Annotated in this window: 19 protein-coding genes; 14 read left to right on the top strand and 5 right to left on the bottom strand. The window is 72.9% G+C overall.

Annotated elements, in window-relative coordinates; genetic code table 11:
* Positions 1 to 295: 295 nt before the first annotated feature.
* The 3 genes from ACFV6D_RS15215 to ACFV6D_RS15225 all read right to left on the bottom strand — a co-directional run bounded on the left by ACFV6D_RS15215 (position 296) and on the right by ACFV6D_RS15225 (position 5,700).
* Positions 296 to 1,351: a hypothetical protein gene (locus ACFV6D_RS15215; protein ID WP_380559996.1), complete on the bottom strand. Its 1,056-nt coding sequence runs from the start codon at positions 1,349 to 1,351 to the stop codon at positions 296 to 298.
* A gap of 503 nt (positions 1,352 to 1,854) precedes the next feature.
* Entirely contained in the window at positions 1,855 to 3,255 is a 1,401-nt protein-coding gene (locus ACFV6D_RS15220) for a TolB family protein (protein ID WP_380559998.1), read from the bottom strand.
* Positions 3,256 to 3,444: 189 nt separating this feature from the next.
* A complete protein-coding gene (locus ACFV6D_RS15225) occupies positions 3,445 to 5,700 on the bottom strand; it encodes an RICIN domain-containing protein (RefSeq protein WP_063345964.1) in 2,256 nt (751 codons plus the stop codon).
* Positions 5,701 to 5,942: 242 nt separating this feature from the next.
* Between ACFV6D_RS15225 and ACFV6D_RS15230 the strand changes: the two genes are divergently transcribed.
* The 8 genes from ACFV6D_RS15230 to ACFV6D_RS15265 all read left to right on the top strand — a co-directional run bounded on the left by ACFV6D_RS15230 (position 5,943) and on the right by ACFV6D_RS15265 (position 15,306).
* Positions 5,943 to 6,830, top strand: coding sequence for an SIS domain-containing protein (locus ACFV6D_RS15230; protein WP_063345963.1), 888 nt, complete (start codon positions 5,943 to 5,945; stop codon positions 6,828 to 6,830).
* 122 nt (positions 6,831 to 6,952) lie between these two features.
* Positions 6,953 to 7,903, top strand: a complete 951-nt coding sequence (locus ACFV6D_RS15235; protein ID WP_380560000.1) for an ROK family protein — start codon at positions 6,953 to 6,955, stop codon at positions 7,901 to 7,903.
* A complete protein-coding gene (locus tag ACFV6D_RS15240) occupies positions 7,900 to 8,850 on the top strand; it encodes a 1-phosphofructokinase family hexose kinase (RefSeq protein WP_380560002.1) in 951 nt (316 codons plus the stop codon). Before ACFV6D_RS15235 ends, ACFV6D_RS15240 begins: the two co-directional genes overlap by 4 nt.
* A 25-nt stretch (positions 8,851 to 8,875) precedes the next feature.
* Entirely contained in the window at positions 8,876 to 9,736 is an 861-nt protein-coding gene (locus ACFV6D_RS15245; RefSeq protein ID WP_380486179.1) for a ketose-bisphosphate aldolase, read from the top strand.
* A 65-nt stretch (positions 9,737 to 9,801) separates the two neighbouring features.
* Positions 9,802 to 11,583 carry a beta-galactosidase family protein gene (locus ACFV6D_RS15250; protein ID WP_380560004.1) on the top strand — a complete coding sequence of 594 codons (1,782 nt, stop codon included), beginning with the start codon at positions 9,802 to 9,804 and terminating at the stop codon, positions 11,581 to 11,583.
* Between the two features lie 444 nt (positions 11,584 to 12,027).
* On the top strand, positions 12,028 to 13,341 hold the full coding sequence (locus tag ACFV6D_RS15255) for an extracellular solute-binding protein (RefSeq protein WP_063345958.1): 1,314 nt from the start codon (positions 12,028 to 12,030) through the stop codon (positions 13,339 to 13,341).
* Between the two features lie 94 nt (positions 13,342 to 13,435).
* Positions 13,436 to 14,392 carry a carbohydrate ABC transporter permease gene (locus tag ACFV6D_RS15260; RefSeq protein WP_380380349.1) on the top strand — a complete coding sequence of 319 codons (957 nt, stop codon included), beginning with the start codon at positions 13,436 to 13,438 and terminating at the stop codon, positions 14,390 to 14,392.
* A complete protein-coding gene (locus tag ACFV6D_RS15265; RefSeq protein WP_079135324.1) occupies positions 14,389 to 15,306 on the top strand; it encodes a carbohydrate ABC transporter permease in 918 nt (305 codons plus the stop codon). Before ACFV6D_RS15260 ends, ACFV6D_RS15265 begins: the two co-directional genes overlap by 4 nt.
* Before the next feature lie 77 nt (positions 15,307 to 15,383).
* Here ACFV6D_RS15265 and ACFV6D_RS15270 read toward each other — a convergent pair whose 3' ends face one another.
* A complete protein-coding gene (locus ACFV6D_RS15270; RefSeq protein ID WP_363378426.1) occupies positions 15,384 to 16,142 on the bottom strand; it encodes a DeoR/GlpR family DNA-binding transcription regulator in 759 nt (252 codons plus the stop codon).
* A 187-nt stretch (positions 16,143 to 16,329) separates the two neighbouring features.
* Between ACFV6D_RS15270 and nagA the strand changes: the two genes are divergently transcribed.
* Positions 16,330 to 17,484 carry an N-acetylglucosamine-6-phosphate deacetylase gene (gene nagA / locus ACFV6D_RS15275; RefSeq protein WP_380560020.1) on the top strand — a complete coding sequence of 385 codons (1,155 nt, stop codon included), beginning with the start codon at positions 16,330 to 16,332 and terminating at the stop codon, positions 17,482 to 17,484.
* Positions 17,485 to 17,551: 67 nt separating this feature from the next.
* Here nagA and ACFV6D_RS15280 read toward each other — a convergent pair whose 3' ends face one another.
* The gene (locus tag ACFV6D_RS15280) at positions 17,552 to 18,130 is read right to left on the bottom strand and encodes a MarR family winged helix-turn-helix transcriptional regulator (RefSeq protein ID WP_380560006.1); all 579 of its coding nucleotides are present in this window, start codon (positions 18,128 to 18,130) and stop codon (positions 17,552 to 17,554) included.
* Positions 18,131 to 18,881: 751 nt separating this feature from the next.
* On the opposite strand from ACFV6D_RS15280, the gene ACFV6D_RS15285 reads away from it, so the two are divergent.
* The 5 genes from ACFV6D_RS15285 to ACFV6D_RS15305 are packed head-to-tail and all read left to right on the top strand — an operon-like array spanning position 18,882 to position 42,297.
* Positions 18,882 to 19,883, top strand: coding sequence for a LysR family transcriptional regulator (locus tag ACFV6D_RS15285; RefSeq protein ID WP_380560008.1), 1,002 nt, complete (start codon positions 18,882 to 18,884; stop codon positions 19,881 to 19,883).
* 9 nt (positions 19,884 to 19,892) lie between these two features.
* A complete protein-coding gene (fabD, locus tag ACFV6D_RS15290; protein WP_380560010.1) occupies positions 19,893 to 20,738 on the top strand; it encodes an ACP S-malonyltransferase in 846 nt (281 codons plus the stop codon).
* Positions 20,739 to 20,741: 3 nt separating this feature from the next.
* Positions 20,742 to 20,993 (top strand): phosphopantetheine-binding protein, encoded by a 252-nt coding sequence (locus ACFV6D_RS15295; RefSeq protein ID WP_063345952.1) that lies wholly within the window; start codon positions 20,742 to 20,744, stop codon positions 20,991 to 20,993.
* An 11-nt stretch (positions 20,994 to 21,004) separates the two neighbouring features.
* Positions 21,005 to 22,999: an asparagine synthase (glutamine-hydrolyzing) gene (asnB, locus tag ACFV6D_RS15300; protein WP_380560012.1), complete on the top strand. Its 1,995-nt coding sequence runs from the start codon at positions 21,005 to 21,007 to the stop codon at positions 22,997 to 22,999.
* Positions 22,996 to 42,297, top strand: a complete 19,302-nt coding sequence (locus ACFV6D_RS15305; protein ID WP_380560014.1) for an SDR family NAD(P)-dependent oxidoreductase — start codon at positions 22,996 to 22,998, stop codon at positions 42,295 to 42,297. The genes asnB and ACFV6D_RS15305 overlap by 4 nt, the downstream gene beginning before the upstream one ends.
* The last annotated feature ends 138 nt before the right edge of the window (positions 42,298 to 42,435 follow it).

Consider the following 42,435-nt stretch of genomic DNA (forward strand, 5'->3'; position numbering starts at 1 on the left):
CCCCACAACCAACCTCTCCCAGGGGGCGCCCCGCGTGTGGGGCGGGGGGTCGGGCCCCCCCCCGGGCGGGGCCCCCCCGCGGGGGGGGGCCCCCCCCCCCACGCCGCAGCCGGACGTCGTCCTGGAGGATGCGCGGGCCGTCGGCTGCCGGGGACACGACCAGGAGCGCCGCGGTGGCGGCGGTCGTGTCCCCGGTCCGCACGACACGGTCGAGGAAGTGGCCGGGGCGCAACGCCCGAGTGGCCGTGAGTTCCTGTCCCGATGTCTTTTCCGATTTCCGGCCCCCTCCAGGCCCTTACGCGGCGCCCTTCTTGATGCGGTATCCGACCGCCGTCACGGGGTTGTCGACGAACATGCGGTGAACCGCCGTGTCGTCGAATCCGATGGAGAGAATGTTCTGCCGCTGCTGCTCATAACCGCTCGAACCCGCCGCCACGGCCCCGTCGTCACGCAGCCACAGTGGATTGTGGTCACTCCGGGTCAGTGGTTCCTGGGCCATCGTGGCGACCTCGGTGTGGTCGGTCAGCGCGATGAGGCGGTCCACGCCCAGGTATTCGACGGTGCGCCGGCAGATTTCGAGGTCGACGTGGTACCCGTCGAAGTTGATGCACGGGTACAGGAGGGACTCGCGTGCGGAGCGCAGCATTTCGGCCGGAACAGGGCCGAGCAGTTCCCGGAGGTCGGTCTTGTCCCAGTCGGGATCGAGCACCCGCCGCAGTTCGACTTCGCGGTCGACCCGTTCCTGCGGCGTGCGCCAGGAATGCGTGAAGTTCCGCGGGGTGTCGTTGTACAGATGGTCGGTCAGGACCAGGTACGGGGAGGAGTCGTAGCGGCTGTGCAGGAATTCGAGCACTTCCCGCAGTCGGACGGCACTGCGCTCGGGCGCCTCCCGGTGGAAGTGCCCCACGGCGATCCGGAGCCCCTGCTCGTAGAAGCTGGTGAGCAGGTCGGCGAAGGTGGGGCCGGCGTCGATGCGCTCGTCCAGGGCCATGGCGTCGGGCGCCATCACGATGTAGCGCAGGCCGAGCGGGCCGAGGGACGCGATGACGTCCCACTCCTTCGCCGACGGGAACCACCGTCCGGCCCGCGGTATCCCGCCCTGCGGCCCGAGCAGCGGGCCCTCGATCGCGAAACCGGCGATGTTGGGAACCGCGTTCGCCTGTTCGAGCCGGTGGTACTCCTGGAGGACCTCCACCAGGCGGGGGAGATTCTCCCGGCGCAGGTAGACGGTCGGCAGAATTCCGTACTCACGGGATTCCGCAGCCTTCTGGACCTCGGGGAGGTCCTCGGGCGAGATGGTCGAGAAATCGAAGTCGTCGATTCCGTGGAAGTGGTAGAGAAGGGCCTTCACTTTTACCCTCGTTCCGTCTCGGACTATTCCTTGGACGGTTGGATTGGGTGCCGTCTCGACAGATACGGCTATCGACTTCCTGAGGCTTTTCTCATTGTCACGATCGACCTCACGAGTCGTCGCCGGGAGCAGCACGTCCTGCTGCAAACTCCGTGGACTGGCCTGCGGATAGCACGGCAGCGCCAAAAGAACGGAGACTGTACGTACAAGCATCCGTCGCCCGAGGGATGTTGAAAACCAAATCCTCGACAGTGTCCTGAAGTCACTGCGGCCTGGCGCACCTTGGCGCCTTGACAGTGGTCGTACAATTCGGGGTAAGTATGTGGTGATTGTGTGCTGGCGACGCCGGGCGGCGCGGTTTTCGCCCGAACGCTGTTACGGGTGTTGCCATTGTTCCTCCCCGCCGGATCATGCTTTTCGTGGCCGGGATGACCGGTGGTCCCGCCCTTCGCCGGCGGATTCCGGAACCCGCCTGGTCAGCACCCGTAACAGCCCGTCCGCCGTCAGTGCGCGAGGAGCCGGCGGAGGAAGACGTCCGAGGCGTGGTTGGTGTCGCCGGGGATCAGGGTGCCGTCCTCGGAGGTGAACAGCACGGCGCTGCCGGAGGCGTCGGTGTACGGGTTGTCCGAGGTGCCGGTGCTCGCCGTGCCGTCCTCGGCCGCGCCGGCGAGTTCGACGGCTCCGGTGGCGAGGTCGCGGCGGAACACGTTCTGCCGCCCGCCGTCGACGCCGGGGACGAGGTTGCCGGCGTCGGAGACGAAGTAGACCCAGCGGTCGTCGTAGGACATTGTGCCGCGACCGGCGGAGCCGACCGTGGTGGTGCCGGGCAGCGGGGTCGTCACCCTGGCCACGGTGCCGGTGCGCAGGTCGCGGGTGTAGAGCTCCTGGTGGCGGTTGAGGATCGGCCCGCCGGGCGCGTCGAGGGTGTAGACGGCGTACTGCCCGTCGGGGCTGAGGGTGGCGTCCAGGCCGGTGTTGGCGAGCTGGCCGGCGGGGTCGGTGCTCGCGCCGCTGATCACCCCGGTGTGCTGGTCGAACACGTAGAAGGGGTAGGAGGCGTGCCCGAGGATCGCGGGGGAGTCGCCGTGGTCCGCGTGGTCCCCAGGGGCTGCGGCGGCTGCGGGGGTCTGGGCGGGAGCCGGGAGCAGGTTGTACGCGCGGGACTTGAAGCCGATGACGCGGCCGTCGGCGCTGATCGAGGGCAGGTAGGAGTCGCCGTTGCCCGGTTTGCCGTTCACCCCGAGGGTGACCAGGCGGGTGGTGCCCTCCCGGCGGTCGGTGACGTAGATGTTCTCCTTGCTGAACGTGCCGACCGGCGCGAGGTCGGTCCGGGAGGAGGAGAAGGCCACGAAGCGGCCGTCCCAACTGGCCACCGCGTCACGGGAGATGCGGCCGTCCTGGCCGGTGGCGGCCGGGTCGCCGGCGGTGATCAGCTCGGTGACGCCGTCCCGGAGGTCGCGGAGGTAGACCTCCCCGCCGCTGTTGGCCTTGTGGCCGGGTAGCACGTTGGTGGCCTTGGTGTTGAACGTGACGAAGCGGCCGTCGCCGCTGATCGATGCCTGGGTGGTGGGGGCGTCGAGCTGGGCGCCGTCCGCGCCGACGCTGACGCGTTGGGTGCGGCCGGTGTGCAGGTCCCGGACGAAGACGTCCGTCGCGCCGTTGGTGTCGCCGGGCACCAGGTTGGTCGCGTCCGAGGAGAACAGGGCGTAGCGGCCGTCGGCGCTCAGCCCCAGGGCGGCGGACGCGCCGTCCGGCTGCGCGCCGTCGAGGCCGACGCTCACCCGGATGATCCCGCCCGTGCGCGGATGCGCTTCGGCGGCTGGTGCGGCGAGGCCGGCCAGTGCGGCGGCGAGCAGGGCGCAGCCGCCGCGCAGCAGCCCGCGCCGGGGGTGTGTGGTGGTCATGAGGTGGGGTCCTCCCCTTGGTGAGTGACGACGGCGCGGGCGGCGCCACCCTGGTGGGTGGCACCGCCCGCGCAACTGACTGGGGAGAGCCAAACGCCCGGCGGACCGGAGGTCAACGGGCCCGCTTCCGCACTGGCAGATTCTCGCCAACTGACCGAGGGGGAAGGGAGGTTGGATACTGCCGGTTGGTCAGTTGACCGCCCAGACCTGGAGGGGTGATCCGGTGTCGGGCTGCTGGGTGGTCCGGGCGCCGTCGGCGGTGGACGCGGTGGTGAGGAGCAGGCCGCTCTTCTGGGAGGTGATCCGGTAGCCGCCGGCGGCGGGGGTGAGCTGCCAGCGCTGGTTGCCGCCGCCGGTGCAGGCCCACTGGATCACCTTGGCGCCGGCGGAGGTGGAGCCGCCGTCGACGTCCATGCACAGGTGGGACTCGCCGTTGGCGATCTGGTAGCCGCCGTCCGCCTGCCGGGTGAGCACCCAGGTCTGGTTCGGGCCGCCGTTGGGGGCCCAGGTGACCAGTTGGGTGCCCTGGGCGGTGGAGTGGCCGGGGTCGTCGAGGGCCTTGCCGGCGGTGGTCAGGGTGTGGGTGCCGTCCAGCGGGGGGTTGGGCACGGTGCCGGTGGCGGTCAGGGTGAGGGTCTGCTCGCCGGGGCCGCGGGTGCCGCCGACGGGGTTGCCGGTGGTGTCGGCCCAACTGCGGGTGGGGGTGGTCTCGGTGGACCGGCTGTTGGTGGCGGAGAGGCCGAGGACGAGTCCGCTGTAGCGGTTGACCAGCTTGAACGCGCCGGTGGCGGTTCCGTCGGCGGACTTCCCGGGGATGACGAACCACTGCTGGCCGACGGTGGGCCCGCCCGGGCCGGCGGCGGTGGCGGTGGGGCGGGCGCCCCAGGCGCGGCCGGCGGTGGCGGTGGAGTCGACGCCGAGCAGGCGGCCGGTGGCGGCGTTGGCGATCCGGTAGGAGCCGTCGCCGTTGGTGGTGAAGCTCCAGGCCTCCAGGGCGGAGCCGGTGCCGGCGGCCAGCGAGGTGGTGGCCGGGCCGCCGGCGACCTGGGCGAGGACCCGGCCGTCGGCGTTGCCGATCCGGTAGGTCTTGCCGGGGTCGACGGGGGGAGCGGCGGGCGCGGTGCCGTCGATCGTCACGTCCACGTACTCGCCGGACGCGCCGTTGGAGCAGCCGAAGGCGCAGTACGAGCGGAAGGTCTTGCCGACGATGGTGGTGTTGGTGCGGTTCGCGCTGTCGAGGAACCAGCGGTACCAGGACGCGGTGTGGTAGCCGCCGGTGTCGCCGATCGGCACCCACTTCTGGCTGGCGAGGTCGGCGGTGGCGTAGTACTGCTGGGGCGCGGAGCCGCTCTGGTCGACGGCCTGCGGTTCGGCGATGTACAGCCCGAGGTAGGCGTTGTAGGTGATGTCCATGACGAACAGCGGTGAGGTGGGGGGCATCGTGCCGGCCGCGACCTGCTGGGCCACGGTGCCGGTGTTCGCCGGGTCGTACTCGTCGGCGACCGGGGTGTAGCCGGTGGGGTGGGCGGAGTCGGCGGGCACCAGGTTGCTCTCCTGGCCGCCGGTGCCGGGCTGCGACCACGCGCCGTCGTACCACTTCTGCCACGAGTCGGGTGCCATCTTGGCGGCGATCGGGGCCCGGGCGACGTGTTCGTGGAAGGCCTTCCAGCTACCGCCCTTGTCGACGATCCGCGAGCCGTAGTAGACGTAGAAGTAGCCCGAGGCGGTGTCGACGAACAGGCGTTGGTCGCCGTCACCGTAGTCGAAGGTCTGGTTCGGGAAGGCCGCGGTGTCGCCCCGCTGGGTGCTGTACGGCGAGGTGATGGCGTGGTCCTTGATGGTCCACGTCCGGCCCTGGTCGCTGGAGACGGCGTAGTCGATGGCGTCGAAGTGGAGGCCGTCGCCGAAGGGTTGCGGGGTGAACTCGTTGTGCACCAGCCCGTACCAGTCGCCGGTGTCCGGGTCGACCCAGATGCCGGAGAGGTCGCAGTAGTTCTTCTGGGCGTAGCCCGACCCGGCGGGCGCGGAGGTCGAGGTCAGGCCGGTGGGGCTGTTGTTGCAGCGCCAGGTGGTGTCGTTGTTGCGGTCCTGGGGGTTGGCGGGGTTGACGGCGTTGCTGAGCGCGCTGGACCGGGTGGCGGAGTCGAAGTCCTTGCCGGTGAAGAAGTCCCAGTACCGCGGGTCGTTCGCGCCGTAGAGCGCGGCGGACTGCTGGAAGTAGAAGGTGCCGTCCTTGTCGGTGTACGGGACGGCGGGGGTGTCGGTGGGGTGGGCGTAGCCGACCGGCTTGCCGACGCTCACGGTGTACGGGGCGGTTGACGGGCCGCCGGCCGGGGCGGCTGACGGTTCGGGGGCGGCCGACGCGGCCGGGGCGAGGCCCGCGCTCAGCGCCAGGAGCGCGGGGGCGAGGACGGCGGCGAGTGCTCTGCGGGGTGGGGCGGACACGAGGTCTCCTTCGGTGCTGCACCGTCGGGGCGGGGGTGGGCGGTGCTGCTCGGGCCCGCCGGTCGTCGTTGGGGGCGCGACCGCCGAGCCCGGCGATGGCATGCAGTATCCGGCCTTCTTGCGCGCAACTGTCAACACCTCTGAGCAACAAATTGCACAGACGGGTTCCATGGAGTGCTTGAAGATGCTTGAATCTGGCCAGAAAGAAGCAGGTATCAGCAACAATCAAGTGGAGGTGGCCGATGGCGACCCATGTCGAGGCCGAGATCGCCAGCCAGCCGGACTGCTGGCGCCGCGCGGCGGAAGTCGCCGCGGCGGAGTGCACGGCGCTGCCGGAGGCCGGTGAACGGGTCGCGGTGATCGGCTGCGGGACGTCGCTGTTCATGGGCCAGGCGTACGCCGCCATGCGGGAGTCGAGCGGACAGGGCGTCACGGACGCCTTCGCCGCCTCCGAGTTCCCGGGCGTCCGCTCGTACGACCGCGTGATCGCGCTGACCCGCTCCGGCACCACGACCGAGGTCCTGGCCCTGCTGGAGCGGGTGCGCGGAAAGGTCCGCACCGCGGCCGTCACCGCCGACCCGCGGACCCCGGTGATGACCGCGGCCGACGACATCGCCGTGCTGGACTTCGCCGACGAGCGGTCCGTGGTGCAGACCAGGTTCGCCACCACGGCGCTCACCCTGCTGCGGGCCCACCTGGGCCTGCACACCGAGGCGGTGGAGGCCGACGGCCGGGCGGCCCTGGCGGAGCCGCTGCCCGAAGGCCTGGTGGACTGCACCCAGTTCACCTTCCTCGGCACCGGCTGGACGGTCGGGCTGGCGAACGAGGCCGGCCTCAAACTGCGCGAGGCCGCGCTCGCCTGGAGCGAGGCGTACCCGGCGATGGAGTACCGGCACGGCCCGATCAGCATCGCCGCGCCGTCCACCGCCACCTGGATGCTGGGCGCCGCACCGGTGGGCCTGGCCGAGCAGGTCCGGGGCACCGGCGCCCGCTGGATCGAGGGCCGGCTCGACCCGCTCGCGGAACTGGTGCGCGTCCACCGGCTGGCCGCCGCGCTGGCCGCCGCGAAGGGCCTGGACCCGGACCAGCCGCGCAACCTGACCCGGTCCGTGGTGCTCGCCGACTCATGACCGACCAGCCTCGGCTCACGACCGACCAGCCTCGGCTCACGACCGACCAGCCTCGGACCACGACCGACCGACCTCGGCCCACGACCGGCCGGCGTCAGCCCGTGCCCGACCGGCGTCAGCCCATGACCGGGCAGCGCCTGGTCGTCGCCGTGGACGTCGGCGGCACCGGTATCAAGGCCGCCCTGCTGGACCGGGAGGCGGCCGTCCGGCACCAGGCGTGGCGCGCCACCGGGCGCGAACGGGGCCCGGAGGCCGTCGTGGCCACCGTCGTCGACCTGGTCGCGGACGTGCGGCGGGAGGCCGGGCGGCAGGGCGCGGAGGTCGACGCCGTCGGCCTGGCCGTTCCCGGCATCGTCGACGAGGCCACGGGGACGGGCGTCTACTCCGCCACGATCGGCTGGCGGGACGTCCCGTTCCGGGAGCTCGTCGCCGAGCGCACCGGCCTGCCCGTGGCCGTCACCCACGACGTGCGCGCCGGCGGCGTGGCCGAGGCCCGGCTCGGAGCCGGGCGCGGCGAGGAGCGCTTCCTGTTCGTCCCGGTCGGCACGAGCATCGCCGCCGCCGTCATGACCGGCGGCCGCGCCATGCCCGGCGCGCACCACCGGGCCGGGGAGATCGGCCACCTCGTGGTGCGCCCGGGCGGGGAACCGTGCGCCTGCGGGGCCCGGGGCTGCGCCGAGACCTACGCCTCGGCGGCCGCCGTGGCGCGGCGCTACACCGAGGCCACCGGCCGGCCGGCCCTCGCACCGGAGGTGGCGCGGCTGGCCGCGGAGGGGGACGGGGCGGCCGGCGCCGTCTGGCAGGAGGCGGTCGACGCCCTGGCCGACGCCCTGCTGACGGCCGTCCTGGTGCTGGACCCGCCGCTGGTCGTGCTGGGTGGGGGCCTCGCCGAGTCCGGCGACCTGCTGCTCGCCCCGCTGGCCGCCGCCCTGGCCGGGCGCGCCCGGATCCAGGTCGCGCCGCGCCTGGTGCCCGCCGCGCTCGGGGACCGGGCCGGTTGCCTGGGCGCCGGCCTGCGCGCCCTGGACGCGGCGGCCGACCGCGCGGCCCCGGAAGGGAGCCCGGCGCCGTGATCGTCACCGTGACCCCGAACCCCGCCCTGGACATCACCTACGGCGTGCCGGCGCTGCGCCCGCACACCAGCCACCGGGTGGCCTCCGTCCACGAACAGGCCGGCGGCAAGGGCGTGAACGTGGCCCGGGTGCTGCACGGCCTCGGCCGGCGCACCACGGCCGTCCTGCCGCTCGGCGGGTCCACCGGCGCGGTGCTGCGGGCCGACCTCGACCGGGCCGGCATCGCCTGCCTGGGCGTCCCGCTCGCCGCAGGCACGTCGACCCGGCGCACCGTCGCCGTGGTCGACGCCGTCGACGCCACCGTGCTGAACGAGCCCGGACCGGAGCTCTCCGCCGAGGACTGGACGGCCCTGCGCGCCGCCGTCCGCGGTCTGCTCCCCACCGCCCGGGCCCTGGTGCTGTCCGGGAGCCTGCCGCCGGGCCTGCCGGGCGACGCCTACGCGGACCTGGTCCGCCTCGCCCACGACCAGGGCGTGCCGGTCGTCCTGGACGCCGACGGCGCCGCGCTCACCGGGGCACTGGCGGCCGGGCCCACGGCCGTCAAGCCGAACGCGGTCGAACTGCGCCGCGCCACCGGCATCGCCGACCCGCTCCGCGCGGCACACGCCCTCGTCGACGCCGGCGCCCGGGCGGTGGTCGCCTCGCTCGGCCCCGACGGGCTCCTCGCCGTCACCCCGGACGGCGACTGGCGGGCCCGGCTGCCCCCGGAGGCCGTCGTGCGGGGGAACCCGACCGGCGCGGGGGACGCGGCGGTCGCGGCGCTGGCCGCGGCCCTCGCCGACCGCACGCCGTGGCCGGCGGCGCTGGCCCACGCGGTGGCCCTGTCGGCCGCCGCCGTCCAGGCCCCGTACGCCGGCCGGTTCGACCCGCAGGCCTACCGCGGCCACCTCCCGCTGGTCCGGGTCACCCCGGCCACGCCCCCCGCCGGCTCAGCCCCTTCCGACTGAACAGCCCCACCCGACAGGAGAGTTCATGCCCCTGGCAGCCACCGGCGGCCTCGTCGCCCGGGCCGCGGCCCGGCACGGCGCCGTCGCCGCCTTCAACGTCATCACCCTGGAGCACGTCGAGGCCGTCGTCTCCGCCGCCGAGACCGCCGGCACCGCGGTGATCCTCCAGGTGAGCGAGAACGCGGTGCGGTTCCACGGCGGGCGGCTGGCCCCGCTCGCCGCGGCCGCCGTGCGCTGCGCCGAGCCGAGCACCGTCCCGGTGGCGCTGCACCTGGACCACGTGAAGACCGGCGTCCTGCTCCGCCAGGCCGCCGAATGCGGGTTCAGCTCGGTGATGTACGACGCCGCGCACCTGCCCTACGCGGAGAACGTCGCCGCCACCCGCGAGGCCGCCGTCTGGGCGCACGGCGCCGGGCTCTGGCTGGAGGCCGAACTCGGCGAGGTCGGCGGCAAGGACGGCCGGGGGCCGCTGGACGCCCACGCGCCGGGGGCCCGCACCGACCCCGCAGAGGCGCGGCGCTTCGTCGAGGAGACCGGCGTGGACGCCCTCGCCGTCGCCGTCGGCAGCTCCCACGCGATGACCTCCCGCGACGCCAGGCTCGACCACGGCCTGCTCGCCGCCCTGCACGCGGCCCTCGACGTCCCGCTCGTCCTGCACGGCTCCTCCGGAGTCCCCGACGACGAGCTGCGCCGCGCCGTCCACGGCGGCATAGCCAAGGTCAACATCGGCACCGCCCTGAGCATCGCCATGACGACCGCCGTCCGGTCCCACCTGGCGGCGGACGAGCGGGGCGTCGACCCCCGCGCGTACCTGGCCGCGGGCCGCGGGGCGATCACCGAGGCCGTCGGCCGGCTCCTGCCCGTCGTCGCGGGGACCGCCGGATGACCGCGCCCAGGACGACCGAGCCCCGGCCGACACCGTCCCCCGAACCACCCCCTCAAGGACCACTCATGCTCCAGATCTCCCGGACCGGGTTCACGCTCGACGGGCGCCCCCTGCGCCTGCTCTCCGGCGCCCTGCACTACTTCCGCAGCCTGCCCGGGCAGTGGCCGCGCCACCTGCGGATGCTGCGGGCGATGGGGCTCAACACCGTGGAGACGTACGTCCCCTGGAACCTGCACGAGCCCCGCCCCGGCACGTACGACTTCACCGGCATCGCCGACCTGGAGGCCTTCCTGCGGGCCGCCGCGGACGCCGGACTGCACGCGATCGTCCGCCCGAGCCCCTACATCTGCGCCGAATGGGAGAACGGCGGCCTGCCCTGGTGGCTCCTGGCCGAACCGGGCACGGCGGGCCGCGGCCTGCCGCTGCGCACCGGCGACCCGCGCTTCCTGGCCCACGTCGACCGCTGGTACGACACGCTGATCCCGATCCTGGCGGCGCACCAGACCACCCGCGGCGGAAACGTCCTGATGGTCCAGATCGAGAACGAGTACGGCTCCTACGGCACCGACCGGGCCTACCTCGCCCACCTCGCCGACGGCCTGCGCGCCCGCGGCATCGACGTCCCGCTCTGCACCTCCGACGGGCCGGAGGACTTCTTCCTCACCGGCGGCGCCCTTCCCGGCCACCTCGCCACCGTCAACTTCGGCAGCCGCGCCACCGAGGCCTTCGCCGAGCTGCGCCGCCACCGCCCCCAGGACCCGCCGATGTGCATGGAGTTCTGGAACGGCTGGTTCGACCACTGGGGAGAGCCGCACACCACCCGCCCGGCCGAGGACGCCGCCGAGGCCCTGCGCGAGATCCTGGCGGCCGGGGCCTCCGTCAACCTCTACATGGCCCACGGCGGCACCAACTTCGGCACCTGGGCCGGCGCCAACACCGCCGACCCGCGCACCGGCCGGGGCTACCAGCCGACCGTCACCTCCTACGACTACGACGCCCCGCTGGACGAACGAGGCGCCCCCACGGCCAAGTTCCGGGCCTTCCGCGAGGTCCTGGCGGCGTACGCGGACGGGCCGGTGCCGGAGCCCGAGGAGCTCCCGGCCACGCTGCCGGCGTGCCGGGTGGAGCTCGACAGGTCCCTGCCGCTGGCGGACGTGGTGGACCACCTGTCCACCGGCGAGGTCCGCTCCGCCGTCCCGCTCTCCTTCGAGGAACTCGGCCTCCCGCACGGCCTCGTCCGCTACCGGACCACCATCCCCGGCCCGCGCACGGCGTACCCGCTGACCGTCGAGGGGCTCGCCGACCGGGCCCACGTCCGCGTCGACGGCACCCACCTCGCCACCCTGGAACGCGACGTCGAGCACGAGCCCCTGCTCCTCCCGGTGCCCGGCGCGGGTGCCCGGCTGGAACTGCTGGTCGAGTCGATGGGCCGGGTCAACTACGGCGCCGGGATCGGCGACCGCAAGGGGATCGCGGGGGCCCTGCACACCCAGCAGTACCTGCACGGGTGGACGGCCGACCCGATGCCGCTGGCCGACGGGACACCGGACCGGCTTCCCTGGGACGCGGCCGTCGCTCCGGCCGCCGGCCCCGGAGCGGCCTTCCACCGCGGCGCCTTCGAGGTCGGGGAGCCCGCCGACGGCTACCTGGCGCTGCCGGGCTGGGGCAAGGGCTACGTCTGGGTCAACGGCTTCCTGCTGGGCCGCTACTGGGACCGCGGACCGCAGTGCACGCTCTTCCTGCCCTGGCCGGTTCTGCGCAGCGGGACGAACGAGATCACCGTCCTCGAACTCGACCGCTCCGGCGAACCCGCCGTGCACCTGGTGGCCGGGCCCGACCTGGGCTGACGCTCCGTGCACCCGGCCCGTTGCCCGGCTCTCCGCCCGGTTCTCCGCGCGACGGGCCGTGTCGAAACCGAGACCGCTTCGTGCTCCGAAGCCCTAGGAACCTGCTCGATATTGAGCAATACTCATCCGAACTGCGCACCATAGAGCAGGGGGTGGTCCGATGGGCACGCGACCACCGACACCCGGACCGGGCCCGGACCAGGACCAGGATCCGGAGCCGGAACCGGTCCGGTGAGGAAGCCGCCGACGCGCGGCGGCACTCCCGGCCGGCCCCAGAACCTCCGGAACCCGGGCACCCTGCCGACCCCCACCGCACCCGCACCCGCACCCCCACCCTCACCGCACCGCACCCTCACCGCACCGCACCCGCTCGCGCCGGCCGCCGTCCACCCGACACCGCGCCGCGACGGCCGAGGGCCAGTACACGTAAAGGACGAGATCCTCATGGCGAAGACACGAATCCGCACCCGCCTGCTGGCCGCCGCCGCCACGCTGCCGCTGCTCGCCGGCATCGCGGCCTGCGGATCGGGCGGTGACGGCGCCTCGGGCGCCGGAGGCTCCGCCGAGGTCACGTTCTGGGGCTGGGCGCCGGGCTACGAGGAGGCGGTGGCCCAGTACAACGCGGCCCACCCGGACGCCAAGGTCAAGTTCGAGAAGATCGTGTCGGGCAGCAAGGGCGGCTACGCCAAGATCTTCGCGGCCGTCAAGGCCGGCAACGCCCCCTGCCTGGCCCAGGTCGGCTACGAGTCGCTGCCCAGCTTCGTCGTGGAGGGCGCCGTCCAGGACGTCAGCGGCGAGGCCGGGCAGTACCAGTCGCAGTACGGGGACGGCGCCTGGAACGCGGTGAAGGTCGGCGGCCAGGTGTACGGCATCCCGGTCGACGTGGGCCCGATGGCGCTCTACTACCGCACCGACCTGTACGCCCAGTACGGCCTGAAGCCGCAGGCCACCTGGGAGGAGTTCGCCGCCGACGCCGCCAAGGTGCACGCCACCAACCCCAACGGGTACCTGAGCGTGTTCAACCCGGACGACCCGTGGTGGTTCGCCGGCATGTCCGCCCAGGCCGGCGGCAGTTGGTTCGGCACCGACAGCAAGGGCTGGAAGGTCTCGCTCGCGAGCGACCCGGCCACCACCAAGGTCGCGAAGTACTGGCAGGGCCTGATCGACCAGGGCCAGGTCAAGTCCGAGCAGGGCTTCAGCCCCGACCTGTACAAGGACCTCCAGGACGGCACGCTCGCCGCCTACCCCGGCCCGGTCTGGTTCTCCTCCATCCTCGAACAGAACGCGGCGCAGGCGTCCGGCAAGTGGGCGGTCGCCCCGATGCCGCAGTGGCAGGGCGGCGCCAAGTCGGTCGGCAACGACGGCGGTTCGTCCACCGCGGTGGTCAAGGGCTGCAAGAACACCGCCGCGGCGCTGCGCTTCGCCAACTGGATGAGCACGGACGCCGCCGCCGTCGGCACCCTCGTGGACAAGGCCGGCATCTACCCCGCCTCCACCAGCGGCACGTCGGCGCCGGCGCTGGCGAAGCCGAGCGCCTACTTCGGCAACCAGCCGATCTTCGACGTCTTCAAGCAGGCGACGGCGCAGGCCCCCAAGTGGAGCTGGGGCCCGACCATGACCCAGACCTCCAGCGACCTCACCGACGCCTTCGGCGCGGCCGTCGCCGCCCACGGCGACCTGACGGCGGCGCTGGGCACGGTGCAGAACAAGACCGTCGACGCGATGAAGTCCAAGGGGCTGACGGTCACCGCCGGCTGACCGGCTCGCCGGCGGACCCCGCGCGGTCCGCCGGCCCGGGCGCGCCCGACACGCCCGAGGGACCGACCACCGCCCGCACGAGAGAGAACCCCAGATGAGCGCAGCAACCCCGGCGGTGCCGGGCCGCACCGCCCCGAAGGCCGCCACCGCACGACGGACGCCGTCCCGCAACCGCGCGGCCCTCGGCTTCCTGGCCCCCTTCGGCCTGCTGTTCACCGTCCTGTTCCTGCTGCCCATCGGGTACGCGCTCTGGCAGAGCCTGTACCGCGTGGAGCGCTCCGGCCTGGGCTTCGGCCCGGCCAGAACGGTCTTCGCGGGGCTCGACAACTACACCGCGGCCCTGGGCGACGGCTCGTTCCTCGCGGGCGTCGGCCGGGTGCTGCTCTTCGGCGTGGTCCAGGTCCCGGTGATGCTCGGACTGGCCCTCGGCCTCGCCCTGCTGATCGACGCCAAGGGCACCCGGCTGCGGAAGTTCTTCCGGCTCGCCTACTTCCTGCCGTACGCGATCCCGGGCGTCGTGGCCACCATCCTCTGGGCGTTCCTCTACCTGCCCGGGACCAGCCCGCTCGTCGCCGGGCTGAGGGACATCGGCATCGACGCCGACTTCCTCTCCTCCGGCACCGTCCTGTGGTCGATGGCCAACATCGTCACCTGGACCTGGACCGGCTACAACATGCTGGTCATCCTCTCCGCCCTCCAGGCCATCCCCAGCGAGCTCTACGAGGCCGCCGACCTCGACGGCGCCGGCCCCTGGCGGACCGCCTGGCACATCAAGATCCCGCTGGTGGCCCCCGCCCTGGTGCTGACCGGGATCTTCTCCATCATCGGCACCCTCCAGCTCTTCACCGAGCCGATGGTCCTGCACTCGCTGGCCTCGACCGTCTCCGCCGACTACACGCCCAACATGGCGGCGTACAACGCGGCGTTCGGCACCAACGACTACGGCAAGGCGGCGGCCATCGCCGTCCTGCTGGCCCTGGCCACCTGCGTCCTGTCCTTCACCTTCCTGCGCCTCTCGGTGCGCATCACCGGAAACCGGGTGACCGCATGAGCACCGCCGACCTCCGCCGCCCCGAGACCGCCCGCCCGGCGCGCCGCCGCCCCGCCGGGCCCGCCCACCTGGGTGCCCCCGGCCGCCGGCCGCGCCCCAACGTCCTCGGCACGGCCGTCCTGTTCGTGCTCTCCGCCTACTTCCTGCTGCCCGCCTGGTGGCTGCTGGTGGCCTCCACCAAGAGCAGCAGCGACCTGTTCGGCAGCGGCGGGTTCTGGTTCTCCACCCTCCACCTCGGCGACAACCTGCACGACCTGGCCACCGCCAACAACGGGCTCTACTTCCGCTGGCTCCTCAACACCGTGCTGTACGCGGGCGTCGGCGCCGCGGCCGCCACCCTGCTCGCGGCGATGGCCGGCTACGCGCTCACCAAGTACCGGTTCCGGGGCCGCGAGGCGGTGTTCAACACGATCCTCGCCGCGGTGCTCGTCCCCGCGCCGCTCCTCGCCCTGCCGGTCTACCTGCTGCTGTCCAAGGCCCATCTGGTCAACACCGTCTGGGCGGTCCTGCTGCCGAGCATGGTCAGCCCGTTCGGCGTCTACCTCAGCCGGATCTACGCCGCCGCGTCCGTCCCGGACGAGATCCTGGAGGCCGCCCGGATGGACGGCGCGGGGGAGTTCCGGATCTTCTTCACGGTGGTCCTGCGGATCTTCTCGCCGGCGCTGGTGACCATCTTCCTGTTCCAGTTCACCACCATCTGGAACAACTTCTTCCTGCCGCTGGTCACGCTCTCCGACCAGAAGCTCTGGCCGGTCAACCTCGGCCTCTACTACTGGAACGGCCTGCGGGACCACACCCCGTACAACCTGGTCGTCACGGGCTCGCTGGTCTCGGTCGTCCCGCTGGTCGTGGCCTTCCTGCTGCTGCAGCGGTTCTGGCGCACCGACCTGACGGCGGGCGGCGTCAAGGCCTGAGGCGGAGCCGCCGGGCCTGAACCGGGGCCTCGGGGCGTGGCCGGTGGATCAGGCCGCGCCCCGGGGCCCGTCGGCGGTCAGGCCCGCCGGACCCGGACGCCACAGCCGGTGACGGCCCGCTGCTGCGCGTCCGTCAGGCCGTCGTCCGTCACCAGGTCGTGGACGTCGGAGAGCGGGCAGATCCGGGCGAAGGTGACCTTTCCGACCTTGGTGCTGTCGGCCAGCACGACCGAGCGCGCGCTGCTGCGCAGGAACGCCCGGTCGGTCTGGGCCTCCATCTCGTCGTGCGTGGTGCAGCCCTCCTGCGCCGTCAGGCCGTCCACCCCGATGAAGGAGATGTCCAGGTGGTACTGCGAGAGCATCCGGTCGGCGGCCGGGCCGACCAGTTCGTAGCTGGCCGTGCGGGCGATGCCGCCGATCACCACGAGGCGCACCTCGGGGCGGACGATCAGGTCGGCGGCGATGTTCACCGCGTTGGTCACGACGGTGATGCCGGTGCGCTCGGCGAGCACCCGGGCGAGCTCGCTGGTGGTGGTGCCGCCGCTGAGGCCCACCACCGCTCCCTCCGGCACGAGCTCGGCCGCCGCCAGGGCGATCCGGCGCTTCTCCTCCCGCTGCTTCTCGCCGCGGTGGCGCAGCGGCAGTTCGAGGTTGACCGAGCCGGTCACCGCGCCGCCCCGGGTGCGGTGTAGTAGTCCCTGCTCGTGGAGCTCCTGGAGATCGCGGCGCACGGTCGCGGTCGAGACGTCCAGGAGTTCGGCGAGCGCGTGCACATCGGCGCTCCCCGCTTCGGTGACGTGCGAGAGGATCCGGGTGGCGCGATCAGCTTTGAGCATGACGCGATTCTAGCCCGGTCGGGAGCCAAACCCCTGGGTGGCGCCGGGTCGGGCTGATTTCGGCGAACAGGTCGCAGGTCTGGTCGTCCGCTCGAATCTGACTATCATGGCTATGAAACAAGCAACTTCACTCAGTTCTGCGGCTGCCTGGCGCAGCGCCGGAGGTGACCGCGTGACAGCGGACCGCATGTCCCTGGCCGGCGCCCGGCTGGTCCTGCCCGGCGGCGTCGTCGAGGGCGGCCGCCTGGCCGTCGAGGGCGACCGGATCGCCGGCCTCGGAGGCGAGAGCGGGCCCGGCGACCTCGACCTGACCGGGTACACCGTCGTGCCCGGGTTCGTCGACCTGCACGTGCACGGCGGCGGCGGCGCCTCCTACGCCTCCGGCATCGCCGAGGAGGCCCTGCTCGCCGCCCGTACGCACCTGGAGCACGGCACCACCACCACGGTCGCGTCCACCGTCACCGGGGAGATCGACGAGGTCGCCCGCCAGGCGTCCGTGCTGTCCGAGCTGGTCGAGGACGGCGTGCTGGCCGGCATCCACTTCGAGGGCCCGTTCATCTCCCACAACCGCTGCGGCGCCCACCGCCCCGACCTGCTGCGCGACCCGGACCCGGCGCTGGTGCGCAAGCTGGTCGACGCCGCCCGGGGCCACGCGAAGATGGTCACCCTGGCCCCCGAACTGCCCGGCGGCCTGGACTCGGTGCGGATGCTCGCCGACCTCGGCGTGATCGCCGCCGTCGGCCACACCGACTCCGACTACGCCACCACGCTGGAGGCGATCGACGCCGGCGCGAGCGTCGCCACCCATCTCTTCAACGCCATGCCGGGCATCGCCCACCGCGCCCCGGGCCCGATCGTGGCGCTGCTGGAGGACGAGCGGGTCACCGTCGAGCTGATCAACGACGGCGTGCACCTGCACCCGTCCGTGCTCGACCTCGCCTACGGCACCGCCGGGGCGTCCCGGGTCGCCCTGATCACCGACGCCATGGGCGCGGCCGGCATGGGCGACGGCCTCTACCCGCTCGGCCCGCTCCAGGTCGAGGTCAAGGACGGCGTCGCGATGCTCCCGGACGGCAGCTCCATCGCGGGTTCCACGCTCACCCTGGACGTCGCCTTCAAGCGTTCGCTCACCGTCAACGGCCTGACGCTGAACCAGGCCGTCGAGTCGCTGTCCGCCACCCCGGCCCGCCTGCTGGGCCTCGCCGACTCGATCGGCTCGCTGGAGGCCGGCAAGCAGGCCGACCTGGTCGTGCTCGACTCCGAGGGCTACGACCTGGTCGCCGTGATGCGCCGCGGCCGCTGGATCACCGGAGCGCCGCCGCTGGCGCCCCGGGCCGGCTGACCGGCGGGGTGGCGGGGCCCGAAGTTCAAGTGTTGTCGGCTGAGTCGGGCCGCAGGCGCCGTGCCGCTCAAAGCTCCGTCGGGTAGCCGCTCCGGGGATGCTTGGCGTTGGCGAGCTGTCTCCGGGGCGCCCGCGGGGGGCGGGACGGGGACTCGCGTGATGGCGAACGTGGCGGAGTCCAGGCCGGGATGGCGGTGGGGGCCTCCGGGTCGGCGGGCCGACCCTGCAGGGCCTGGACCTCGACGGCTTCGGCGAGACACCGCAGGGCGATCCGAACCTGTGCGTTCTGTTCCTCGCTGAGTGCCCCGAGGACCTGCTGTTCGATGGCCAGGCGCCTGGGCATGACGTCGTCGACGGCGGCCGCGCCCGCGTCGGTGATGAAGACCAGTGCCGCGCGCCGGTCCGCGGGGTTGACCGTCCGGACCACGAGGGCGCGCCGTTCCAGCTTGGCCAGCGCCTTGCTCAGCGCGGCCGGCGACCGCCCCATCGAGGCGGCGAGGCGGCGCGCGATCGTCGGCTCGGTCGAGTGGCGGAGGTGGTAGAGCACGTCGAACTCCGATGAGCTGACGGCCGCCGCTTCGAACACCGGTTCAAGGAGGAACTCCAGCATCGCGTGGGCGTGTCGGAGGCCGCCGATGATCTCCATCGACGAAAGGTCGAGGTCAGGACGGCTCTGTACCCACAGTTGCCATACCGCCCGCGTTTCATCCATTCGTGCACATGCTCCAACTTGTTAACCGGTAACCTTTCAGTTACCGTATGACACGTGGCCCGCTTCCAGCTGGGCAACCTGGGCACGCTCATCGGAGGCTTGTCCGCTTTTATGCTCTCTGTGTAGTTGATCTGCTCATGTCACATGAACCTGGACTGCGACAATCCGACCGATAGCTTCCCGTCTTTGACGGAGCTGAGGAAAGTGTCACCATGGTCATCACACATGTCCCCGCCGCCCCGTTCCCCGGAACGCTTCCGGGATCGGGGAACCTCCGGCAGATAATACTGGACCGGAATGGCTTGGTGTCTAGCCGTTTGCGCGCGTCGGCGTCAAGGAGATCGGACCGGCAGCTTGCCGGGACCGCATCGCCCGGCCGTGCAGCGAGAAAATCGAGTTGACGCTGCGGCGGGTATGAACTCGCCGTACTGCCCGAACACTTCGAACGGCCCGAAGCGGAACGCGCCGGCGTGACCGGCTCCGCAGGGGCGGCCCGCCGCGGTCGCCACGGGCCGCTGTCGCCCTGCGTGCCGAGGCCGGTGACCGCGCCCCGGTGTGCCTTTCACGGATCCGCCGCGGGCTGACCGCCCGTGGTTCGTCACCGAATTCAGAATTTCTCCGGCGGTCGCACCGCCGACCCCGAAAATCCGCATGGCCAGATTCCGGGAAAAGGATTCCGCGCGCTATGACCGATCGCTTGGGATTCAGTCTCACTCAATTGCGCTACTTCGTCGTCTCCGCCGAGATCGGCAACATCTCGGAGGCGGCGGAGAAGCTGTGCGCCTCGCAGTCGACGGTCTCGTCGGCCATCATGCGGCTGGAACGTCAGCTCGGTGTTCAGCTGCTGCTCCGTCACCATGCCCGTGGGGTCTCCCTGACGCCGAGCGGTCGCCACCTGCTGCGGGAGGCGCGCGCGTTGCTGGGGCAGGCCAGCAGCCTCAAGGCGCAGGGCGACGCCCTGGCGGGCGACACCGCAGGCCAGCTCGACGTCGGGTTCTTCTTCCCGATCGCCCCGTTCCTGCTGCCGCTGGTCCACCGTTTGGCCGGGGAGCGGCACGGGGCGCTGAAGCTGAACCTCCACGAGGCGTCCGCCGACCGGCTGTTGGAGTTCCTCCGGGACGGCCGGTGCGAACTGGCCGTGACGTACGACTTCCTGGCGGGCGACGCCAGGTTCCACCCGCTGGTCGACCTGCCGGTGCACGCCCTGCTGGCGGATGACGACCCGTTGGGGCTGGTCGGGCCGCTCTCCCTGGACGAGTTGGCCGGGCGACCGCTGGTCGCCCTGAACGCCCCGAGCGTGCTCCGCCACGCCGAGCGGATGTTCTCCCGCGCGGGCGTCCGCATGCCACGGGTGGTGACGACGACGAGCATCGAGACGCTGCGCGGCCTGGTGGCCGCCGGCGCCGGGTTCGCCTTGATGTATCAACGCGGCCTGACCGCAACGACGTTGGACGGCGGCAGGGTCCGCGAGGTCGAGCTGGTCGGAGACCTGCCGCCCGCGGCCCTGGGCGCGGCCATGATGCCCGACCTGGCCATGAGCAGCCGCGGCAGGGCGTTCCTGGACGTGCTCAGATCCGCGGTCGGGGCGCGTCCGGCGCAGGTCGGTGCAGGTCGGCAGGTCGGTGCAGGTCGGCAGGTCAGTACGGGTCGGCAGGTCAGTGCAGGTCAGCAGGTCGTCGTGGGTTGAAGGAGTGTCGTGCTGGCAGTCATCTTCGCTGGTCAGGGAAGTCAGGAAAAGGGAATGGGGGCAGAGGTCTTCGAACGGTACCCAGGGCTGGTCCAGTACGCCTCGGACGTGCTGGGGTACGACCTGGTCTCCTTGTGCACGGAGGACCCGGACGGCCTGCTGGGCCGCACGGAGTACACCCAGCCGGCGCTGTTCGTCGTCAACGCGCTGCGGACCTTCGAGCGGGTCCACCGCGGGGACCGGGCGGCGGACGTCTACCTGGGGCACAGCCTGGGCGAGTACAACGCGCTGCTCGCGGCCGGGTCCTTCGCCTTCGAGACGGGGCTGCGGCTGGTCGCCAAGCGCGGCGAGCTGATGGCGGCGGCCTCAGAGGGCGGCATGACCGCCGTCATGAACACACCGCCCGAGCGACTGCTGGAGATCCTCGCGGAGGACGGCGTCGACGGCGTCGACATCGCCGGCCTCAACACCGGCTCGCAGGTGGTGATCGCGGGCACCCAGCCGGTCCTGGAGGCGGCGCACGCCTGCCTGGAGAAGCGGGAGATCCGCTTCGTACGGCTCAAGGTGAGCGCGCCCTTCCACTCCCGGTACATGGAGCCGGCCAGGGTGCGGTTCGCCGAGTTCCTGACGGAGTTCGAGTTCGCCGATCCCGACACCCCCGTCATCTCCAACGTCACGGGCCGGCCGTACGAGCCGGGACAGGTGACGCACATGCTCACGGAGCAGCTGGTCGCCCCGGTGCGCTGGACCGACAGCGTCCGCGGGCTGCTCGACGGCGACGCCGAGCCGGAATTCACCGAAATCGGGGGCCTGGCCCTCACCCACATGGTGTTCAAAATCAGGGCTGGAGTGTGACACATGGCAACCACGACGGACACGATCAGGCTGTACCTGGAAGACCGTTTCCTCTTCGAGTTCGACGACGTGATCACCCCGGACACCGACCTGTTCAAGGCGGGGGTCATCGACTCGTTCGGCTACGTCAGGATGATGAAGTTCCTGGAGTCCGAGTTCTCCGTCGAGATCTCCCCGGAGGACATCCTCGTGAACGTCTTCGTCTCGCTCACCGCGATCGACGAATTCGTCACCAAGAAGACCTCCGCGAAGTAGAAGGACGGATCATGTGCGGGCTGGCTGGTTTCCTCTCGACCTCGCTGCACCCCGGTGCCACCGCCGAGGTCATCACCTCGATGCTGTCGAACATCCACCACCGCGGGCCGGACGAGGCGGGCTACTACCTCGACGACGGCATGGCCATGGGGACGGTGCGGCTGGCCATCGTCGACCTCGCCGGTGGCTCGCAACCCATGTCGGACCCCTCCGGGCGCTACTGGATCTGCTTCAACGGCGAGATCTACAACCACATCGAACTCCGCGCGGAACTGGAGCGCCTCGGCCGCCCGTTCCGCACCGACCACTCCGACACCGAGGTCGTGCTCCAGGCCTGGATCCAGTGGGGGTCGGACTGCTTCACCCGGTTCAACGGCGCCTTCGCGGTCGCCATCAGGGACGCGGCGACCGGTGACCTGGTGCTGGCCCGCGACCGCTACGGCAAGCGCCCGCTGTTCTACGCCGACGCGGGCGGGGACTTCCTGTTCGCGTCCGAGATGAAGGCGTTCCGCGCCTTCCCCGGCTTCCGCTTCGAGTTCGACCCGAGGGAGCTGGCCACCACCTACGCCACGTGGACGCCGCTGCCCGACCGCACGCCGTTCCGGGGCGTGCGCCAGCTGCCGATGGGCTCCGTGCTGACCATCAGCGCGGGCCGCCGCTCGCTGCGCCCCTACGAGGACCTCGACTTCGACGTGCCCGGCTTCGACGGCACCGAGGCCGAGGCGATCGACATGCTCCGGCAGACCCTGCGCACCAGCGTGGAGCTGCGGCTGCGCTCCGACGTCGAGGTCGGCGTCTACCTGAGCGGCGGCCTGGACTCCTCGATCGTGACGAGGCTGGCCACCCAGCTCTCCCCGTACGAGGTCCGCACCTTCTCGGTGGCGTTCCAGGACAAGTCCTTCGACGAGTCCGACAGCCAGCGCCTGGTCGCCGAGCACCTGGGCACCCTGCACACCGCCGTCCCGATCACCAGCGAGGACATCACCGAGCACTTCCCGACCGCCGTGTACCACGCGGAGGTTCCGACCTTCCGCACCTCGTTCGTGCCGATGTTCCTGCTGTCCCGGCACGTCCGCGACGCCGGGATCAAGACCATCCTCAGCGGCGAGGGCGCCGACGAGGCCTTCCTCGGCTACTCGCTGTTCCGCGAGACCCTGCTGCGCGCGCGGTGGAACGAGCTGACCGACGGCGAGCGCCGCACCCGGCTGGCCGGCCTGCACCCGGAGCTGGAGCACTTCGGCTCCGCCCACCAGGCCCATCTGCTCGGCCTGTACCAGCAGTTCTCGGTGGAACGGCTGCCGGGCCTGTTCTCCCACGAGATGCGGTACCAGAACGGGAGGTTCGCGGCCCGGCTGCTCGCCGACCGGATGGACCCGTTCGCCGACCTGCTCGACCTCGTCGCCGGGACACCCGGCTACCCGGACATGCCCGCGATGCACAAGGCGCAGTGGCTGGAGTACAAGACGCTGCTGCCCGGATTCCTGCTGTCCACGCAGGGGGAGCGGGCCGCGCTGGCGCACAGCGTGGAGAACCGCTGCCCGTTCCTCGACCCCGCGGTGGTGCGCGCGGCCGCGTCGGTGAACCTGCGCTACGACGACGGCCAGGTCGAGAAGGCCATCCTGAAGAAGGCGTTCCGCGCCGAGCTCCCGGAGTGGACCACCAGCCGTCCCAAGCAGCCCTACCGCGCGCCGGGCAGCGCCGCCTTCAAGGACAGCCGCCCGGACTACCTGGAACTTCTGCTGTCCGACCGCGAGTTGGCCGGGATCGGCTGCCTGGACGCGAAGTTCGCCCGGCGCCTGGTCGACAAGATCATGACCTCGCCGGTGGAGGAGGTCAGCACCAAGGAGGACCAGACCTTCCTCTACCTGCTGACGACCGCCGTGCTCCACCAGCAGTTCGTGCGGGGCGGCGGTACGGCGCCGACCGGAGCGTCGGGCGCCGCGCTGAACCTGCGGACGACCGTGGACAACCGCCGTGCCGTGCAGCGAGTGGGGGAGAGCCGATGAGCACCGACGACATCGCGATCATCGGCCTGGCCCTGCGGTTCCCCGGCTCCGACACCCTGGTCGAGCTGTTCGACCACCTCGCGGCCGGGCGCTCGCTGATCACCGAGGTGCCCGCCGAACGCTGGTCCAAGGAACGCTACTTCGGCGATCCGCGCAGCGGCGAGGAGAAGACGTACAGCGTCTGGGCCGGGTTCATCGAGGACGCCGACCGCTTCGACGCCGCCTTCTTCAACATCTCCCCGCGCGAGGCGGAGACGATGGACCCGCAGCAGCGGTTCGCGCTGGAACTGGCCTGGAAGGCCATCGAGGACGCGGGCTACCGGGCGGGCGAACTCGCGGGCAGCCGCACCGGCGTCTTCATGGGCCTGTGCCACGGCGACTACGCCGAGCTGATCGAACGCGACGACGTGCCGACCGACGCCTACTTCCCGACCGGCACGGCCTACTCGATCGTCGCCAACCGGCTGTCCTACTACTTCGACTTCCACGGCCCCAGCATCGCCAACGACACCGCCTGCTCCAGCTCCCTGGTCTCGCTCTACGAGGCCGTCGCCGCCCTGCACAACGGCGACTGCGACCTGGCGCTGGCCGGCGGCGTGAACCTGTGCTGGTCGCCGAAGCTGTTCGTGGCGTTCAGCAAGGCGAGCATGCTCTCGCCCACCGGCCGCTCGCACGCCTTCGACCAGGACGCGGACGGCTTCGTCCGGGGCGAGGGCGGCGCCGTCCTGCTGCTCAAGCCGCTGGCCAGGGCGCTGGCGGACGGCGACCCCGTGCACGCGGTGATCAAGGGCGTCGGCACCAACCACGGCGGCAAGACCAACTCGCTGACCGTCACCAACCCGGTCGCCCAGGCCGCGCTGATCGAGGACGTCTACACCCGCGCCGGTGTGACGCCCGAGACGGTGAGCTACATCGAGGCCCACGGGCCCGGCACGCCGGTCGGCGACCCGATCGAGATCGTCGGCCTCAAGCGCGCCTTCCAGAGCCTGCACGACGCCCACGGGACGACGCCGCGGCCGGACAGCACCGGCATCGGCTCCATCAAGACCAATATCGGCCACCTGGAATCGGCCGCGGGCGTGGCCGGCGTGGTCAAGGTGATCGGCGCGATGGCCGCCGGGACCCTCCCGGCGACGGTCAACTTCCGGACCAGGAACCAACTGATCGACCTGGACGGCAGCCCGTTCTACATCGTCGGCGACACCCGGCCGTGGCCGGGCGGCGACGGGGCGCCGCGCCGGGCCGGCGTCAGCTCGTTCGGGTTCGGCGGGACCAACGCCCACGTCCTGCTGGAGGAGCACGTCGGCGGGCCGGTCGACCGTACCTCCGAGGCCGCGGGGCCGTACGTCGTCCCGCTGTCGGCGAAGAACCTGGAGCGGCTGCGGGTGCTGGCCGCCGGCCTGCGGGACCACCTGCTGGCACCGGAGACCGCGCTGCGGCCGCGCCAGGCGCTGGCCGACATCGCCCACACGCTCCAGGTCGGCCGCGAAGCGATGCGGGTCAGGACCGTGTTCCTGGTCTCGGACCGGGAGCAGCTCGCGGCCGCGCTGGAGTCCGTCGCGGACGGCGAGGTGCGCAACCCCGCCGGAGCAGGGACCGAACTGGTCGCGGCGGCACAGGACTGGGCGAACGGGGGCGGCGCCGACTGGCCCGGGCATCCCGGGGCGCGTCGCGTGCGGCTGCCGACCTACCCGTTCGCCCGGGACCGACACTGGTACGTCACACCGCCGGCCGAGGCGCCGGGCGCCGCGCTGCTGCACCCGCTCGTCCACCGCAACACCTCCGACCTGGCGCAGCAGCGCTACACCTCCACGTTCACCGGGGCCGAGCCCTTCCTGGCCTCGCACCTGGTCCGCGGCCGGCGGGTGCTGCCCGCGGTCGCGTACCTGGAGATGGCGCGGGCCGCGGTGGAGCGCGCGGCGGCCCGGGAGGGGGCCGTCCGGCTGCGCGACCTCGCATGGCTGCGGCCGATCGTCGTCGGCGAACCGGTCGACGTCGACCTCGCGCTGACGCCGCGCGGGGACGCGATCGCGTTCGAGTTCCGGCAGGGCGAGACGGTCCACAGCACGGGCACCGCCGAACTGGTCACCCTGCCGGACCCGTCACCGCTGGACCTGGACGCCCTGCGCGCCGCCTGCCGCACCACCCGTAGCACCGACGAGGTCTACGCCGCCTTCCGCGCCCAGGGCCTGGAGTACGGCCCGGCCATGCGCGCGCTGCGCGGGCTCCGGCTGGGCCGCGACGAGGCGATCGCCCGCATCCGGACCACCGGCGCCGACGGCTGCGTGCTGCCGCCGAGCGTCCTGGACGCCGCCTTCCAGACCTCCGTGGTCCTGACGGGCGCCGCCGCCGGCCCGACCCTGCCCTTCACCCTCGACGAACTCCAGGTGTACCGGCCCTGCCCGGCCGAGACCTGGGCCTGGGTGCGCCGCAGCGCCGGCTCCGGGGCGCTCACCACCTTCGACATCGACCTGTGCGACGGCGACGGCGTGATCAGCGCCAGCCTGCGGGGGCTCGCCCAGCGCACCACCGACGCGGGCCCGCGCGTCGTCACGGCGACCACCCGGTGGACCGACCGGCCGCTGGACGCGGACGGCGGCGCCACCCGCACCGCGCACCCCCTGACCCTGCCGGAGATCACCCGGGCGAGCCCGGCCGACGGCGTCGACGCCGCGACCGAGCAGGCGTTCGCCGAGGTCCAGCAGGTGCTCGCGTCCTCTCCCAGGACCGGGCACCGCTTCGTGGCCCTGGTCGACGCCCGGGTGCCGGCCCACTTCCACGCACCGCTGGCGGGCCTGTTCCGCACCGCCGCCCTGGAGAACCCGCTCGTCTCCGGCCGGGTCGTCCGGGTCGCCGGCCTGGACGCGGCCTCCGCCGAGCAGCTCGCGCGGATCGTGCGGGAGGAGTGCGCCGACGACTCCGCCGACACCGAGGTCCGCTACACCGCCGACGGCACCCGGCAGGTCCTGGAGCCCGTCGAGACACGGCTGGACGCCGGACCGCAGGTGCCCGCGCTGCGGGCCGGCGGCGTCTACTGGGTCACCGGCGGCCTGGGCGGCATCGGCCGCCACCTCGCCCGCTACCTGGGCCGCGCGGGGGCGACGGTCGTCCTGAGCGGACGCTCCCCGGCGGGCTCGGTGGACGCCCTGCGCGCGGACGGGGTCGACGCGCACTACCTGCCGGTCGACGTCGCCGACGCCGCAGGCGTGCGCGCCGCGGTCGACACGATCGTGCGCGAGCACGGGTCGCTCGACGGCGTCGTGCACGCGGCCGGTGTGCTGCGCGACCAGTACCTGCTGCGCAAGGACCTCGCCGACGTCGGCCTGGTGACGGCGCCGAAGGTCCGCGGCACGCTCAACCTCGACGCCGCCACCCGCCACCTCGACCTGGACTTCTTCGCGCTCTTCTCCTCGGTCGCCGGCGTCTACGGCAGCCCGGGGCAGTCCGATTATTCGGCGGCCAACGCCTTCCTGGACGCCTTCGCCCGGCACCGCCGGACGCTGGTCGACGCGGGCGAGCGCAACGGCCGGACCGTCGCGATCAGCTGGCCGCTGTGGGCCGACGGCGGCATGACGCTGGACGAGGTCACCCGCGACTCCCTGCGCCGCGAGCGCGGCTGGGAGGACCTGCCCACCGAGGACGGGCTGCGCGCCTTCGGCCGGGCCCTGCTCGCCGACGCCCCCGCGCACCTCGTCGTCGCCTACGGCGCCAAGGCCACCCTGGCCGCGCAACGCCGGGCGGCACCGGCCCCCGCGGCCCCGGCCACCGCCTCGTCCGCCACCGCTGCGCCGTCAGGCGGCGCGGGCGAGGGCGACCTGCTGCGGCGCACCGAGGAACTGCTCAGGGGGGTCGTCGCCGAGGTCCTGCGGCACGCCCCGGAGCACATCGAGTCGACCACCAACCTCATCGAGTACGGCATCGACTCGCTGAGCATCCTGGGGGTGACCGCCCAGCTGGAGAAGGTGTTCGGGCCGCTGTCCAAGACGATCTTCTTCGAGTACCTGAACATCGCCGAGGTGGCCGCGCACTTCGTGGAGACCCGGCGGGCGCAGCTGGAGGCGGTGCTGGGGGAGTCGGGGAAGGCCGAAACCCCGGAAGCCTTGGAAGAGCCGGTCGTACAGCCCGAGGCCCCGGCGGTCCAGCCCGAGGCCCCGGCCGCCCGGTTCGAGGCCCCGGCCGCGTCCGCCGTCACCGAGGTCCGCGAACCCGCGCGCGACGACCGGCACGACATCGCGATCATCGGAGTGTCCGGGCGCTACCCCGGCGCCGACACGATGGACGAGCTGTGGGAACTGCTGGAGAGCGGCCGGCACACCTTCGAGGAGGTCCCCGCCGACCGCTGGGGCCACGAGGCCATCTACGACAGCGACCGGTCCGTCCACGGCAAGAGCGTGATCCGGACCGGGACGTTCCTGCGCGACCTCGACAAGTTCGACCCCCGCTACTTCCGCATCTCCAAGCGCGAGGCCGAGCAGATGTCCCCGGAGGTGCGGCTGTTCCTCCAGTCGGGCGTGGAGGCGCTGGAGGACGCCGGCTACTCGCGGCAGACCATCCAGCGCCGCTACCAGGGCGACGTCGGCGTGCTCGTGGGGACCATGAGCAACCACTACAACCTGTACGGCTTCCAGAACAGCCTGACCAGGGGCGCGCCGCAGAGCGGCAGTTACACCGGGACGCTGCCCAACATGCTGTCCTACTTCTACGGCCTGACCGGGCCGTCGATCTTCCTGGACACCATGTGCTCGGCCTCGTCGACGTGCGTGCACCAGGCCGTGCAGATGCTGCGGGCCGGCGAGTGCCGGATGGTCGTCGCGGGCGGCGTCAACCTGATGCTGCACCCGTACAACCTGATCACCTCCTCGGAGGAGCACTTCACCACCGGCACCTCCGACGTGATCCGCAGCTTCGGCCACGGCGTGGACGGCACCATCCTCGGCGAGGGCGTCGGCGCGGTCGTATTGAAGCCGCTGGTCGACGCCGAGCGCGACGGCGACCACGTGTACGCCGTGATCAAGGGCACCGCCCTGTCCAACGCCGGGACGCGCAACGGCTTCACCGTGCCGAACCCGGGCATGCAGGCGCACGCGATCCAGAAGGCGATCGAGGACGCCGGCGTCGACCCGAGGACGATCGGCTACGTCGAAGGACACGGCTCGGGCACCGCGCTGGGCGACCCGATCGAGGTCCGCGCCCTGACATCGGCGTTCCGCAAGTACACCGAGGACCGCCAGTTCTGCGCCCTCGGCTCCGTCAAGGCCAACATGGGGCACCTGCTCGCGGCGGCTGGCATGATCGGCCTGGCCAAGGTGCTGCTCCAACTGCGGCACGGCAAGCTGGCGCCGTCCCTGCACAGCACGGAGCTCAACCCGGACATCGACTTCGCCGACACCCCCTTCCAGGTGCAGCAGAAGCTCGCCGACTGGCAGCCGATGGTCACCGAGGTGGACGGCCGCCAGGTCACCCACCCCCGGCGGGCCGGCATCACCTCGATCGGCGCCGGCGGCATGAACTCGCACATCATCCTGGAGGAGTACCCCGAACGGCCGGTGCGCCAAGAGCCCTTCGGCGAGCAGCTGTTCGTGTTCTCGGCGATGAACGAGGCCGCGCTCGGGCGCTACCTGGCCGTCTTCCGCGACCACCTCGCCGGGGCGCGGGAGGCCGACCTCCCCGACATCGCGTACACCCTGCGGGTCGGCAAGAACGAACTGCCGCACCGCTGGGCGTTCGTGGCGGGGGACCAGCGGTCCGCGCTGGCGGCCGTCGACGGCTACCTGGCCGGGCGGCGGGAACTGCCCGCGCACGAACTCGCCACCACCTGGGCCGGCGGCAAGACCGTCGACTGGGACCAACTGCCGACGGCACGCCGGGTGTCGCTGCCCGCCTACCCGTTCGAGAAGGTGCGCTGCTGGATCGAGCAGACCGACGGCGCGCCGTCCGTGCTGGCCCCGTTGGCGCTGCGCGAGCGGCTGCACCCCTTCCTGGGGCGCAACGAATCCGACGTCCGGGGCCTGCGCTACGCCCTGGACGTCCACCTCGCCGACCTGCTCGACTACGGCTACCGGCTGGCCAAGGCGCCGACCATCGTGCCCACCTTCGTGGTGGACCTCGCGCTGGCCGCCGCGAAGGTCAGCGGGTTCGCCGCCGAGGCGTCGGTCCACGACCTGCGCGTCCTGCGGCCGATCGACTGGTCCACGACCACGCGGCTCGTCACGGAGTTCGCCGACGGCCACGGCACCGTCCGGACCGGGGACGGGACGGCGGCGGTCGAGTTCACCGTGCGGGGGACGGCCACGGCGCCCTCCGGCAGGGTCGAGCCGGCGGGGCTGCGGGAGGTCCTCACCCGGGAGCAGTTCCTGGCCGAACTGGCCGAGGGCGGGCTGGACTACAAGCCGGCCTCGTGCGCGGTCGAGGGCGTGTTCCGCGCGCCGGACGGCCGGACGGTGCTGACCATCGGCAGTCCCGCGTTCCAGCAGGACCACGTCCGGCGCAACGTCACCGTCGAGCCGTTCGTGCTCGCGGCGATCGCCCAGGGCGTGCAGTGGGAGGCCAAGCGCGCCGGGGCGCCGGACTGGACCCTGGTCGCGCTCAACCAGGTCGCGGAGATCCGGGTGCGGGCCGGTTCGCCGGTCACGCACGTGGTCCTCGGCGACGACCGGATCCTGCTGCTCGGGGGCGCGGGCGAGGTCGTCGGGGAGCTGGCCGGGGTGCGGCGCGGTACCGGAGGGGTGGCGCCGGGCGATCGTCCGGCGCCGCAGGCCCGCCCGGTGCGAGAGCGGGAGCCGGTCGTGCCGGCTGAGCAGGCTGTACCGGTGGTGTCGGCGGTGTCGGGTGTCGTGGACGTCCTGCGCTCCATCGCCGCCGAGATCCTCAAGTTCGAGCCGGAGGAGCTCGACCCCGGCACCGGAATGGACGCGTTCGGCTTCGACTCCATCTCGCTGGTGACCTTCGCGAAGGAGATCCACGAGCGGTTCGGGGTCGTGGTCAGCCCGGCGGTGTTCTTCGACGTCAGCACCCTGGAGGCGCTGGGCGCCCACCTGGTCGACGAGCACGGTGCCACGGTGAAGGCCGAGGCTGAGGTGGAGGTCAAGATCAAGGCCGAACCCCAGCCCCAACCCCAGCCGCAGCCGGAGCCCCAGCCGGAGCCGGTTCGCACCGGGCCCGACCCGCGCCAGCCGGTCGCCGTCATCGGCGCGGCCGGGCGCTTCCCGGGCGCCCGCGACCTGGACGAGTACTGGGCGAACCTGCTGGCGGGCAAGGACTCCGTCACCGCGTTCCCGCTGCACCGCTACGACGAGGAGCAGCGCAAGGCCATCGAGGCCCAGGACTTCCCCCAACGGATCGGAGCCCTGGACGACGTCGACGCCTTCGACGCCGGCTTCTTCCGCATCCTGCCGCGCGAGGCCGAACTGATGGACCCGCAGCACCGCCTCGTCCTGGAGACGGTCTGGCAGGCGCTGGAGGACAGCGCGTACCGGCCCGCCGACCTGCCGACCAACACGGGCGTGTTCATCGGCGTCACCGGCAACGACTACGCGACGCTGCTCGCCACGCTCGGCGTGCGACCGGACGCCTTCACCTCGACCGGCACCACACACTCGATCCTGGCCAACCGCATCTCGTACCTGCTCGACGTGCGCGGCCCGAGCGAACCGATCGACACGGCCTGCTCCAGCTCGCTGGTGGCGGTGCACCGCGCGATCGAGGCAATCCGCTCCGGCACCTGCGACCTGGCCGTCGCGGGCGGGGTCAACGTGCTGCTCAGCACGGACACCTTCGTCAGCGCGCACCGCGCGGGCATGCTCAGCCCGGACGGCCTCTGCAAGACCTTCGACGCGGGCGCGAACGGCTACGTCCGCGGCGAGGGCGTCGGGGTGGTGGTGCTCAAGTCGCTGGCGGCGGCGGAGCGCGACGGGGACGCGATCCTCGGGGTGCTCCGGGGCAGCGCGTACAACCACGGCGGCCGGGCCAACTCGCTGACCGCGCCGAACGCCGACGCCCAGGCCGAGCTGGTGGCGGCCGCCGTCGGCGACCTCGACCCGGACACCATCGGCTACATCGAGACCCACGGCACCGGCACGGCCCTCGGCGATCCGGTGGAGGTCCGCGCGCTGCGCACCGCGTTCCGCCGGCTGGGCCGCAGCGACGACGGGGCGTGCGGCCTCGGCTCGGTCAAGACCAACATCGGCCACCTGGAGTCGGCCGCGGGCATCGCCGGGCTGCTGAAGGTGCTGCTCGCGCTCAAGCACGGCGTGCTGCCCGCGACCCAGCACCTCCAGGAGGTCAACCCGTACATCGAGCTGGCCGGCGGCCCGTTCCACATCGTGCGGGACAACGAGGCCTGGCCGCGCCCCCGCAGTGGTGACGGCGGCCCCGCGCCGAGGCGTGCCGGGGTGAGCAGCTTCGGGTTCGGCGGCGTCAACGCCCATGTGGTCGTCGAGGAGTACGTGCGCGGCGACCGGGACGGGGAGGGCGACGGCGGGCCGGTCGCGGTGCCGCTGTCGGCCCGCACCGCCCGGCAGCTGACCGACCGGGCCCGGGGCCTGCTCGCCCACTTGGAGTCCTCGGAGTCGGAGCAGGTCTCGCTGCGGTCCCTCGCGTGGAGCCTCCAGGTCGGCCGCGAGGAGATGGCGGAACGGGTCGGCTGGGTCGTCTCGTCCCGTGCCGAACTCGTCGACGCGCTCAGGGCGTTCGTCGCCACCGGCGAGCGCGGAGCCGAGCCGGAGCCGATCGGGCGGTGGGTCGGCGGGGGCGCCGTCGACTGGCGTTCGCTGCTCGGCGACGGCACGCCCCGGCGTGCGCACCTGCCCGGATACCCGTTCGCCCGGGACCGCTTCTGGGCCCCCGGCACCCGGCAGGAGAGCGGCACGACCCTGCTGACCGCCTGCTGGACGCCGACGCCCGCCGCCGCGACCGCCCGGTACGACCGGCACGTCGTCGTGCTGTGCGGGGTCGACGGGGAGGTGCCCGAGGCGATCCGCCTCGACACGGCCGAGCAGCGGCCGGAGAGCCGGTTCCGCGACCTGTCGTGGCAGCTGCTGGAGACCGTCCGCGGCCTCGACGCCCGGGACGGCACCACGCTCGTCCAGGTCGTCACGGCGGACCTCGCCCTCGCGGGCCTGCTGCGGACCGTCACCAAGGAGAACCCGCGGATCGTCGGCCAGGTCATCGGTATCGAAGGCGTCCAAGGCGTCCAAGGCACCGACCTGGCCGCCGTCGTCGCGGAGAACGCCCGCGCCGCCGACGACCTGGTGCTCTACCGCGACGGCGTCCGGCACACGCGCAGCTGGGCACCGGCCGAACTCCCGGGCACGGGTGCGGGTACGGGAACGGCCTCCGGCAAGCCCTGGCGGGACGGCGGCGTCTACCTGATCACCGGCGGGGCCGGCGGGATCGGCGCCTCGACGGCCCGGCGCATCGCCGCCGACGTCCGGCGGCCGACCGTCGTGCTGGCCGGACGCTCGCCGCAGGACGGCCGGATCGAGCGCCTGCTCGCCGAGTTGCGGCAGGCCGGTGCGGACGCGCGGTACGTGCGCGCCGACGTCTCCCGCTGGGAGGAGGTGCGGCACCTGGTCGCCGAGGCGGGCGCCGTCACCGGCATCGTGCACGCCGCCGGCGTGGTGCGGGACTCGCTGCTCGCGGACAAAACCGCCGAGCAGTGGGACGAGGTCCTCGCGACCAAGGTGGACGCTCTCGTGCACCTCGACCGGGCCACCGGGCACTGCCCGCTGGAGTTCGTGCTGACCTTCTCCTCGGGCGCCGCGATCACCGGCAACCCGGGGCAGTCCGACTACGCGACCGCCAACGCCTTCCTCGACGAGTTCGCCGCCGTACGCAACGCGCGGGTCGCCGAGGGGCTGCGCCGCGGGCGCACCCTGTCCATCGCCTGGCCGCTGTGGGAGGACGGCGGCATGCAGGTCGGCGAGCGGACCCGGGCCTACCTGTGGGAGGACCGGGGGCTGGCGCCGATGCCCACGGAAGCCGGGCTCACGGCGCTGGTCGACGCCTGGAACGCGGGGGCGGACCAGGTGTGGGTGCACCACGGCGACCCGGCGCGGGTGCCGACCGGAACGCCGGCCCCGGCCGCCGCGCCGACAACTCCTGCGTCGACAACTCCCGTGCCGAAGGCTCCCGTTCGTAGCGCCGATCCGAACGTCCTCGGCCACCTCCTCGCCCTGTTCGCCGAGGTCAGCGGGCTCGCCCCGGGCGCGGTCGACCCCGACCGCCCGCTGGTCGACATCGGCCTGGACTCGGTGATGGTCATCCAGCTCAACCGGGAGCTGGTGCGGACGTACCCCGAGGTCTCGTCGACGATCTTCTACGAGCACCCGACCCTGCGGGCCGTGGCCGGTCAACTCGCCGGCCTCCGGCGGGAACCGGCGCACCAGCGGGCGGTCACGGCCGGCCGGCCGGTGGCGGGCGACCAGCCGGCGGCGGCCGCCGAGCAGCGGGCCACCAGCGCTCAGCCGACCGCCGTCCCCGACCAGCCGGCGCCCGGCGCCGACGACCCGATCGCGGTGATCGGGCTGAGCGGCCGCTACCCGGGCGCCGCCGACCTGGACGAGTTCTGGGAGAACCTCACGGCGGGCCGCGACTGCGTCCGCGAGGTGGACCGCTGGCCGCTGGACGGCTTCTTCGAGCCGGACCGCAACACGGCGGTGGCCACCGGCCGCAGCTACAGCAAGTGGGGCGGCTTCCTGGACGACTTCGCCGCGTTCGATCCCCGGTTCTTCGGCATCGCCCCGCGCGACGCCTACGCCATGGACCCGCAGGAGCGGCTGTTCGTGCAGGCGGCGTGGGAGGTGCTGGAGGACGCCGGGTACACGAGGGCGCGCCTCGCCGAGCGCCACGGCCACGGTGTCGGGGTGTTCGCCGGCGTCACCAAGGTCGGCCACGCCCGGCACGAGGTGGGCCGGCTGCCCTCGGGTGAACTCGTGGTGCCCGGCCTGTCGTTCGCCTCGCTGAGCGCCCGCGCCTCCTACCTGCTCGACCTGCGCGGGCCGAGCCTGACGATCGACACCATGTGCTCGGCTTCACTGACCGCGATCCACGAGGCGTGCGAACAACTCCGGCGCGGTGCCTGCGAGGTGGCGATCGCCGGCGGCGTGAACCTCTACGCGCACCCGCTGGACTACGTCGAGCTGTGCCGCTCCGGGATGCTCTCGCCCGACCAGCACTGCCGCAGCTTCGGCACCGGCGGCCACGGGTTCGTGCCCGGTGAGGGCGTCGGGTGCGTGCTGCTCAAGCCGCTGTCCCGCGCGGTGGCCGACGGGGACCGCGTGCTCGCGGTGATCCGGGGCTCCAGCGTCAACCACGGCGGCCGCTCCACCGGTTACACCGTGCCGAGCCCGGTCGCCCAGGCCGATGTCGTCCGGCGGGCGCTGGACCAGGCCGGGGTCTCCGCCCAGCAGGTCGGCTACGTCGAGGCGCACGGCACCGGCACCGAACTGGGCGACCCGATCGAGATCACGGGCCTGACCAAGGCCTTCGAACAGGACACCGTGGAGCGGCAGTTCTGCGCGATCGGCTCGGTGAAGTCCGGCATCGGCCACCTGGAGGCCGCGGCCGGGGTGGCCGGTCTGACAAAGGTCCTGCTCCAGCTCAAGCACCGGCAGCTCGTACCGAGCCTGCACGCCGAACAGCTCAACCCGAACATCAGCTTCGAACGGACCCCGTTCCGGGTCCAGCGCGAACTGAGCCCGTGGCACTGCGACGGCCCGCGGATCGCGGCGGTGTCCTCCTTCGGTGCCGGCGGCTCGAACGCGCACGTGATCGTCGAGGAGTATTCCGTGCAGCCCACCGACGGCGCGATCAACGGCGCCGAACAAGCCCAACACGTCCAAAACGTCGAACAATCCCCACACGTCGTCGTCCTCTCCGCGAGGACTCCCGACCAGCTCACCGCGTCCGTCGACCGGCTGGCCGGGTTCCTCGACCGCAACCCGGACACCGCCCTCGCCGACCTGGCCTTCACGCTCCAGGTCGGGCGGGAGGCGATGGCCGAGCGGTACGCGGTCGCGGTCTCGTCGACGGCGGAGCTGAGGGTCGCCCTGCGGGCCGGCCGGGGGCACCGGGGCACCGCCGGGGAATCCGGCGGACTGCTCGCCGAGATCACCGGTGACGACGAACTCCAGGAACTGCTGGTCCGGCAGTGGATCGCGGCCGGCAAGCTGTCCAAGCTCGCGGCGCTGTGGGCGGCCGGCGCCGAGGTGGACTGGGAGCGCCTGCACCAGGGCGCGCCGCGCCGGGTGGTGTCGTTGCCGACGTACCCGTTCGCCAAGGAGCGGTTCTGGATCGGCGACCTGACCCGGCAGGAACCGGCACCCGTGGCCGCACCTGCGCCCGCTCCGCTGCTCGCGCCGGTCGCGGCGCCGATCGTCCAACCTGCTTTCACACAAAGGGAATTGGACGAGATCGTGCCCGCCGTGGTGCGGGAGAAGATCGCCCGCGCGCTGGCGATGGAGGTCGAGGAGGTCGAGGGCGGGCTGGCGTTCGCCGACTACGGCCTGGACTCGATCCTGGCGATCCGCGTGGTCGACCAGCTCAACGGCGCGCTGACGCTGGACCTGCCGACCAGCGTGGTCTTCGACTTCAGCACGGCCGACCGGCTGGCCGAGCACCTGCTCGCCGAGTACCGGGGCGTCATCGTCCACACGGAGGGCGCGACGGAGCCGGCGGACGCACGGGAGAGCGCCCCGCCGCCGGTCGTGCAGCCCGTACGACCCGTGGCGGCCGGGCAGCCGCACAGCGGCACCGGGAGCGCGGAGCGCGGGCCGATCGCGGTGATCGGCATGAGCGGCCGCTTCGCCGGCGCCGACTCGCTGGACGAACTCTGGACGCACCTGGCCGACGGCGACGACCTGGTCACCGAGGCGACCCGGTTCGACCTCGACGGCCTGAGCGCCTGCACCCGGGGCGGCTTCCTCGACCGCATCGACGAGTTCGACGCGATGTTCTTCAACATCTCCGGCACCGAGGCCGCGGTGATGGACCCGCAGCAGCGGCTGCTGCTCGAAGAGTCCTGGAAGGCCCTGGAGGACGCCGGCTACGCGGGCCGGATGGGCCGGGCGCGCTGCGGCGTCTACGTCGGGGCGTGGGCCGGCGACTACCAGGGACTGCTGGATCCGGAGGCTCCGGCGCAGACCCTGTGGGGCAACATGACCTCGGTCATCCCGAGCCGGGTGTCGTACTTCCTCGACCTCAAGGGCCAGGCGATCGCCGTCGACACGTCGTGCTCCAGCTCGCTGGTGGCGATCGACCTGGCGTGCAAGGACCTGTGGTCCGGCGAGACCTCGATGGCGCTGGCGGGCGGGGTGTTCCTCCAGTCCACGCCGCGGCTGTACCGGCTCGCGGGCCGCGCCGGGATGCTGTCGCCGACCGGCCGCTGCCACACCTTCGACCACCGCGCCGACGGCTTCGTGCCCGGCGAGGGCGTCGGAGTCGTGGTGCTCAAGAGGCTCGCGGACGCGCTGGCCGACGGCGACCACATCCACGGCGTGATCAAGGCCAGCGGCGTCAACCAGGACGGCGCCACCAACGGGATCACCGCGCCGAGTTCGGTGTCCCAGGAGAGCCTGCTCGGCGAGGTGTACGAGCGGTTCGGCGTCGACGTGGAGCGGATCGGACTCGTCGAGGCGCACGGCACCGGCACCAAGCTCGGCGACCCGATCGAGTTCCAGGCGCTGAACCGGGCGTTCCGCGCCCGCACCGACCGGACGGAGTACTGCGCGGTCGGCTCGCTGAAGACCAACATCGGCCACACCCAGTTCGCGGCGGGCATCGCGGGCGTGCTGAAGGTGCTGCTGGCGATCAAGCACCGGAAGATCCCCGCCTCGCTGCACTTCGAGACCGCCAACGAGGCGATCCCGCTGGCGGGGAGCCCGTTCTACCTGAGCACCCGCACCCACGACTGGGAGAGCCCCGCCGGGGTGCCGCGCTGCGGGGTGGTGAGCTCCTTCGGTGCCAGCGGCACCAATGCGCACCTGGTCATCGAGGAGGCCCCGGCCGTCGCGAACACCGCCGCGAACACCGCCGCGCGCACCGCCGCCGCGCCGCGGACGGACCACGTGGTGCTCCTCTCGGCCCGGACGGAGGAGCAACTCCTCGAACAGCGGCGCCGATTGGCGCTCCACGTCCGCGCCCACGCGTCGATCGACCTCGGCGACCTCGCCTACACCCTGGCCGTCGGCCGGCAGCGCTTCGCCCACCGCTTCGCCTGCGTGGTCCGTGACCGCGACGAGCTGATCCAGGTGCTGGACGGCACCGCCCCGGCGCGGCTGCCCGACGACGACCGGGCGCCGGCCGAGGGCCGACGCATCCCGCTGCCGACCTACCCGTTCGCCCGGGACCGCCACTGGGCCCCGACCGGCGACGGCGACAGCAGCGACAGTGGCAACGGCAACAACGTCACGCTGACCCGCACCGACGGCCTGCTGCGCGACCACGTGGTGCAGGGCCGTCACCTCCTGCCCGCGGTCGCCTACCTCGAACTCGCCCGCAAGGCGCTGGGCGCCACCCGGGTGCGGATGCGCAACGTCACGTGGGTGCAGCCGCTGGAGGTCGCGGACACCCCGGTCGACGTCCGGGTCGAGGTCCGCGCGAGCGAGCAGGGCGGGCACCGGTTCGAGATCGGCACCGGCTCCACCGTGTGCTGCGAGGGCGCCATCGCGCCGTCCGACGCCCCGCGCCCGGCACCGGTCGACCTCGCCGCGCTGCGCGCGGACTGCCGGGAGACCGTGTCCGGCGAGCGGATCCACGAGGCCCTGGTGGCGATGGGCATCGACCACGGCCCGAGCCTGCGGGCGATCCGGCAGGCGCACGTCGGCTCCGGTCTCGTCCTCGCCGAACTCGCCCTGCCCGGTTCGGCGGAGCCCGGACCGCTGGCGCCCGCGATGCTGGACTCGGCGATCCAGGCGGCCGTCGCACCCCACCTCACCGGCATGCGGGACACCGCCGTGCCGTTCGCCCTGGACCGGCTCGACCTGTTCGCCCCGTGCCGGGCGGCGATGTGGGCCGTGGTGCGCGGCGGCGCCGCCGGGCCGCTCGACAAGCTCGACATCGACCTGGTCGACGCCGACGGCGCGGTCTGCGTGCGGCTGACCGGCTACACCTCGCGCCGCACCGTCCGCAGCGAACCCGCGCTGTACGCGCCCGTCTGGGACCCGACCACCGCGACCGACGCGCCCGTGCCCGCCGGCACCGACCGGGTCCTGGTCGTCGGCGGACCGGCACCGCTCGACGGCGCGCTGACCTGGCCGCTGCCGCCGTCCGCCTCCGTCGAGGAGGTGACCGCCGCACTGCGCGACCTCGGACCGGTCGACCACCTGGTCTGGACGGCGCCCGAGCCCAAGCTCGACCCCGTCGACGCCGCCGGGTACACGGCCGCCCAGAACGACGGCGTCGTCGCCGCGTTCCGCCTGATCAAGGCGCTGATCGGAGCCGGGTACGACGCCCGGCCGCTGGGGATCACGCTGATCACCACCCGCGCGCTCGCCACCCACGCCGACGACCCCGTCCAGCCGGCGCACGCCGGGCTGCACGGCCTGTTCGGCTCCCTGGGGCGCGAGTACGAGCAGTGGAGCGTCCGGCGCGTCGACCTCGACGGCCCCGACTGGCCCGCCGACCTCACCGCCCTGCCCGCCCGCTCGTCCGAGGACGCCTGGGTCCGACGGGCCGGCCAGTGGCTGGCCCGGCACTGGGCGCCGTGCGAGGCGCCCGCGCGACCGGTCTACCGCGAGGGCGGCGTCTACGTGGTGATCGGCGGCGCCGGCGGCCTGGGCACCGCCTGGACCCAGCACGTGGTGCGGCAGTACGGCGCACACGTCACCTGGATCGGCCGCAGCGCACCCGACGCGGCCATCGAGGAACGGCTCCGCTCCGTCCAGGGGCGCGGCACCGTCCGCTACCTCAGCGCCGACGCCGGGGACCCGGCCGCGCTGCGCCGGGCCGTCGGCGAGGTCAAGGAGCGCCACCCGCGGATCGACGGGGTCGTGCAGGCCGCGCTCGTCCTGCGGGACAGCACCTTCGCCCGGATGGACGAGGCCACCCTGCGCGCGGGGCTGGCGGCCAAGGTCGACGTCACGACGGCGATGGCCGAGGTCTTCGACGGCGAGCACCTGGACTTCGCCGTGCTGCTGTCGTCGATGCAGTCCTTCACCACGGCGGCCGGCCAGGGCAACTACGCGGCCGGCTGCACCTTCAGCGACGCCTACGCGCACGCGCTCGGACAGCACTGGGACACCCCCGTCAGGGTCATGAACTGGGGGTGGTGGGGCAACCTCGGGAGCGTCACGTCCGAGTTCTACCGGGAACGGCTGAGCCGGGTCGGCCTGGTGTCGATCGAGCCGCGCGAGGGGCTCGCCGCCCTGGACGCCCTGCTCGGCGGGGACCAGCGGCAGCTGGCCTTCGTGAAGACCAACCAGCACAACACCCTGGCGAACTTCGACCGTGCCACCCAGGTCACCGTGCACGGCCGGACACCCTCCCGGGTGCGCGGCGAGCTGCTGCTCGCGCCGGAGAGCGTGGACGGCCTGATGGACGAGGTCGTGCGGTGGCGCCGGACCGAGCGGGACCCGTGGCTGGCGAAGGTCCTGGCGGCCCAGCTGGCGACCGTCGACCACGCCGCGATCCTGCCGGTGTACGCCGACTGGCTGGAGCACGCCCGGCGGGCCACCGTCCCGGCCGGGCCGACGGAGGCCGTGTCCACGGCGGGCGTGCTCGCGGAGGCCGTGCTCGCGCAGTGGGACCGGCAGTGCGAGTCCTGGTCGGCCGACGCCGACCGCAAGGCCGAACTGCGGCTCGCCTCCGCCATGCTCCGTGCGCTGCCGGACATCGTGACCGGCCGGACCAGGCCCACCGACGTCATGTTCCCGCGCGGTTCGGTGGAGCTGGTGGAGGGCTGCTACCGCAACAACCACGTCGCGGACGTGTTCAACCGCGCCATGGCCGGCGCCGCCGTCGCCGTCGTGTCGGAGCGGCTGCGCCGCGAACCGGGCGCGCGGCTGCGGATCCTGGAGATCGGCGCCGGCACCGGCGGCACCAGCGCCGGGATGTTCGCCGCGCTCAAGCCGTACCAGGAGAGCATCGAGACGTACGTCTACACGGACCTCTCCAAGGCCTTCCTCAACCACGCCCGCGCCACCTACGGGCCGGGCGTGCCCTACCTGGACTGCCGACTGCTCAACATCGAACGGCCGCTGGCCGGGCAGGACGTCGGCGAGGGCGGGTTCGACCTGGTGATCGCCGCCAACGTGCTGCACGCGACCAAGGACACCCGCAACACCCTGCGCAACGCCAAGGCCGCGATGCGGGCCGGCGGGTGGCTGCTGCTGAACGAGCTGTCGGCCTTCGACCTGTTCAGCCACGTCACCTTCGGGCTGCTGGAAGGCTGGTGGCTGTTCGACGACCGCTCGCTGCGGATCCCGGGCTCGCCGGCGCTGTCGCCGGAGAACTGGCGGGACGTACTGGCGGGGGAGGGCTTCGGGACGGTCGTGTTCCCGCTGCCGCAGGCGCTGCCGCTGGGGCAGCAGGTCATCGCGGCGGAGAGCGACGGGGTGGCCCGGCAGGCGGTCGGGACCAGGCCGAAGGGCGCCACCCGGCCGGCGCCTGCTGCGGCGCCTGTCGCGGCGCCAGTCGCCGTGCCTGCCGTGGTGCCGACTGTGCTGCCTGCTGCGGCGCCGACTGCGGTGCCGACGCCCCGGCCGGAGCCCGCGCCCGCCCCGGCGGCCGTGAGCCCCGCGCCCGCCCCCGCCCCCTCCACCGCGCCGTCGTCGCGCTCCGACCTGTCCGCGCTCATCCTCGACAAGGCCGCGGCCGTGCTCGGCATCCCGGCCGAGCGGATCGACACCGCGGCCCCGCTCACCCACTACGGCCTGGACTCGATCCTGGTCCTCCAGCTCACCAACGCCCTGCGCGAGGAGTTCGGTGACGACGTCCCGGCGACCCTGCTCTTCGACGTCGAGACCGTCGACGGCCTGTGCGCCCACTTCGCCGGTGCAGGGGCCGCCGCGACGGCCACGGCGGATGCCCAGGCCGGCCCGGCGGGCGAGCGGTGGAACCTCTCGTGCGGCCAGCTGACCATGTACCGCGACCAGCAGCGCTCGCCGGAGTCGACCGCGTACAACCTCCCGCTCCTCTTCGAGATCCACGGCGAGCTGGACGAAGCCGCCCTGGAGCGGGCGATCCGTGCCCAGAGCGGCATCCACCCGGTGCTGAGCGCCGTCTTCGGCGAGCGGGACGGCGCGCCGTTCATGGACATCGACCCGGGCCGGGCGCCGTCCTTCGAGCGGGTCGACCTCACGGCCACCAAGCGCGCCGCCCAACTGGCCGGGCTGCGGGACTTGGTGAACCTCCCGTTCGACCTGGCGACGGGCCCGCTGGTCCGCGCGCACCTGGTCTCCCTCGCAGGGGGGCGGCGCCTGCTGCTGATCACCGCGCACCACATCCTGCTGGACGGCACGTCCACGGCGGTCCTGATCCGCACGCTCAAGGAGGCCTACCAGGGCCGGGGGAGCCTGAGTCGCACGAGCTACGGCGACTTCGTCGCCTGGGAGGAGGCGCTGCTCGCCGGCCCGCGCGCACGGCAGCACCGGGACTACTGGCTGCGGGAGTTGGCAGGCCATCGACCGGCGCTCGCGCTGCCCTACGACCGGCCGTACGACCCCAAGCGGATGCCCCGGGTGGACGTGGCGACGGTCAAGCTGCCGCCGCCGCTGGCCGCCGCCCTGGCCGACGCGGCGCGCGAGCACCGGGTCAGCGTCGCCACCGTGCTGTTCGCGACGTACGTGCGGTTCCTGCACCGGCTGACCGGGCAGGACGACCTGGTCCTCGGCATGACGGCGGCCGCCCGCTACGAGGAGCGGTTCCAGGACGTCGTCGGCCAGTTCGCGAACTGCCTGCCGATCCGCTGCACGGCCGTCGGCGGCTTCCCCGAGCTGCTGAAGTCCCTGCAGCGCAAGGTGGTCGGCGGCATCGAGCACGGCGGCTACCCGCTGCTGGAGATCGCCCGGGCCGTGGGCGCGGACGACGAACCGCTGGTCCTGACCAACTTCCTGTTCCAGAACTTCGACGGCGCCGACCTGCTGACCAACGCGGCCCCGGCCGCGTCCGGCGAGTTGGACCTGCGGCTGTTCGACGACCTGCCCTACGCCGGGGAGTACGTCCTCGCCGCCGAGTCCTACCGGGACGGCGAGGGGTTCAAGGTCTTCCTCAAGTACGACGCGAACGTCTTCGACGAGGCCACCGCGCGGAGCATGACGGAGGAGTGGTACGCGGTCATCCGCAAGGAGCTGGGCCTGCGGTAGGCCCTTCCACAGACCGCCCCCGAAACCCGGAAGCGGGGGGGGCCCCCCGGGAGCGCGCCGCCGGGCGCGGGCCCCCGCGGGGGCCAGCGCCGGGCGCGCGCGGGCGGGGGGTCCCCCCCCGGGCTGCGGGCGGGGGCG

The sequence above is a fragment of the Kitasatospora sp. NPDC059812 genome (genome assembly GCF_042732075.1).
Taxonomy (GTDB): domain Bacteria; phylum Actinomycetota; class Actinomycetes; order Streptomycetales; family Streptomycetaceae; genus Kitasatospora.

What these genes read in the sequence shown, in the direction of transcription:
- ACFV6D_RS15220 (WP_380559998.1), bottom strand. Translation starts at nt 3,255, where the DNA reads ATGACCACCACACACCCCCGGCGCGGGCTGCTGCGCGGCGGCTGCGCC.
- ACFV6D_RS15230 (WP_063345963.1), top strand. Translation starts at nt 5,943, where the DNA reads ATGGCGACCCATGTCGAGGCCGAGATCGCCAGCCAGCCGGACTGCTGG.
- ACFV6D_RS15235 (WP_380560000.1), top strand. Translation starts at nt 6,953, where the DNA reads ATGACCGGGCAGCGCCTGGTCGTCGCCGTGGACGTCGGCGGCACCGGT.
- ACFV6D_RS15245 (WP_380486179.1), top strand. Translation starts at nt 8,876, where the DNA reads ATGCCCCTGGCAGCCACCGGCGGCCTCGTCGCCCGGGCCGCGGCCCGG.
- ACFV6D_RS15250 (WP_380560004.1), top strand. Translation starts at nt 9,802, where the DNA reads ATGCTCCAGATCTCCCGGACCGGGTTCACGCTCGACGGGCGCCCCCTG.
- ACFV6D_RS15255 (WP_063345958.1), top strand. Translation starts at nt 12,028, where the DNA reads ATGGCGAAGACACGAATCCGCACCCGCCTGCTGGCCGCCGCCGCCACG.
- ACFV6D_RS15260 (WP_380380349.1), top strand. Translation starts at nt 13,436, where the DNA reads ATGAGCGCAGCAACCCCGGCGGTGCCGGGCCGCACCGCCCCGAAGGCC.
- ACFV6D_RS15265 (WP_079135324.1), top strand. Translation starts at nt 14,389, where the DNA reads ATGAGCACCGCCGACCTCCGCCGCCCCGAGACCGCCCGCCCGGCGCGC.
- ACFV6D_RS15270 (WP_363378426.1), bottom strand. Translation starts at nt 16,142, where the DNA reads ATGCTCAAAGCTGATCGCGCCACCCGGATCCTCTCGCACGTCACCGAA.
- nagA (WP_380560020.1), top strand. Translation starts at nt 16,330, where the DNA reads ATGTCCCTGGCCGGCGCCCGGCTGGTCCTGCCCGGCGGCGTCGTCGAG.
- ACFV6D_RS15280 (WP_380560006.1), bottom strand. Translation starts at nt 18,130, where the DNA reads ATGGAGATCATCGGCGGCCTCCGACACGCCCACGCGATGCTGGAGTTC.
- ACFV6D_RS15285 (WP_380560008.1), top strand. Translation starts at nt 18,882, where the DNA reads ATGACCGATCGCTTGGGATTCAGTCTCACTCAATTGCGCTACTTCGTC.
- ACFV6D_RS15295 (WP_063345952.1), top strand. Translation starts at nt 20,742, where the DNA reads ATGGCAACCACGACGGACACGATCAGGCTGTACCTGGAAGACCGTTTC.
- asnB (WP_380560012.1), top strand. Translation starts at nt 21,005, where the DNA reads ATGTGCGGGCTGGCTGGTTTCCTCTCGACCTCGCTGCACCCCGGTGCC.
- ACFV6D_RS15305 (WP_380560014.1), top strand. Translation starts at nt 22,996, where the DNA reads ATGAGCACCGACGACATCGCGATCATCGGCCTGGCCCTGCGGTTCCCC.